Origin of the sequence: Nostoc sp. (assembly GCF_036919675.1) — a bacterium.
Classification (GTDB): Bacteria; Cyanobacteriota; Cyanobacteriia; order Cyanobacteriales; family Nostocaceae; genus Nostoc.
Genome location: NZ_JBALCP010000060.1, coordinates 57,672 through 115,342, shown reverse-complemented (window position 1 = coordinate 115,342; position 57,671 = coordinate 57,672). Strand labels below are relative to the sequence as shown.

Sequence of the window (57,671 nt, the reverse complement as noted above, 5' to 3'; positions counted from 1 at the left end):
ACGCAGTCCATAGCCGCATATAAGCGAAAGCAATAATCTTCTTGTTCAATTACTATCGGTTTAGGAAAGCCTTCATCGCCCGGAGTTAATTGGATAATATCTTTATCCAAAAGCAACGGAGCATCGTGATATTTTTTTAAAATTTGCAGGACGCGTTGCTGGACTTGATTGCTTGAGTTGCCTAATTTCAGTAACTGTGCAACTCTTTCTACACCATCTGCTTGCTTCAACAGATGCCTGTGATGATGAAACTCATAAACACCTTTTTGGGCGAGTATCCCAATCCGCTGGGGTGCGGTGGCTTGCGCTAACAGCGCTTTGACCTGTGGTTCGTGTTGCCGTGCTTTGATAAACCCCCGTCTCATCTGGCAATGCCAGCGTTCTTGCCCGGTTGCTGGGGCAACTAGAGACCAAAGGTGATAACTGGCAAAAGGTCGATCGGGGGTTGACATTGCTCAGAAACAGTGAGAGAAAATACGATGGGGAGAAGTTTAACCTAAGGCTTCCTTAGAAAAGAACTTCGGAGAATACTTGCTGCTACACACGCTTTGCGGGAAGCTTTAATAGTACTGATAATGTACAGGAGCAAGTGGCAAAAATGTCCAGCAAGATAAAATTTGGCACCGATGGATGGCGAGGGATTATTGCCGATGACTTTACTTTTCCCAATGTGCGGAAAGTAACAAGGGCAATCGCCACTTACTTAGAAACAGCCTACACAAAAGATAGACCAGTACTTATTGCCTACGATACTCGCTTTTTAGCTGACGAGTTTGCCCAAACAGCGGCCCAAGTCCTGGCAGACTTGGGTTGGACTGTCAAAATTACTGATCGGGATTGCCCTACACCAGTAATTGCCTACAACGCCCGCCACCTAAATTCCGCAGGGGCGTTGATGTTTACTGCTAGCCATAATCCAGCACCCTACTGTGGAATTAAATATATACCCGATTATGCTGGGCCTGCCACTCCAGAGATTACTGATACTATTGTCGCAAATATCGAAAGTGCATCGGATGAGTTGCCTGGGAGCAACCCATCGGGTTCAATTTCTATTTTCGATCCCAAACCAGATTACCTGCAATTTATCTACACCCTACTTGATGTAGAACGGATTAAAAGCGCTAATTTAAAGGTAAAGTACGATGCGCTCTATTCTACCTCTCGCGGCTATTTAGATGAAGTTTTGCAACATAGTGGCGTTCAGTTAGAAAGTTTCCACGATTGGAGGGATGTTTTATTTGGCGGTGGAATGCCAGAACCCAAAGGAGAACAATTAGTAGAGTTAGTGGAAGCAGTACTTCGCGATCAAGCTGATTTGGGCTTGGCGACGGATGGAGATAGCGATCGCTTTGGTATCGTTGATGAACAAGGAACTGTCCTCACTCCTAATACTGTGCTGCTAGTTCTAGCACGTCATTTAATCAAAAACAAAGGAAAAACTGGCGCTATCGTCCGCACTGTGGCGACAACTCACCTGCTGGATAATTTTGCTGCTAAGAATGGGCTGCAAATTTATGAGACACCAGTAGGTTTTAAATACATCGGCGAAAAAATGCGGGAAACTGCTGTATTAATTGGTGGAGAAGAATCAGGCGGTTTGAGTATTATCGGGCATATTCCCGAAAAAGACGGGGTTTTAGCCGATATGCTGGTGGCAGAAGCGATCGCCTACGAAGGCAAACCTTTGAGTCAACTTGTCAAAGAAGCGATTGCTGAAGCCGATGGCCCACTTTACAACAACCGTCTTGATTTGCACCTCACAGAGGGGCACAAAACCGCCGTCATCGACTCCTTTACTAAAAATCCACCTACAGAGGTAGCAGGAATTAAAGTCAAGGAAGTCGGGCGTAAAGACGGTATTAAGCTGTATTTAGAAGAAGGTAGTTGGGTTTTACTGCGTCCTTCCGGTACAGAACCACTGGTGCGCGTCTACCTAGAAACCAACACTCCCGAAAAACTCACCCAAATCGCCCAAGAGTTAGAGAGTGTCATTGCTAAATTAGAAGCAGTAGTTTAATCAATCAGAGTTAGAAGTCAGAGTTATGAGTTAGGAGTTAAGAGTTGTAAATTAGCAATTCTTAACTCCTAATTTATAACTTCGAGCAAAATGTGAATTAATAACTCCTCACTCCTAACTCCTGTACAGACGCGATTAATCGCGTCTCTTTTATCAAAGTATGAAAATTGCTCCTTTTTTTACATCTCTAGTTGTAGCTGTTTGGGTAATAGCGATCGCAATTATTTCAGTCCAAAATGCCACACCCGTATCGTTAAAATTCTTAACATTCCAATCGATTCAGATACCAATGGGTTTAGTGCTAGCTTTCAGTGCCGGTATAGGGTTAATTGGCATGGCACTGCTGCAACCTCTCTGGGGACTTGCTAGTTTTGGCCAGCGTAATTCTCGATTGGAAGACGATGCCGAATTTTTTGTTGATGATGAAGATTTTTGAGGCTTGAATAGCTATGCAGTACCAAAACATTATTACGATCGAACCAGGAAAACGAGGAGGTAAGACTTGTATTCGAGGAATGCGAATTACTGTATACGATGTTTTATCTTATCTTGCTTCTGGCATGACCTCCGAAGAAGTGCTTGATGACTTTCCTTATTTGACACAAAAGGATATTTTGGTTTGCCTAAGCTATGGGGCTGATCAAGAACGGCTATGAGTGGAACTTATACAGCAGATTTTAATTTGTGGATTGAACAAACAACCCAACTATTGCGATCGCATCGCTGGGATGAAATTGATGTGGAACATCTGATTGAAGAGGTTGAAAGTTTGGGCAAAAGTGAACGACGAGGTATTGCTAGTCAACTAACTCGCCTACTGTTGCATCTACTCAAGTGGCAATATCAACCTCAGCGTCGCTCAGATAGTTGGTTGGATTCTATTACTGATTTTCGTACCCAAATTGAGTTAGCCATACTTGATAGTCCTAGTCTTAAGAGTTATCCTACAGAGCAACTTGAGGAAAGCTATCAAAGGGCGCGTCGCCAAGCAGCCAAGCAAACGGGGATAATTGTATCCGTGTTTCCAGAAGAGTGCCCATATTCTTTAGAATTAGTGTTAGATGAAGACTGGCTACCGCAAGCAAGCGATATTTGATATTTATTTAGGGAAAGTGCGAATCGACGGACAAGATTTTGATATTCCTGTCCATGTGGGTGAAGGCAGTTTTAGTGCTAGCTTTCAATGCTGGTATAGGGTTAATTGGCAATTCCAACTAAAATCATAAAAAGTGAGTGACAGCTTAGATGTATATTAAAAATTTACAGATTCAGAATTACAGACCCATAGATAATATAAGCTTAAATTTAGAATTCGATAATAATTCCTCTGTAATCCCTCCCTTAATATTTCTTGGTAAAAATGGTGTGGGTAAAACCTTATTATTGTCATTTATAGTTGATGGACTTATCGAACTAAAAAGAAGTAAATATGGGAAATTACAGGAAGTAGAAAAAAATCAGTTTTTCAAAATTGGCAAGTAGGATTATATAAAAGCTTCTAAAGACTTTAGTTATGTAAATATTGATTTTGAAACATATGGCAAAATATTAAGTTATACAGAATTAGTTACTACTTTGTCATCTTCTGCATTTAATTCAAATTATTCGTCAAAAGTATTTTTTAATTTTGATGTTAATGAAAGCATGTTCCAAAAACATGGTTTTTATAAAAAAACATCTCCAATAGATGAAGTTAAAGAAACTTTAGAAAATAATATTTTTTTATATTTTCCACTAACTAGATATGAAAAATCGGCATGGTTAGGGAAGAGTGCTAAGATTGATTTTCAATTTTCTGAAAAAATTGTAGGAGTATCAAATACGAACATAGTAAAAAACAATGTTTTGAAAAAGATAGAAGTATGGATTTTAAATATTTTACTAGATCAAGCAATTTATGAAAAAAGAATCCAGCCAAGAATTACACCATCAGGCTCGGAACAATTATGGTTAGGCTATTCCGGCAAGAATACGGATACACTTGAACTGATTAATAAATTACTAACAATAATTTACAAAGTAAAAAATAAAAATATTGAGTATGTCAGAATAGGAGTGAGTGAAAAAAAACAAAGAAATATAGCTATAATAATAAAAATTCAAAATGAAACTGAAATAAACATATCACCTTCCTTTTCTCATCTATCTTCAGGAGAAATAATGCTAGTAGCATTATTTGTTTCAATACTAGAAGAATATGATTATATTAATAATACTCAAGCTCATGACACATCTGATATATCAGGAATTGTATTAATAGATGAAATAGATTTACATCTTCATATTGAATTACAAAAAGAAATACTTCCACAGTTATTAAACTTCTTTCCTAAAATACAATTTATTATTACTACCCATTCTCCATTTTTTATTTTAGGATTAGATGCAGTTTATAATAATCAAGTTAAACTAATTGATTTACCTATAGGTAACGAAATAACAATTACAGAATTTAGCGAATTTCAAAAAGCATATGACGTATTTATTGAAAAAAATGAGCAATTTAAGACTTTATATAAAACTATTAGTCAAGAACTATTAATCTTGAGAAAGCCAAGAATTATTACAGAGGGAAAGACTGATTGGAAGCATTTAAAAAAAGCATTAATAAGATTACAAAAACAAGGGAAATTTAAGCAACTAGACATAGAATTTCTGGAATATGAAAATGAAATACAAATGGGAGATGGTGAATTAATTAAAATGTGCGAGCAATTTGCCAAAACTCTACATGAGAAAAAAGTAATATTTATTTTTGATAGAGATAATCAGGATATTATAAAAAAAGCCGATGGCAATAACCTATTTAAAGATTGGGGCAATAATGTTTTTTCTTTTTGTATACTAGTTCCATCACATAGAAGAAAGTATTCAAATATTTCTATTGAATTTTATTATAAGGATGATGAAATTAAAACTATAGATAACTCAAGTAAAAGACTTTATTTTTCTAATGAAATCGATATTGTTACTAAACAAAGTGCAACCAATAAGACAGTAGAAAAGCATATTAATGCATTAAATAATCCTAAATTAAATGAAGAATATGATAAAAAAATATATGATCAAGATGTAGATAAAATTCAAAATGACACTGGGAACTTAGTAGCTTTATCCAAAAGTAACTTTGCAAATAATATTTACAATGATAAGGATGGTTTTAAAGAGTTTGACATAATTGAATTTGAGAAAATATTTGAGAAAATTGAAGAAATATTATGCTCATAGAAGTATGATTTATGAAAATAATTTATACAGTAATGCGATCGCTCATGACTGTAAATTGATTGGAAGTAAGGAAACCCAACAATTTATCTATCTTTAGCCACTAGACTACTTTTGGGTAGACGTTTTCTAGCAGCTTGCCGCAGGCATCACAACTGTTAGGATGAAGGGCAGGAGGATTAATTATGTCCAATACTGCCCAAGAGATATACACTCAAGTTGTTTGTAACTTGTCACCGACTGAGCAGCTACGCTTGGCAACCCTGATTCTGAATGAGCTAGTCCAGCAAAATTTGTCCATTATCGACCAAAGTGATATTTGGACTGAGCAAGATCAGCTTGATTTAGCATCCTTCTGCTCACAATATGCAGCTTCAATTTTCCCTGAAAGTGAGGAGACAGCTTAGTGACATTCAATATCGGTGATGTAGTCACTGGCTAGTTGGGCAGCTTTGGGTTAGTTGTAGCTTGAGGTAATCAATGAAGTCCAAAATTTCTGTATCACTGAGTTGTAGGCGCGATCGCTTGTTATATCTCTGCTGTAAATACTCCCTTCCCTGCTCTGGAGTCCAATTTAATTGGGCTAAATATGTATCACTTTGAGCTATTAAAATTGCATGAATTTCTGATGCTGTTGTATTAGCAGATATTTGTATTGACTCTTGATTGAAATTTTGAATTCTATTAATTTTTAAACTGACTTTTTGCCCTAGAGCTTGCCAATCAATTTCATTATGTCCATCCCAACTAACACCTACAGAGCGATAAGTGACTGGATCGTAAATATTACAAAAAACTACATTACTATCTCCTGGGCTAACAGCGATTGTCAATGGATTACGCAGTTGTTCAGAAGTAAGGACATCTAAAGATAACAACAAACTTTTAGAAAAGTAAGATTCACTTCCTGAACGGATAATATAGGGTTTGTCTGCCAAAATATATAAATCGTTTTTTTCAACTACTCCAAACTTAGTTTCAACCCTTTTGTTAACTTCTATTCCTGTTATCGCTCCAGTTAAGGCTCTCTCATAAATTGGGATGCGTCTTTCATCTTCAGCGAGCATATACCAACAGTGATCGGCTTCTTTGCTGACAAAGACATATTGAGGTTTTGGGACTGCTCCAAATCCTAATTTAACTTCCATATTTTTGATAAATGTTTTGGTAAATATATTTATTGAGCAACGAGCCTTTACGATTTGTACCGTCAAGCTATGAGTTACTTTATAGATATAATTCCCTAACCAGGAAGCTAATTAACATGAAGGCAGCGAAAATTACGAAATTTGGTGAATCTACGACAAAGTTTCTGGATCAATACCTAGTGCATTCAACCTTTCAATTAACATTTTCACCTGTTGTTCTGCTTCCACACGTCGCTGTTCTTCAAAAGCTGTGCGTTCTTCGGCTTCCCTGATGCGTTCTTCTGGTGTCAGCAATTTTTGCCCTTCTTCGTCATACCAGTACAGCCACTCCCGCACTATACCTTGATAAATTCCCCGTTCTCGCCCAATTCCTAAACCAATCTCTGGTAGCCAAACAGGATTTCCTGACATTAAGATGTATTCCCCATCAACTAGGCGATACACCTCCAAAGGCGGCTTTTTATGCCGAAGAGGACTATATACAACGTAGTACAAAATTTCTAATTCTTTGGCATACAATTCTTTCTTGCTGCTATATTCTTCCCGATATATTTGGGAAACAACTTCTAGTGCTAAAATCGGCAGTTTATTTTCTTCCCACAGCACATAACTCAGGCGCAAGTCCTCATCAATGAAGCGTTTAACTCCTAAGCTGAGAAACCCATCAGGGACAATGGCTGGTTTATCTGGGTGATAATAAATACCCATCTCAACACCGAAGAACCAATCCCAGCGATCGCACCAAACCAAAGCTAGTGTCGTTTTCAGCAAGCCGGGAATTAAATTTTGGAGTTCATTATCCACAGCGGTATCATCTGAGTCGGGTAATTCTTCGGAAGATGGCAAACAATGTAGCGGATTGTAGTTTAACATGAGCGGTTTTGCCAAATCTTATTTTAGATAGATTGTAGGTAATCTATTGATGTGCGATCGCAGCGCCAGAATAAAGAACCATTTTTAGCGAGCGGTTGTGTATCTGTTCTAAGTATTCCCAGACTTGTGATTGCAAAATTTTACATTAAAGTCGTGGCTTTTCAGTACTGACTGGCAGAGTCTCTAACTGACAATAGCAAAAAAGGGCGGAATATTGTTCAAATCGAACATTCCAGAGTATTCAATTTCATGGTAAATTTGCTAGCTGGGCTGATTACCTACACCTACCAGGAGAAAAATATTCTGTACTCTAGACTGTGTAAAGGGTTCAGGAGATTTTGGTAATAACAAGCTTTTTAAGAAGCATTGGGGGGATCTTCCAAGATAAAATTACGGTATTTACATCAATGTCAAGAAAATCAGCCTCTTAGATAAATAAGCTAATAAGTAGTAGTTGAGCAAAGTAAAAACCAATATTAGGATTTTTTTAAAATATTTTTGATTATGAAAATCGTTTTCATGAGTTAGAAGATAGCAATAATCCATTTGCAACTGTTGTTATGGTTTTTTTACTTTCCCAAGGGACTTCAAAATTAAAAAACATCCAAAAATTTCATCCAACAATCCTCTCTCTTCTTCATTGCTCTGTGCCCTCTGTGCCTCTGTGGTAGCCTGCGGCAAGCCACTGCGTGTCTACGTTTTTTTGGATAATTATATTTATTGGAAATCCCCAAATCAAAAGTTATGAATGAGTAACAAAAAGGGTAGGTACAAAACCCACCCTCAAAGTAATAAATATTTCAACTAAATTAGCGATCGCAACTTAATTAGCAATTGACGGCGCTCTCAAAGAAACCTTTAGTGCATCGTCTTTTTGCTGTGCTAATGTCGGCACGGAATCACGCAATCTTGCTGTCAATTGTACAGTTGTGGCGTCATACATCTGAGTCAGCAACTTCGGATAGAAACCAATACCAATAATTGGCACCAACAAACAAGCAATAATAAATACTTCGCGGGGTTCAGCATCTATCAAAGCTTGGTGAGAAACTAATTCCTTATTTTCTTCTCCGTAGAAAATTTCCCGCAACATCGACAGCAGATAAATCGGAGTTAAAATTACTCCCACTGCCATCAAAAACACAACAATGACTTTGAAGGTAGAGCTATAAGCATCGCTAGTAGCAAAGCCGACAAACACCATTAATTCTGCTACAAAACCGCTCATTCCTGGCAATGCCAAAGAAGCCATTGAACAGGTTGTGAACATGGCGAAAACCTTCGGCATTCTCTTACCGACACCACCCATTTCATCCAACATCAGGGTGTGTGTGCGATCGTAAGTTGCGCCAACGAGGAAGAACAAACTCGCCCCAATTAACCCGTGGGAAACCATTTGCAACACTGCCCCACTTAAACCCAAATCGGTGAAGGAGGCGATACCAATCATCACAAAGCCCATGTGAGAAATTGAGGAGTAGGCAATTTTTCGCTTCAGGTTGCGCTGGGCAAAGGATGTCAAGGCAGCGTAGATGATATTAACTACCCCCAAAACCACCAACACTGGTGCAAAAAAAGCGTGGGCATCGGGGAGCATTTGGGCATTCATCCGAATTAAGGCGTAACCACCCATTTTCAGGAGAATACCTGCCAATAACATGTGTACAGGGGCTGTCGCTTCCCCGTGGGCATCAGGTAGCCAGGTGTGCAAGGGAATAATCGGCAACTTGACGGCGTAGGCAATCAGGAAGCCAGCATAGAGGGCAAGTTGGAAATTCAGGGCGAAGTCTTTTAAGGCGAGCGATCGCATGTCGAACGTCACCGTATCGCCATAAAATCCCATTGTCAGGGCAGACAGCAAAATAAACAGCGAACCGCCAGCGGTGTATAAAATAAATTTGGTCGCTGCATATTGCCGCCTTTTACCTCCCCAAATCGACAGCAGAAAGTATATCGGCACCAGTTCCAGTTCCCACACCAGGAAAAATAACAGCATGTCCTGGACAGCGAACACGGCAATCTGACCGCCATACATCGCCAAAATCAAGAAGTAAAATAGCTTGGGCTTGAAGGTAATAGGCCAAGCTGCTAAAATCGCCAGCGTGGTAATGAATCCAGTCAAAATAATTAGGGGCATGGACAAGCCATCTGCCCCTACTGACCAATTCAAATCTAGTTGGGGTACCCAGGGGTAACTCTCCACCAACTGCAAACCTGGATTGGAGAAATCATACCTAGTATAAAAAGCATAAACAATTAGTGCAAAATCTATCAGCCCTACGATCAGGGAGTACCAGCGCACTGTTTTGCCTTCTTTATCAGGAATGATCGGAAGAAGTAGCGACGCCGCTATCGGAAACAGAATAATCGTCGTCAGCCACGGAAAATTAGCTGTATTCATCACAATTCGTCTGCTATCAAAATCATGTTTGGCAAAAAGTCACTAGTTATTAACTAACAGCTTTTTGGGGATTTCGTCTTCCTCGTTAGGTTGATTTAATTAAATTGGCAATCTCCCATTTTTTCTCTTGAGAATCTTTTTTGACAGTTGGGGGTGTGGAATGTGGGTTGAGATACTGCCAGTCAAGTCAAAAATTTACCCTAAAAAAGCCGCTAAAATTATAGGTTAGCGGTGCGATCGCGTAGCCTGCCGTATCGCTAAAAATACATGATGCTGTTTGGTGGTTGTTGAAAAAAGCGATTTGGTGCAAAAAAGCATGACATGAGAAATAACCCTATGATAATCGCATAAATTAAAAGTTATTCATGAATGGTAGTAGAGACACAAATAAGAATACTAAGCTGCATATTTAATAATCTCCAATTCTGCTCCATTATTAACAGCTGACTCTGCTTTTTCTAAAACCTGTTCAGTAACTGCATCACTTAAATAATATTCACCGCAGTTATCACAAATTTTTGCCGAAACTTTTTTAAGACAATAATACATTCATCTCTTTCTAATGTCACAGTTACTAAACCTGGTTTAGTTTCTCCGTGCTGACAAATTACGCATTTCATCTAATTTTGATTAATATGTGATAATAAATTTAATAAACTTATTAGTTTTTTAGCATTTACTACGAATACTGCTATTTTTGAATTACTTCCTCTATCGATAGGGTTATGATAGCCAGGGATATCTAGTTTTAGCCAGGTTTGTGCAACACCTTTTGGTGGAGTAAATGCATGATTTAGAATTAGGTAATCTACCTTTGACATAATAAGTTCGTCACTATTACCTGTTTCAAGGCTTGCTTTCTGATGCTTTTTACTGATAACGAACAAAGGAGCATTTGTTACAATTAATGGGAAAATATTATAATATCTATATTCTTGTAATTCCTTGACACTAGACTTTTCTCTGAATTCTAACTCCTCTAACAAAAATCCATAATAAGCCTTGCTTATTTGGTTGCCTGCTTTCCATATAACATCCATTGAACCTTTACTTTTATCTTCTTTATTTCTTAATGAAGATGAAAAGTTTCTATCAATTCCTTCTATACAAACTTTAAAATGATTTCTTATAAATAGGTTTTGATTTAGTAATATAAGTTCATCATTATCAAAACAATGGAATTTTAATTGATATTCAGTCTCACAAGATTCAAAAAAAATCCATTTTTTATAGGGTGCATAAGCTTTTTTACATTCTATAGTTAATATATTTAAAATATTTTCATGTTGATACCTAGCAAAGATATCTATTTGTGTACCTCCTAAATAATGTATTGGATATTCTTCGCATATTATTAAATCAGCGACTTTCTCTAGTTCACGCCTGACAGATTTTTTGAAAAAAATGCCATGAGATTTATAGAGTTAAGTATTATCTTATTTTCATCTTCTGTGATGTTATTCATCGTTTCAGATACAGGAAAGCTATAAGTTGCACAGCTTAGTGGGAAATTAACGAGTTACATAGATTAGAAATTTTTTATATCTTTTCAGATATTACACTTTACAAGTCTTTACGCAATAAAAGATACCTAAAAAATCCTCCTAACCTTATTTTCCCAGTCCCCAATCCAAGTCCAATCCTGAGAATTTTATACCTTACATAGCAATTTTAGAGGAAATAAATTTATATCGCTTGTATTAAAAAATCTTGTCGTCTTTTCAGACCCAACTCTTAATTCCTCTGGAGCGACTCTGCGCCTTTGCGTGAGATAAAAAATAATCTAGGGGCGGACATTCGCCCACCCCTATTAAAATCAGGTAACACCAAAGACAATCACTAAGCCCAAAACCGCCCCAAATACAATCAAGGCATAGAATTGAGCGCGACCGTTTTCTAGGTACTTCAGACTTTCACCACTGACAAGGGTGAAAAAGCCTGTGAGGTTAACAGCACCATCTACAACGCGGAAGTCAACTTCCATAACTTGTCTAGCTAGGCGACGCAAGCCGACAACAAAAACCCGATGGTAAATGTCATCAAAGTACCACTTGTTGAGCGATAACTCGTAAAGTGGTTTGATTTTAGCAGCGATCGCAGCCGGGTCAATCTTATGGCGCAAATACATTAGCGAAGCCAGAGTAATCGCAATCAAAGAAATTCCGACTGAGGCACCCGCCATAATATAGAATTCCGTCGGATTGAACTCGGAAGCCTTTTCTATAACTTCGGAGAGAGTTTCGCTAGGAGGAAAGATAAACTCTTCAAAATAATTGGCGTAGGGAGTTCCTACCAAACCAATCAAAATCGAAGGCACAGCCAACAGTGCCAACGGCAGTGTCATCGTCCACGGCGACTCGTGGGGGGAGTCGCTGTGATGCCCGTGGGAGTCATGAGAGTCATGAGAGTCATGATGCTCACCAGTTGCCGCCAATTCTCCTTTCTTCATCGCCCCAGGCCCAAAATTCGGGACTGGTTCTTGTGACTCTAATTCCAGGACAATTGTCGCCGCAGCCTTCTTGAGTTTTTGCTTGATTTTATCGTCATTACCCCGGAATTCGCCTTCAAATGTCGAGAAATACATCCTAAACATATAGAAAGCAGTAATCCCGGCAGTTAGCCAGCCGATAAACCAGAGAAATGGGTTAGCCTCAAAAGCCTTCCCCAGAATTTCATCTTTTGACCAGAAGCCAGCAAAGGGCGGAATACCAGAAATTGCCAAGCAACCAATCAAAAAGGTAATTGACGTGATCGGCATGTACTTCCGCAGTCCGCCCATCAGCCGCATATCTTGCGCTAAAGCGGGGTCGTGACCGACGACACCTTCCATGCCGTGAATTACTGAACCTGAACCCAAGAACAGCATCGCCTTGAAATAGGCGTGGGTCATCAGGTGGAATAGTCCAGCACTGTAGGAACCTATTCCCATTGCCATCACCATGTAACCGAGTTGGGAAATGGTGGAGTAAGCCAAGCCCTTTTTGATGTCGTTTTGGGTAATGGCAATGCTTGCCCCCAAAAACGCCGTAAACGCCCCAGTAAAGGCAATGACGTTCATTGCGGCTGGGACGTGTTCAAATACTGGGTACATCCGGGCAATCAGGAAAACACCCGCCGCCACCATCGTTGCCGCGTGAATCAAGGCAGAAATGGGGGTGGGGCCTTCCATTGCATCTGGTAGCCAGACATGGAGGGGGAATTGGGCTGATTTAGCAACTGGCCCTAAGAAAACTAAAATAGCAAACAGGACAGCGAGAAAATTGCTGATCGAACCTGATTCGACGAGTTGGGCGAGGCGATCGCCCATGATATTAAAATCAAAGCTGCCTGTTGCCCAGAATAGCCCCAAAATGCCGAGTAAAAGACCAAAGTCGCCCACGCGGTTAGTCACAAACGCTTTTTGAGCGGCATCTGCTGCTGACTTGCGATCGTACCAAAAGCCGACCAGCAAGTAGGAACACATCCCGACCAGTTCCCAGAATATATAAATCTGTACTAGGTTGGGGCTGACCACCAGACCTAACATTGAGGAGCCAAACAAACTGAGATAGGCGTAAAACCGCACGTAACCTGGATCGTGAGCCATGTAGCCATCGGTGTAAACCATGACTAAGCAGGCTACCGTTGTCACAATCACCAGCATTAGGGCTGTCAGGTGGTCAATAGTGTAGCCCATGTTCAGGTGAAAATTACCTGCTGCCGCCCACTCCAAGGTGCGGATATAAGGCGCGTGTCCTTGAATTTGACTCCATAGCAAGGCAAACGACAGCCCCATCGCTGCTCCCATTAGGGAGATAATCACCACAGCGTTAAGCTGCCGGAGGCGGTTTGTCACCTGATTCAACGAGATTAACCCTAGACCGACCAGCATTGCCCCAAAAAGAGGTAACACCGGAATCAGCCACGCATACTGATAGATTACTTCCATCACTGACGCCTACTTTTAGAATTCTTGACTAGCGTGTCCGAACTGTTAATAATTGTGACACACACCCTTTAGGATAAAATAACCCACCCAAGACTGATTGGGTGGGGTGTTAAGCATGGTTTTAGATTTCGTCACTGGTCATTGGTCATTTGTTATTGGTCATTAGCGCTCTTTTTTTACTCTCATTAGAGAATATTTAAAACATTGTTTCTCCGTGCTTGGTTCCAAACAAGGATTTTTTGGCAATGCTTATCAAGCGAGGCTTTGAAAAAGATTCAAGGTCAGCATCTTACTTTTTCTCTCCTCAGAGACATAAAAGAGCGTTAGTCCTAATGCCCAATGCCAATCAAGCAGACCGATACTCTAAGTCAGCTGTTTTCGGACTTTTGTAGATTTTTGGGCAACTGCTGTAGCTAGCTTTAATCTCTTCTAAAGCTAGACGTAAATCTTCTCTGCCGCCAAAGCTTTCCAAGCGATGCCGAACAGTGCCATTTTCAATCAATAGTAAGGTTGGTAGTGACTTTAGCCTATAAGTAGTAGACAATTTAAAATTTTGATCGGCATTAATCCCAACTAATTTAATTTCTTCCCCACATTGGGTTTGAAATTGCAACAATAGCGGGTGAATTATCCGACACAAGCCACACCAAGGTGCTTCAAAGTTAACTAAAACAGGAATAGGAGATTCTAAAACTTCTTGAGTAAATGTCCGCTCACTAACCGACAACACCATGACGCCTCTTGGATTATAAGGTTTTTATATCAAACTACCTATCAGCACTGAAGTGAAGGATTGGTAAGTCGTTAACTGCCGATAGATGCTTTCAGGAACCAAATCTCAGGACACAGAATAATTAGGCAAAAATTGAGCGCGTTGATGTGTCTCTGACAAAAAAACCAGCGCGATTATCACGGTGGCTTTTTTGGATGTTAGACCCCTTATTGCCGTCTCCACCTGTGAATTTGACTGAATTGCCATTTATTCCCAAGCAAAAGCAACTGACCAACTACCAATATAAAATCTCAAACTAACTGAACGCACCTCCACTGAATAGCTGTTTGAACTGATCGTACATTGATTCGGGGCAATTGATAAGGTGAAATTCTCATCTATTTTGGATTTTATGCTGACACTAGGGATCGCATGAACTACCTACATTTGGGCAAGCGGTAAATGTAGGTTTCCCAATTCATTGGCAACAGCCTCGGCAGTAGTAGACTTGTGCCCATAACGCTTTGGTCTGACATTGCCTCCAAGGGCAGTATCGCTGGTTCCCAACGACAAGATCCGCAAGCCTTCATTTCTGATATTAATTGCCGTATTCACATTTCTGTCATGGTGTGTATTGCAGTGAGGACAAAGGAAAGAACGCACACCTGAGTCCATCTTAGGAATTGGCAATGAGGTATTAGAACAGAGATGAGATGACGGGAAAAACCGCCCAATTTCGAGCTAAATTTTTCCTTCCCCTTTCGTCTTGTATTTAAGCATGGTTTGAAATATTCCCCATTCAGCATCACTGATCGATTTAGCAAGGTTGTAGTTTTTAACCACCTTTTTAACTACCAAGCTTTCTATCACAATCACTTGGTTTTCATTAACTATCTTGCGGGATACCTTGTGTAGAAAATCCTCTCGAACTCTATGAGCTTGCCAGGCTGTTGTTAGGTAAAGTCTGACTTTGAGCGCTCTCAACATGAATCGACCTGATCACGCTTGAGTCACCATGATAATATCTCTTCCGCCAACAATCAAGACATTTGTTCATCTCCTCATCCACCTCCTTGATTGTGGAGAGCTACGCTTGTTGATTCATTCGGGGGGTGGAATCGTCGTCTCAGGCGGATTAAATGGAGCAGTGCGGTGAGCCTGACGCTAACAGGGGGTTTCCCGACTTGTTCGCGCAGCGTCTCCCTTAGGAGAAGCGACTGGCCTTAGCGCAGCTAACGCCAGTCAGACGCTACGCACAGTCGCTTTAGCTGCGTTACCCTTGCGTCACGAGCATCACCCGTAAGGGTCTTGGGGGAAATCCCATGAGTGACTACCGTCTCATCACCTCCCTTTCCTGCGGAAGGCTACCGCGAACGGGTAGGCGAGAGGCTTCTGCTCTTTAAGCTAAATTTCCCATCTGATCCTACTAGTTGCTTCCAGCAACAGAGGGTGCGACCACCATAGCAAAACTATAAAAATAGTGACTCCCAAATAAGCAGGGCGGATAAATTCCTGCCATTTGATAGATTGACGACCGTCAATAATTGCTTTGAAAGGAATAATTGAAGTCCGTTGTTTGGCAATTTCAAAGGATTCCCCATAGCGATCGCTCAGACGGCGATCCCCATGCCAAACCCCAAACAAGTGATGCAACACCAATCCAATGGAAGTCACAAGGGTAAAGGTAGTACCCAGCCACAGAGTATGGGCAACACACCAAATTATTTGTCCTACCATCTGAGGATGACGGGTAATCCGAATAATTCCTGTTTCGTAGAGATGAACTTGGGGCTTTTGAATGGCAGCAACTTCTAGTAGATTGAAGGTAGCAGGATATAAAAACAAGAACGAGATCGCTGACAGCAGCCAAACAAATTCTCGCACTCCTGGCACCCCTTGTACCTGCCAAAGTTGCAAACCATCATAGCGGTGCCTAAAAAAGTAAATAATTAATATCACAGCCAACGTTAGGCTGACTAATGCAAAGAGAATGCGATAAAGCCTTGGCCCAATGTATTTTTCTGCCCAAGGGCGCAAAGCAGCACCTCCACTATGAGCGATCGCAAAAACTATTTGTAACCCCAGTATGACAAAATGACTAGGTGTCAACCAAGAAATCAGCAGCATATAGATGGGTGAAGTAATTTAAAGAAAATTGAATTCAGTACAACCAATACCACAAAGTGTTAAAAAGGGGACTTTAGTCAAGATGTTGTGCTACTGTCTTTTTCGAATCAAGCCTTCAAGTTTAATATGCAACAAATCATGCCGAGCTGATTGCTGCCAAACCTGATTTATTGTGTGCATCTGCTCCTTTCAAAGTTTGTGGATTGAGCCTTATGTCTGACCTTCCTTTCACTTTAGATCAGTTACGTATTTTAATCGCGATCGCCCAAGAAGGAAGCTTCAAGCGCGCCGCTGATAGTCTTTATGTCTCCCAACCTGCCGTCAGCTTGCAAGTCCAAAATCTTGAACGACAGCTGGATGTCCCCTTATTTGACCGTGGCGGACGACGCGCCCAACTAACCGAAGCAGGGCATCTACTCCTTAGTTACGGTGAAAAAATCCTCAGCCTGTGTCAGGAAACCTGCCGCGCGATCGAGGATTTACAAAATCTCCAAGGCGGTACTTTGATTGTCGGTGCTTCTCAAACCACCGGCACTTATCTTTTGCCCAAAATGATCGGGATGTTCCGACACAAATATCCAGATGTGGCAGTGCAATTACACGTCCACTCCACCAGGCGAACTGCTTGGAGTGTCGCTAACGGACAAGTTGATCTGGCAATTATTGGCGGTGAAATTCCGGGTGAACTATCAGAATCTTTAGAAGTTCTTCCTTACGCTGAAGACGAGCTAGCGCTGATTCTACCTGTCTTTCATCCCTTAGCCAAACATGAAAAAATCCAAAAAGAAGAGCTATACAAATTACAATTCATTGCCCTAGATTCCCAATCGACTATCCGCAAAGTAATTGACCAAGTGCTAGGACGCTGTGAGATTGATACAAGACGTTTTAAAGTTGAAATGGAACTAAATTCCATTGAAGCAATTAAAAATGCTGTGCAATCTGGTTTAGGGGCTGCCTTTGTTTCAACTAGCGCGATCGCTAAAGAGTTACAAATGGGTGTTCTGCACTCTGCCAACATTGAAGGTGTCGTCGTCAAACGGACGCTGTGGCTGATTTTTAATCCCAATCGCTATAGATCCAAGGCCGCAGAAGCTTTTAGTCGGGAAATTTTACCTCAGTTTGCTAATCCTGGATGGAATCAAGATGTGTTAACATTGCCACAAAAAAACATAGTGGTAACTACATTAGATATAGGGACGCCCACCTCCGGCGAAGACTAAAATCTGGTGATTAGTCTTTGAAGTTCTGTACCCTTGTTTTGAGGTCGCCGCTGCGTGTAGCTTGGCTTTTGAGTAGGGTTCGGGGAATAGTAACCAGACCCCTCTACCAGACACGCTCTCTACGCGGACTCGTTGGCAGAGCCTCTGGTAGAGTTGAGGCTGTGCTATCGCCGTCAGTCGGCGCTCATACTTCTTTTTTTGTCATTTGTTCTTTGTTTTTTTGTAAATGACCAATGACCAAATAATTCGTAATCCCCTACGGGAAGGCTGCGCTTACGTAATTTGTAATTATTACCTCATAGCTGTTCGCGCAGCGTCCCCTAGCAAACTAGGGGTTTGACATCAGGAAAAAAGTTTTCTGTTCTTTATAAAGAAATTTAGTCGCTCTGTAACCTGAATGAATTACGAATTACATAGCTTGCTTTTCGCCAGAGGTGAGTATTATCAATTACGAATTATTTTGACTAATGACTAATCACGAAAATGGAAGTTTACTGTACTCGTCCACGTTGCCCACGCCCACAAAACTATTTTGCCGATTTAGATGATATTACGACGCTGAAAACAACGCAGCAAAAGTACTGTACTACCTGTGGGATGCCACTGCTGCTAGATGGTCGATATGTGACAATTAAGCTGCTGGGAAGAGGGGGGTTTGGAGCAGCGTTTTTGGCACGCGATCGCCGAATTCCAGGAATGCGTCAATGCGTAGTTAAGCAGTTTCAACCAGCGGGTAATTTAACTTTAACTCAACTGCAACAAGCACAGATAATGTTTGAGAGAGAAGCAGAAGTTTTAGCACAGCTTGGTAACGAGCACGAGCAAATTCCTGACTTGTTTGCCTTCTTTCCAGTGATAGTTAATAGTTTGCAGGCAGGACAGCAAGACCAGTTTTTTTACTTGGTACAAGAATATATTGATGGGCAAAACCTAGAGGAAGAATTAGTTCAACAAGGCAAATTTTCTGAACAGCAAGTGTTGGAGGTGCTGCAAGAAATCCTGAAGGTGCTAAAGTTTGTCCATCATAGAGGCATTATCCACAGAGATATTAAACCGTCTAACATCATGCGCCGTCGTGATGGTAAACTTTTTCTCCTAGATTTTGGCGCAGTTAAGCAAGTGACAAACGCTGTATCTGGTTCTGCTGCTTCTTCCACAGGAATTTATTCTATGGGATTTGCACCCCCTGAGCAGATGGCTGGAGGTCAAGTATTTCCATCTACAGATTTATACGCTTTAGCTATAACTCTTATTACTTTGTTGACAAATCAGGAAGCAATTCAACTATTTGATGCCTATACCAACCAGTGGAAATGGCGAATGCACGTAGTGCAGGCTTCGCCAACGCAAGTGACTATCAACCCTCGCCTTGCTGATATTTTAGACAAAATGCTGCTACCTGCTGCTAATCAGCGCTTCCAATCAGCCCAGGAGGTTCTAGATGCACTTAACTCACAGCCTCTAGCCGCGACACAACTTAATTCGCCTTCTGTAACACTCCCAGCACAACCACCTAAAAGTTCCAGTCCCGTCGTTCCCCGTCGTCCACCAACTCAACCAGCGTTTTCTACAGTGGAATTATTAGGTGGGGCGGCATTTAGTGGATTCGAGGGGGCATTGATCGCGATCGCCCTCTCCAGTCTAGTAAAATTACCGATAGCTACTTTCACTGTTGCATGTGTGATTTTGGGGATACTGATATTTGCCCAAACCAGGCGGTGGATTGAAAAATTCGATTTATTAATTATTCCGACAATTACTTTTGCGATTATTTATTTTCTCCCCTTTTTACGCCTGGGTGTTGATATTCAGACAGTAATTTTTTTATCAGTTGCAGCAGGCTTAGTAGCCATCTCACTAACAGCCGTATTTCGACTTATTTATAAATTATTATCTTTGTTACTTTAAAAACTCCTGGTGTTAACAGCCACCTATGTCTCAGAAAAACGAAACACTTAGCCTTTTCTTAGCCGCTGTGATCACCATTGGCTTAATCTTTGGTGGCTTATGGTTTTTTATGGGACGGTGGGCGCAATTAAATAAACCTGTAGCTAACCAGTCGGAGAATAACAATCCCAAGGATGCCATTTCTGTTCCTAAGCCTATAGAGACTGGCAAGACAAGTAATACAATCAGCAAATGTGACGTGCCAAATCTCCCAGAGGGGACATTCAACTATGGTGGTAGCACAACCTGGGCACCTATTCGTAAAGACGTAGACTCCGTACTCCAAAGTCAATGCTCTCAGTTTATTTTACGCTATACTCAACCTCCGTCAGGTGAATCAGGATCTGGAACTGGCATTCGGATGTTGATAGACAATCAACTAGCTTTTTCTCAATCTTCTCGCTCAGTTAAGGCTGAAGAAAATGCAGAAGCTAAACAAAAAGGATTTAGTTTCAAAGAAATTCCAGTGGCGATTGATGGAATTGCGATCGCAGTTAACCTCAATCTCAACATTCCTGGTTTAACTGTCGCCCAACTCAAAGACATCTACACAGGCAAGATTACTAATTGGCAACAGGTGGGCGGCCCAAATTTACCAATTACAGTTTATTCTCGTAGCAAAGAAGCTGGGGGTACAGTGGAATTCTTTGTCGAAAATATTCTCAATAAAGAGAATTTTGGTGCCAACGTTAGTTATATTAACACGACCACTGAAGCAGTACGAAAAGTAGCTGCAAGTCCTGGCGGAATTTACTATGCTTCTGCCCCAGAAGTTGTACCTCAGTGTATGATTAAATCCCTGCCACTAGGGCGCACAAGCGGTCAATTTGTGCCTCCCTACCAAGAACCCTTTGTACCTCCGTCTGAATGTCCCACTAAGCGTAATCAGTTGAATACTCAGGCGTTTCGTAGTGGTGACTATGCAATTACCCGCAATTTATTTGTAATTGTTAAACAGAATAGTCAAACAGATCAGCAAGCTGGCGAAGCTTATGCAAATTGGCTGCTGACACCTCAGGGTCAAGAACTGATCCAAAAGGCTGGATTTGTCAAAATTAAATGATTAAAGCGGTTAGATTTAGAAAAATAATTAAATAATAAACATTTTTATTTTATTCAAATTTGTTTATGTCACAAAAGAATGAAACCACAATTTTAGCCTTGGCTCTGTTGCTGACAGTTGGAATAGTTGGCTGTGGTGTGTGGTGGTTTACTAATGGCTCTGGGTTCAAAATTGGTAATACCATCATTTCAAATCAGGAAACAGGCAGCAATCCATCCCTAGAAAATCGGATTAGTTTTGGGGAAAAAACTTTGACTCCAGGTGACATTTCTCCTGCAAAAAAAGAAGGAGTACAGGCGATCGCTGCTAAAAATTATAATAAAGCGATCGCTAATTTCACAGCTGCCCTAAAACTCAACCGTAACGATCCAGAAGCATTAATCTTTCTTAACAATGCCCGCATCGGTTCCAAGAGCTACACCATTGTGGCTTCTGTACCATTCGGCACTAACCCCAATATTTCTTTAGAAATTTTACGTGGCATCGCCCAAGCCCAAAATCAAATTAATCGCTCTGGAGGAGTCAAGGGAGTACCGTTGAAGGTGGGGATAGCTAACGATGACGACAAGCCAGAAATATCGAAGCAAATAGCTTCCAGCCTAGTCAGCAATTCAGAAGTATTAGGTGTAGTTGGGCCTAATACTAGCGATTCCACTTTAGCCGCAGGTACTATCTATACTTCTGGACAACTTGTAGCCATATCCCCTACCAGCACATCTGTAAAAATTTCTAACTTTAGCCACTACGTTTTTCGCACGGTTCCGAGTGATTTTATGGCTGCTAGAAGTTTAGCCAACTATATGGCGAAAACCTTGCAGAAAAAAAATGCAGCGGTTTTCTTTAATTCTCAGAGTAACTATAGCCAGTCTTTAAAGTCGGAGTTTGTTTCATCTGTTTCCTTAGAGGGTGGACAAGTATCCAGCGAATTTGACTTATCCAAGGTGGATTTTAGCGCGGCTAAAAGCCTAGAACAAGCAACTAAGCAAGGTGCAGAAGTGTTGATGTTAGCGGCTAACACTGAAACTCTGGATAAAGGGCTGCAAGTAGTTCAGATTAACCAGAAACGGTTAACTCTGCTGGCGGGAGATGATGTTTACACCGTCAAAACTTTAGAAATTGGCAGAGAACAAGCTATGGGGATGGTACTGGCAGTTCCCTGGCATATTGATAGCGATCCTAAGTCAGATTTTCCCCAGAAATCTCGGCAGTTATGGGGCGGTGATGTGAGTTGGCGAAGCGCCCTCAGTTATGATGCCACTGTAGCTCTGATTGAGGCATTAAAACGCAATCCCACACGATCAGGAGTCCAACAAGCACTCGCCTCCTCTGACTTTTCTGCCACTGGCGCTTCTGGTACAATTCGGTTTTTAGCATCAGGCGATCGCAATGCGCCAGTCCAACTTGTGAAAATTGTTCCTGGTTCTCGCTCTCGTACTGGTTATGACTTTGAACCAGTGCGATAATCAGCAATAAAAAATTAAAAATTAACCAATAGTTAACCTAAAAAACCTCTCAAGATGAGAAATTGAGCTTTACGGGGTAAATTGTAGTATCAACTAGCAATTTTTCCTCGCAGCAATTAAGCCTTGTAGAAAAGTAATAAATAATTCAAAGTAAATACTTAGAAGCTTAAAGTAGTCAGAAGTTAGGATTTATCATAATTCGTTAACAAAATGCCCGTCCTCCCAATACAATCTCAAGTAGCAAGCACCTATCAAGTCAAGCACTTATATTGAATGGACGCGCAGTAATTTATTATGTCCCAAAAAAACGAAATACCTATCCTTGTCTTATCCATCCTAATTACGGTAGGGCTAGTTGCTGGAGGTTTTTGGTGGTTTAGCAGAAAGTCTGGTGTTGACCTAAATACAATTAATTCTGGTAGCACCAAAACGCCCCAAGCCGGATCACAACAACCTAGTGGCAATACTTTCGCCTCAGTACAGGATGTTCCTACAGGATTATTCAATTACGGAGGCAGTACATCTTGGGCACCGATTCGACTGGTAGTTGATCCAGGAATTCAAGCGGCGCGACCAGAACTTCGGCTGCGCTATGTAGAACCCAGCAATGCATCTCCTGGTTCTGGTACTGGTATCCAGTCGCTGATAGACGGTCAATTAGCTTTTGCCCAGTCCTCCCGACCAGTTCTAGATCAGGAGTTAAGCCGTGCCCAGCAGCGTGGGTTCACTTTGAAACAAATTCCTGTAGCAATAGATGGTTTGGCAGTCGCAGTTAACCCTAACCTCAATATCCCAGGACTAACGATAGAACAGTTAAAGTCAATTTATACAGGCAAAATCAATAATTGGAGCCAGGTGGGCGGCCCCAATATCCCGATTAAGCCCTATTCTCGCCGCATTGTTGATGGCGGTACAGTCGAACTTTTTGTTCAAGACATCTTGGGTGGTCAAGCTTTCAGCTCCAATGTGGAATTTATCTCCACAACCACCCAAGCCTTGCAAAAATTGGCTGGTAATCCTGGCAGCATCTACTACGCTTCTGCCCCAGAGGTGATTCCTCAATGCTCAATCAAAGCCTTGCCGTTGGGGCGGACGCAAGGGCAATACATTGCTCCATACCAAGAACCTTCTATCCTCCCGTCTGAATGTCCTGGTAAACGGAACAAATTGAACACTGAGGCTTTCCAATCAGGAAAATACCCTATTACTCGCAATCTGTTTGTGGTGGTCAAACAGAATGGTCAGACTGAGCAGCAAGCAGGTGTCGCTTACGCCAACTTACTACTGACTGAGCAAGGACAGGAACTGATTAGCCAAGCTGGGTTTGTCAAAATTCGCTGACAGGAGCGATCGCCTCCGGCGGGGCGTAGCCCATCGCACTCAGACAGAGTGGCGGAAATCGCCGCTCTGAACTGTGCTTTAACCAGCTCTATTAATCGATTCTGCTGGCAAGCAAATGAGATTATCCCCTTGGGTGAGGATTAAGCCGCGTTGACGCAGCTTACCCATCAAGCGGGTGACGGTGACACGAGTCGAACCAATCGCGCTCCCAATTTGGGCATGGGTGAGGGGGAAGGGCAGACAATAACCGCGAATCACATCAGGATCAGTGTCGCTCATTGCTGGCTCTCCATATTCCTCAATTAACAATGTGAGAAATCCTAAGAGGCGGTCAATTGTGCGGCGTTGTCCCAAGGCACTCAGCCACAGCAGCTTACGCTGGTGCTGATACCTAAAGGCATCCATAACTTCGCGACGGAAGTGAGGCCAGTTGTCTAAGTCATGCCAGTACATCCACAGCACCGCAGTTTGGTCAACATGGGCGTAAGCCTGGAGTGTGAATGGTGACTGGGCAACAATTTCAAATGGCTGTCCCGCTCCCACAAAACCCAAGAACGCTTCTTCTGGGGTTCTGTTGATTCGTCGAGACGTTAGCTGACTGGCAGTCGCACTCACTTGGGCGGTTCCTACCATGCGGATCGCACCCCTTTGCACCAAATATAGCAATCCAGGTCGGGCTGGAATGCGCTCATCTTTGCTAAAGGTACGGCAGCGGTAGTGTTCTTGAGCCCAGTCAAGAATTCGTTGCCAAGTTAAAAAAGGCCGTGATGCCTCAGAAAAGGAGGATGGAGATTGCATAGGTAACAAAGAGCGTTCGGCTGAAGACAAAGACGTCATAAAAAGGTGCAAGGAGTGTCTTTGTGTTGGCGAGGCTTAACGCCTAACAGCGCCAGCCAATCCAAAGAATAGAAAGCAAATTACTCTCTACTCTTTTGTTATACTTCCTACTGTACAATGATGGTAGTAAAGTTTACTTACTATTCATCGATTATTCATCAAATTTTATCCTCTTCTCATTTTTCTTCATCTAAATTATATTTATCTCGCAAGATAGATGACAGAAAATCAGTAAATATATTTTACATGGGTATTTAAACAAAACTACGTGCATTATAAATTACTAGTTAAGAAATATACGTCAATTAAACAGCTATTATATAGTTACTTGAAAAAAATAATAAGCATTGATACTTATAACCTAGAAAAAATACGCGTAAAAGACGAAAAAATTCATCTATATAAAGATAGAGATGAAGGTAGAGTTTTATATATTTCAAGTGTGGCCCTGCGGCTGTCAAAATCTCAGAATCGAAAAGCTATGGAGCTTGCCAGTGCGATCGCCTCTGATTTATCGAAGACTTGTGGCGACGTTTTTAGCGTCCAAATTGTTCCCCCTGGCTGGATACATTTTGAATTAACTCACTCTACCTTAGCGGCTTGGTTACAAAGTCTTGCAGTGGGGAGTTTAGGAGAGCAGGGAGTGGGAAGAGGGCAGGGGAGCAGGGAGCAGGGAGCAGAGGGAAAAGAGGTAATTTTTAATTCTCCCCTTTGCCCCCAGCAAAAAGCCCCTCTGCCTTTTGTGCCCAATGCCCAATACAACTCTTGGAGAGGCTGCACCAACGGCTTTGCTCAGTACAAGTACTCAATGCCCAATTCATTGTTTGCTGTTCAGTACGCCCATGCACGTTGCTGTTCGCTAGTGCTGATGGCTCACCGAGAAGGATTGATTAAACTTAGAGAACCAGTTCCAAATACTAGTCCAGCTTTTTGGAGTGTTATCTTCCCTGACCCTTTACCTTGGCTCAATTGTGATGGAACATTGCGGCTAAATCACCCAGGTGAGCGTCGTCTAATTGCTGAGTTAGTGCAAGTGGTAGATAACATCGAGTCCCCTGATGTTAGCGGTTCTGTGAAATGGGAAAAAGTAGCGCTGAATTTGAGCCAAGCTTTTGAAAACTTCTGGTCTAATTGCCGGATTTGGGGTGAGGTGAAAATTACCTCACCAGAGCTAGCCCAAGCCAGACTTGGATTGCTTATGGCTACTCAGTCAGTATTAAGATATGTGCTAGAGGAAAACTTGGGTGTTTTTGCGCCCTTGGAATTATAAATCGGTAATGTCGCTTAGGTAGAAAATAAAAACTTTTATAATAGCTATTGACTGAATGCATGACCTGGGCTACATTAGCAGGTGTGTGAGGAGCGAACCAGCTAGGGCACCGAGACGAAACACGGCCAGTCGTCGGTGTCCTTTCTGATTTATATGGGTTAACTTTGAAAAAGTGCCCAAATAGTGCCCAGATTACAGCAAAAACTTTTCAATTGCTACTGCTGCTCCGTCTTCATCTACGCTAGGAGCTACCCACTGAGCGATCGCTTGCACTCCTGCTGGGGCGTTGCCCATAGCTACACCAAGTCCAACATATTCCAGCATTTCTACATCATTGAAGTTATCGCCAATAGCCATAATGTTGGCTGTCTGTAATCCCAGCAATTCTTCGGCTAGGTAACGCACAGCAGTTCCCTTATTCACAGAGGCGTTAGTTGCTTCATAAAAGGTAGCAACAGACGTTGTGAGATAAAGTTCAGCAGGTGTGTATTGGCGGCGCATATTCCCCAATAGCTGATCAATCACATCAGTGTCATCGCACAAAGCAAGAATTTTTGTTGGTTCATTCGTTAAGGTTTGGCGCAAATCACCCACAGGAATCGGGGTAATACCAGAACGTTCTGCATAAATTTGGGTTTCTCTAGTTAACTCACGGACGTATAGCTGATCATTGATGTAAAAGTGGACAGATAGGAGCGATCGCAACTCAGGCTGCTCAAAATAGTCGATTAGCTTGTGGGCAATTTCCCTGGAAACAGCCCAATGGCGATAAATTTTTTGGGTGATCGGGTCTTGAATCCAGGCTCCCTGATAGGCCATTAATGGTAAGGTAGAACCAATGTCTTGGTGGAAGCGCAAGGCTGAACGATACATTCGACCTGTAGCGATCGCTACTTGAATTCCTCGGGCTTGGGCTGCTACAATCGCTTGCTTTACACCTGCACTGATGGCGTTAGAATGTCCAGCGATCGTGCCATCTACATCCAAAACTAGTAGTTTAATGTCTTTTGCAGCAGCCTGATTATCAGTAGATGCCAAATGTGTGGCAGATGCTTTGTGCATAATTTCCTAGATTTTAAGTTCCAGTAAGAGGTTAACAGGCTCTAGAAACCAGTGGGGAGTACTAAAGCTGCAAATACGTAGATATCAGTTTGTCTTAAATTATCTACAGGAGCAATTGGTACACAAAAACTGCGCTATTGTCGCTAAAGCCAAGTTGAACGAGCATCTGAAATTGCTAACTATCTGACAAAGCTTCTGGCTAAAATAGGGCTATGTCTGAAACTTTCACTTCTGCAACCGCAACACGCCCCACGTTCATCCTTGTAGATGGGCACTCCCTCGCTTATCGTTCATACTTTGCTTTCGCCAAAGGGCGAGATGGAGGACTGCGGACTACAACGGGGATTCCTACCAGTATATGTTTTGGTTTTGTTAAGTGCCTGCTGGAAGTAATGGCAACACAACAGCCCCAAGCAATGGCGATCGCTTTTGATTTGGGTGAGGCAACTTTTCGTCACGAAGCTGACGATACTTATAAAGCGGATCGTCCTGAAACGCCAGAAGACTTTATTCCCGACTTAGCAAACCTGCATGAGTTGCTCGATGGCTTCAATCTACCAATTTTCACTGCCCCTGGTTACGAGGCAGATGATGTTTTGGGAACCTTAGCACAGCGAGTAACTGCTGCTGGGTATAGGGTGAAGATTCTCACTGGCGATCGCGATTTATTTCAACTGATTGACTCTGACAAAGAAATCACTGTTCTGAATTTTAGTCCAGATGCCCTAAAGCGCTCTACAAATAGCATTACGGAATTTGAAGCAGAACAAGTCAAAGAGAAGATGGGCGTTTTACCTTCACAAATTGTGGATTTCAAAGCTCTTTGTGGTGATAAATCGGATAATATTCCTGGGGTCAAGGGAATTGGAGAAAAGACAGCAGTGCAGCTGCTAAATACTTATGGTTCCCTTGAGCATGTTTATGCTGCGTTAGATGAAATTAAAGGCGCAACTCAGAAAAAACTAGCAAGTGGTAAAGAAGATGCCGATAGGTCTCGGTATTTGGCAACTATAGTTTTGGATGTTCCTATAGAAATTGATTTAGAAGATTGCAAATTAAAAGGGTTTGATACAAATCTCCTGACACCAATTTTAGAAAAGTTAGAATTCAAGTTTTTTTTAGGTAAAATCAACGACCTCCAGCAACGTTTTGGTGGCAAAGTTGAAGAAAATAAACAAGCGAAAACAGACACAATTAATCCCAATACTAACTCAGAATTGAGTACTGATGAAGATAATGATTTGTGGTTTTTCAGTGCTAGTGATACAGCAGCAGTTCCACAACAATCTACTTCCCCAATTACACCACGCATCATCAATACCGAAGCCAAACTAACTGAGTTAGTGAAACTTTTGCAAAAATTCACTAATCTACAGACTCCCGTTGCTTGGGACACTGAAACCACCGATTTAGAACCAAGAGATGCTGAGTTAGTAGGAATTGGTTGCTGTTGGGGAACGAAACCAGATGAGGTAGCCTATATTCCTCTGGGGCATAAAACTGGGGAAAATTTGCATAAAGATTTTGCGCTAGAAACACTACGCCCAATTCTCGAAAGTGCTGATTATCCCAAAGCTTTACAGAATGCCAAATTTGACCGCTTAGTTCTAAAGTGTCAAGGAATTAATTTGGCGGGAGTAGTGTTTGATCCGATGCTGGCAAGTTACATTCTAAATCCAGATTCGAGTCATAATTTGATGGATTTGGCGCAGCGATATTTGGGATTGATCGCAAAAAGTTACTTAGATTTAGTTCCTAAAGGTAAAACCATCGCTGATATAGATATTCCCGCCGTAGCAGATTACTGCGGAATGGATGCTTATTCTACCTTTGGCTTAGTATCGAAATTACGTGAGGAACTGGATAAATTTCCAGCTTTATCTAAGCTATTAGTGGAAGTGGAACAGCCACTAGAAGCAGTTTTAGCCCAAATGGAATACACAGGTGTCCGCATTAATTCAGCTTATTTGCAAGAACTTTCGCAGCATTTAGAAACTGAGTTAGCCAGGTTAAAAGAGGAAGCAACTGAAAAAGCTGGGGAAAATTTTAACTTGGGTTCTCCTAAGCAATTGAGCCAAATCTTGTTTGAAAAGTTGGGGTTAAGCACCAAGCATTCTCGTAAAATTCAAACAGGCTACTCTACAGATGCAGCAACATTGGAAAGACTCCAAGAAGATGATAAAACGGGTTTTGTTGAGGCGATAATTGAGTATCGCACCCTATCTAAATTAAAATCAACTTATGTTGATGCATTACCTGCATTAGTGCGTCCAGATACCCAACGGGTGCATACTGATTTTAATCAAGCAGCGACATCAACTGGTAGGTTATCTTCTTCTAATCCGAATTTGCAAAATATCCCCATTCGGACAGCTTTTAGTCGCCAAATTCGGAAGGCATTTTTGCCAGAATCTGGTTGGTTAATGGTGGCTGCTGATTACTCACAAATTGAATTGCGGATTTTGGCTCATTTGAGTCAAGAGCCGATATTAGTGCAAGCATATCAGCAAAATGAAGATGTTCACACTGTTACGGCGCGGTTAGTGTTTGAAAAAGAAAATATAACCTCAGAAGAACGAGGGATGGCAAAAACTATCAATTTTGGCGTGATTTATGGAATGGGTTCTCTAAGGTTTTCGCGCTCAACTGGGATAGATAAAACCATTGCCAATGAGTTCATTAAGCGGTTTAATGAACGATATCCTAAAGTATTTGCATATTTGGAGCGAGTCAAAAAAGAAGCGATATCTCTTGGTTATGTAGAAACTATTCTCGGTCGTCGTCGTTACTTTGACTTTACCAATAACAGTTTACGCAAATTAAAAGGCAGTAACCCAGAAGATATTAATCTGAGTAAATTAAAGAATTTAGGTGCTTATGATGCAGGTTTACTACGCTCGGCTGCTAATGCACCAATTCAAGGTTCCAACGCTGATATTATCAAAATTGCAATGGTAAGACTGCATGAGATTTTGAAGAACTATCAGGCGCATTTGTTGTTGCAAGTTCACGATGAATTAGTGTTTGAAATCCCCCCTGAAGAGTGGGAAGAATTACAACCGCAAATTAAGTCGGTGATGGAAAATGCAGTCCAGTTGAGTGTACCCTTGCTGGTCGAGGCGCGTGTCGGTGAAAATTGGATGGAGACGAAGTAAGTTGAACTGGGGACTGGGGATTTGGACAATTACGTTGGTATAGAAGTACTTTTGTCTTATACCAATTCGCTATGAAGATGCACTTAATTTTTATTAAACGAACTGCCATCTCTGCGAGAGGCTTTCGGCAACGCGCAGCGTCTCCTTAGAGAAGGACGCCTTTGCGGAGCGTCTCCAAGAGTTGGAAGAAGAAATCATTAAGTGCAAGTTTACGGAGAATTGATATTAGTAGATATACCAAGTTGACAAAGTAATCAAGAGTCAATACTTTTGACTCTTGACTCTTGATGATGGAGCAGGCAATAGTTAAGAGTTAAGCGCCACGCTGAAGCGCTGCTTCAACTTGCTGTAACTCCTTCTCTAAACGATTTTTTAGTTTTTCGGGTACAGAACGATTTGGGTAAGAACTGTAATGTCCAGCTAGGGAGTTGAGGGCTGTTCGCATGGTTGTAAAGGAGCCAAGACCAGAAACAGAGTTAACCCGCTGATAGCGAGCTGAAAAGTCATTAATTTTTTGACGCGCTTCTGCTTGAACTGCTGCTTTGTCTGGTGAATCTTGTGATACATCCAGAGCTTGTCTCATAACATTGACCACAGCTAAGGTGTCTTGGCGATAATCCCCACTCAAACTATCTGGACTGCCAGAACAGCCCATTAAGCCGATAGCTACAACCAAAACCAGCGCAAGCAAACGCGACCAATAGCGCTTCATATGCATTAAGTAAAAGAATACGTAAATCAACGTCCATCCTATCTTGAATTGGTAACTTGGGGATCAATTGAGTAGGGAACAATTGAGTAAGCAGTGGGGAGTAGGGGAGTCAAGGGCTGTTTCATTCCCTAAAAGGCGCTCATTTACAAGTATTTTGGGCAAAAAAATCAGGTGATTAAAAAATTTGATTGGACAATTATCATCGCGATGCCTTTTCTGTGAGAGGCAATGCCAACGGCAAGGCAACTCTTGGAGACGCTACGCGTAGCAAGATCCCCGTAGGGGTTATGGAGTTAGAGATTGATACGATTTAATCAACTAACTTTCCCCACCTCAATTTTTGCAATTTAAGCATTGTAATACATATCATTAGCCATAAAAAACCGACTCCATAACCTGCAATTATGTCTGTGGGCCAATGGACTCCTAAATATAAGCGACTGATACCAATAGCAGCAATTAAAATAACTGTCAAACTGTAAATAACTTTGGCAAAATGAGGATAGTGAGTTGCCAACTCGTAAGCAATAAAACCATAAAGCACCATAGAACCTAGTGCATGACCACTAGGAAAACTAAAAGATTTTTCAGAAATCAAGCGATGCCACAGTTCAGGACGAGGTTTAGAAAAAAACAACTTTAGCCCTGTATTTAAAATTAACCCTCCCAAGCAAGCAATGACAAAAACTTTCGCTTCTTCTCGGTAACGTCGCCACCAAAGTAAGAAGAGAGTACCGCCTGCAAGTACAACGACTGTACTAGGATTACCAAGATTTGTAATAAATAGCATTAAATTATCTAAATTTGGACTGGCAAACTGATGTAGCCATAACAAAAAAGTAGTATCAAATGCAAAAGTTTCTCGCTCCAAAACCTCTTCAGCCAGTTTTGCTAAAACAAAAAGGATGAGCAAACAACTAGCAAGTCCAACAATACCAATTGTGGCAATTAAGGGAGCAAAACGAGGATGTATATGACGCAACCAGAAATTAGAAATTTGTCGGAGCATACTTTAATATCATTCATCGTTAGAAGGCCCAGCCACGATTAGTCTTCTCTGCTTTAGAGTTGTGAACAGGATACAGACTCCAAATATTGATACAAGGACTGTTTAAGTCCCGCTAAGTTAAGCGTTGAAGACTATTTTTTTAAGGTGACTCGTAAAATCTGTTTTTTTCTCTCTGCACTCTCTGTGCCTATGTGCCTCTGCGGTTTAAAAGTAATTTATTTAACTACTGAGGCGCAGAGAACAAAGAGAGAAGTATGAGATAAGACTTCCTTTAACTCCTGACTTTCTGATAAAGAGTATTGCGTTGTTGATAAGGTCTTCCTAAAGAAGCGATCACAGCTTGTAAGGTTTCCACTTCCATACATGTACCACCCAAAGCACCTGCCATTGTGGTAATGTGCTCCTCCATTAATGTGCCGCCAATATCATTGCAACCCCAAACTAAAGCTTCTGTTGCACCAGCAAGCCCCAGTTTTACCCAACTCTGCTGATGGTTGGGAATCCAATTACCCAAATAAATCCGCGCCACAGCCCCTAGCAGCAGCGCATCGGTTAAAACTGGTTGATCGCGTCCAACACGGCGACGTAAGGGTTTGGGCGCTTCTTGCCCAACGAAGGGTAATAAAATAAACTCTGTGATGCTTGCTGGATATCCCTGATTGATGGCGGTTTTTTGGAGCGATCGCAATTTTTCTAAATGCCCGATTTGCTGTTCGTGGGTTTCAATATGGCCAGATAACATGGTGCTAGTGGTATGCAAGCCTAATTTGTGAGCTGTGCTGACAATTTCTAGCCAAGTGGCTGTGTCAATCTTCTCTGGACAGAGTATCCGCCTTACCTTATCGTCCAACACTTCTGCTGCTGTTCCCGGCATTGAGCCAACACCAGCATCGCGCAAAGCAATAATCACATCAGCATACTCAAGTCCATCAAGTCTGGCGATAAATTCCACTTCCTGGGGAGAGAAAGCGTGGAGATGTATCTGAGGAAATTCTTGTTTAATGGTTTCTACTACCTTGAGATAATAGGACAAAGATTTACCATTTATCTGCGCTTGTGGATTTAATCCCCCCTGCATACAGATTTCCGTCGCACCCCGCCGCACCGCATCTGTCGCCTTTTCCAAAATTTGTGCCGAATCTAACCAGTATGCACCAACATCACCATCATCTCGACGGAAAGCACAAAAACTACAGTGCTGCTCACAAATATTAGTAAAGTTGATATTACGATTAATTACGTATGTAACTGTATCGCCTGCTTGAGTGTGGCGGAGTGTGTCGGATGTAGCACGGATTGCGGCGATCGCTTCTGGCTCACTTTGTTCTAACAATACCACTCCCTCTTCGAGAGATAAATCGTACCCCATCAAGGCACGTTCAAGAATTTTTTCAACTGCAATTTTTGTCAGCATTACTTTCTTAATTTCTCAGTAAATATTAATTTTCTGATCTTGTAAATAATAAAATTCTACTAAGGAATAAGAATTAAATAACATACAATTTATGTCCCTGACTTACCTCACCCTCAATCCCTCTCCCTATAAAGGAGAGGGAAGCAAGATAGAGGATGAAGTTTTGCATTTTATTTAATCCACGTTCCTTAATAAATACACTAAATACTGGAAAATACCAAGTTTATACTACTGATTTAAGTACGAAATGTATGATTATCCGAGACAATTGAAGCCAAAACATTGAATTCTGCGAGAGTTTTATTGGCCTTGTATGCGAACCTTGGGAGCAATAGTTGCGGTCTCTCGATATTGTTTCAGAAATTTTTCAACAAAACTCAGGAGGACTCGAAATCATTTTGCTAGCTGACGCTCTCGTTATTTTACCCTCAAAGTAGGTATCAATGATTTTCTGACTTAAGTCAAGCCAATATGCCTCCATTTGTATTTGGCTAAAATGCATAACCTATCTCTCGACTGTACCTTAGGAGACCGGGAAACGCTATATAAAATTTAGCTGCTTTTCTGTTCTAGCCGCCACAGCCTACTATACTGGAAAACATCGACCAGTTTGTATTTCTTCTCAAGCTCAGATCGAAATATTTTAGAAGGATTATACAAAAATAGATTGCTAAAACTATCAGGAATGCTTGGTATACTTGGTTCAATTACCAATTGCATCTGCACTTTTTCATCTAGCAGATGAATGAGAGACATTAGGTCACCAATATTTAGAGAATAATTACTACTAATTAATAGTGGGTGATTAGCTTGATTGATGATCCGAGCTATTTTAGGATTGGCATGGCTGCCTTTATTCCACCATGTCTCGGCTTGAGAACTGATGGTACAGGATACAACTCCAGTAGAAATTATTACTACCATTACTAATTGCCAAAATTTGCGAGTTATTAACTTAGAAGAAATAATTTGAGCCGCCAGCAAGTAAGCAACAGCTAGCTGAATGCCTAGATAACACGGAATGACATATCTAGGTCGCAGACTGAGCTTACCTCCAATAATCAAATCAGGCAATATGAGAGCTAAAGCAGGTACTCCACTTAAGAGAAAAACAAATAACCAAATTCGTTTCCCTGCATGACTATAAAGAAATAAGAAAGAATATACTACCAATATTAGTATTAAGGGAATTAAAAATCGACCCCAGCGTAAAACTGGCAAATTCAAATCTGGAAAATATAGTTCATAGCGCCAAAAATCACCAAATAAATAGCTAATATTCTTAATCCAATCAGAAACCAAAACTGACAGAGATTGTCTGGTGTGAGCGCTGGTGGTTGTGCGATCAATTTCAGACAAGCTATTAATAACAGTTAAAATCCAAGGAACAAAAGCTAAAAAGCCGACGCTAGTTGCTATTAGATAAGCTTTAACGCTTTTAGTGAATCGAAAGCGTTCAATGGCAAATACATAAATACCGTGGGCGATCGCCAGCAACCCAGAAAACAAAAAGGTGTACAATCCTAGTGCCACTGTTACTGCATAAATCCCCCAAAGCTGCTTGCTACCCAGCCTTATTGCTCGTAGCAGTGCAGCACTCCCTAGCAAAGTAGTCACCATCCACAAACCGAACTCCCTTGCCTCTTGGGCGTACAGCACATGGAAGGGCGAGACTGTTAGAAGAGCTACGCTTATCCATGCCGTTATGGGTGACTGAAATAATTCTAAGCACAGCCAATAAATGCAAGGAAAGGCTAACAGGCTAATTATGGCTGACAAGCTTCTCGTAGTCGCTACTGAATTGCCAAAAAATTGCATCCATAATCTAAGCATCACGTAATAAAGTGGAGGATGTTGAGCATCCTCCACCGCCAAAGAGTTGATTGTATTGATTAAACCTTTATCAGAATTAGGCTGTTGATATTTTTGTATATCTCCAACAGCAAACACGCGCCCATTAAACACTTGTTGAACAAATTCTGTCTTAGTGTAACCAGAGATTCGTAATGAGGTATAAGCTTCATCGTGCCAGTAGACTTTTCGATCCAGATAAGCAAAGCGAAAAAATATCCCTAAGATTAACAAAATAATGATTAAAAATCGTAGCCAAATAGGAGGAAAATATTTTGCAAATCCTGATTGTCTGTTTATCATAAATATCGAATTCTAGCGTTTATTACAGATTCCTAAAGTCCAGTAGCAGCAGTTTGTAAACTAGTTTTTTAGACGTTTAGGATTAATAAAGTCAAGAGCCGTTGCAAGCTGCTTCAGAACAAGTTAAGGAAATTTATCTTTTAAGGTAGGCAGGAGAAGCAAGGGTAAAAAAGGCTTAACCCAAGCATATTGGTTTACATAAACCATTCTCTAAAAAAATACTGTGGTTTTACGACAACTATTTTGATCTATTAAATAAGTGGGTGTCAGTGGTTAGATCCTGGTAAAGGAGTTGTTTTCACCTCAATTTTGTGGGGTGAACTATCAAAAAATTGTTCAAGCCATGTTAACTTACCTTAATAACAAAATATTTATATTTGATTGAATTTTCCTGAACATTCAAATTTAAGGTTTATCCAAATACTCCGAAAGCAATAAGCATATCAGGAATAGGCATGAAATAATTAGTGTTCTCTGAGTATTATTTATACATAAAATTGACGTATAAATACTGTTAAAACTCAGAAACTTTTGTTAGAGTTTTCCGAGAATGATTCTCGCTTGTTCTGGATTTAACAACTTAATTAGCAGTTTTGATGTAATATATAATTATTGACAATAATTATTAATCCCTCTAATATTTAGCAATTGCAAATCTTTTACAATTCTTTTTTGGTGCTAACCGTAACTAAATGTCATGCCCAACAACTTCGCTCTAGGTAACGAAAAACCGTGGAGCCGCCGTCAATTACTGAAGCTAGGACTAGCAGGTGCTGGAGTGATTGGTGCAGCTGGACTTTGGCAGATGCTAAATCTACAAAGTAAGTCAATCGTCAAAGTGCCACCACTTGATATGGAAGCACCAGACGACGGTACTAACCCGATGAAGATGTTAAGGGATTTTGATTATGGGACGGTAAAGCAAGAAAATGGGCGGACTATCCGAGAATTTCAGTTAACTGCCGGTACTTCCATAATAAAACTCAATAGTGCTGTATCTTACAACATCTGGGATTTAAACGGTCGCATACCAGGGCCAACGCTACGGGCAAAACAGGGCGATCGCGTGCGAGTGCTTTTTCTCAACAAAGCAGGACATTCTCACTCTTTGCATTTTCATGGCGTTCATCCGGCAGAAATGGATGGGGTTCGCCCAATCAGCAATGGCAAAGCCACAATTTATGAATTTGATGCTGAACCCTATGGTGTTCACTTGTACCACTGCCATATTGAACCAGTCACCCGTCACATTGCCAAGGGGCTGTACGGGATGTTTATCATCGATCCACCTACGCCCCGTCCCCCGGCTGATGAGATTGTACTAGTCATGGCTGGGTATGACGTGAATGATGATGGCCATAATGATTATTATGCCTTCAACGGTTCGCCCCATCATTACATGCATCATCCCATTCCTATTTACCAAGATCAGTTGATTCGGCTGTATGTTCTCAACATCATTGAATACGATCCGGCAGTGACCTTTCACCTCCACGCCAACTTCTTTGATGTCTATCGCTTTGGTATGACTATGACTCCTAGCGAGAAAGCAGATGTGATTACGATGGGTGTAGCAGAAAGGCACATCTTGGAATTTGCTTTTCGCTACCCAGGTAAGTATATGTTCCATCCCCATCAGGATGCGATCGCCGAAAACGGTTGCATGGGTCAATTTGAAGTAGTTGCTCAAAGCAAATCTCAAAAGACTGTTAACAATTCATGACAAAATAATTAGTAATTTCTATTCAAGCTAAGTACAAGGTACACAATTGGTAATTAATAAAATTTTAAATCAAATAGTTGATAAAAAATATCATTATATGCGAAAGTAAAATCTATGACGATTTCTTAAACAAACTAAGTTTGAGTAATAGTTTGAAGCATTTGAACCAATACCTTTTAAATTGTGCGAGAAGCAGAAATGAGAAAATTTCACTATATCTGTTTAACAGCGGCAGCTGCGGCAATAGTTACCTTAAGTTCCTGTAGCAGTACACCAACCGCAGAAAACCCCTCAGCACCAGTTACTAATCCTCAAGCTACAGAGGCAGTAAGTGAGAACAGTCATAGCAGTCACGGTAACAAAGAAAAAATTAACATTAACAGTGCTATCTTGTCAGAATTGGATAAGTTTGAAGCCAAGCTAGGTGTCCCGGCTTTATCCAACAAAATTCAGGCAGGTCGTCCCTATGGCAGCCCAGAAGATTTAGTTACTAAAAAAGTAATTACTCAAGAGCAGTTCGACCAAATTAAAGACCAGGTTAGTGTTCAAGAAGTGGTACTCACAGGTGAGGCAAAAGATGTTGACTATATGTCTAAATTAGGCTTAATGAAAGGGCATCTTTTGGTAGCACAAGAACTGCTGGATCAGAATCAGCCGAAACAAGCAGAACCTCATATAGGACATCCAGTTGAAGAAATTTACGTTGACGTAGAAGAACAATTGAATGAGCGCAAAGTTAAAGAATTTAAGACAACTTTGGTAAGTTTGCAAGATTTAGTGAAATCTAATTCAAAAGATAGTAAAGTTAAAACTAATTTTGCTTCTTCGATGCAATCAGTTGATTCCGCGATCGCAGCTTTGCCAGCAGATCAACGCTCCAAGCCAGGATTTGTGCTACAGGTAATTAACGAATTGCTAGATTCAGCTAACTCCGAATATGGCGCTGCGATCGCAGATGGTAAAATAACCGCACCAATTGAGTATCAAGACTCTCGTGGTTTTGTCGTTTACGCCAATGATTTATACAAAGGAATTTCTAGTCAAGTAGCTCAAGCAGATCCTGAAGCACACAAAGCGATCGACAGTAGTTTCGCTGAACTCATAAAAGTTTGGCCTGCCGCCATCCCACCAGCAAAAGCAGTCAAAACTCCTAATGATGTTACCAAGCTGGTGAAAACCATTGAGGAAAACTCTCAAAAAGTAGTTGACAAATCTAATACCAAAGTATAGCGATAACACTTTCATTTAATGGGAAGGGTAGGTTAAGGAGTTTAAAATGAGGAAATAGTTAGGAGTTAAGAATTACGAATTACAAATTACGAATTACGAATTACTTACTCCTAACTCATTACACTCCATTCATTACTTGAACTAACAACTGATGCAAGAACTTGACCAGAAAAAGACCATTGACCTGCTGAACGCCATCATGGAATTTGAACTAGCAGGGGTAGTGCGCTATACACATTATTCTTTGATGGTGACTGGTCCTAACCGTATTCCAATTGTGGCTTTTTTCAAAGGACAGGCAAGTGAGTCTTTACTTCATGCCGAACAAGTGGGAGAAATTCTCACCGGTTTAGATGGGCATCCCTCCCTGAAAATTGCTCCAATGGAAGAAACCTACCAGCATAAAGTCAAGGATATCTTGGCAGAAAGCTTGTCTCATGAAAAAAAGGCATTGGATCTGTATAAAGATCTGCTCGAAACTGTCACTAATGCCAGCATTTATCTTGAAGAATTCGCTCGCGGCATGATTGGGCAAGAAGAGATGCATAATCTCGAACTGAAAAAGATGCTACGTGATTTTGGTCAATAGTCATTAGTCATTAATTATTGACTAGGGACTAATGACAAAGATAGAAGTCTGAAGGGAGCGAAAAACCGGAGTGGAGGTTGCCTCTGCTCTGGATTTTTCAATTTTTGGCTTCTGATCATAATAACTTCTCCTAAGGGAGACGCTACGCGTAGCTTGCTTAAGAGAAGGGGTACAGGGACAAAAGACAAAGGATAAAAGATGAATTTTAGTACTGCTCTACCTACTTTTGTAATAACACTTCGAGAAGGAGTGGAAGCAGCCCTTGTTGTTGGCATTGTCCTAGCTTTACTGAAAAAAGCTAAACAATCCCGACTCAACTCTTGGGTGTATGCTGGTGTCGGCGTTGGCATTGTTGTCAGTGCCTTAATCGGTGTGTTATTCAGTTGGATAATCCCAGTACTGGGAGCAGTGAATCCTCAATACACCTCCGTAGTTGAGCCAGGGTTAGAAGGTGTGTTTAGTGTATTAGCGATCGCAATGCTCAGTTGGATGCTAATCTGGATGACCAAACAAGCCAGATTTATGAAAGCTACAGTTGAGGGAGCAGTAACAGAAGCACTGACACAAAACTCAAATGCTGGTTGGGGTGTTTTTACTTTAATTTTAGTTTCCGTTGTCCGCGAAGGCTTTGAAACTGTTCTGTTCGTCGCTGCTAATTTTCAACAGGGATTAATGCCAGCATTGGGGGCTATTGGTGGTTTGGTAGCGGCATCTGCCATTGGGGTGCTGCTATTTAAATGGGGTGTCAAAATTAACATCCGCCAGTTTTTCCAGGTAATGGGCGTTTTATTAGTGTTGATTGTCGCTGGGTTGGTAGTTTCAGCCTTGAAACATTTTGACGACGCTGTGGCTAACATTGCCCTTAGCAGTCGTGGCACAGAAAGCCTTTGTTTCTATTACGAACGTTTTACTAAAGTCCACTCCTGTATTTTGGGGCCAATGGTTTCAAATACTTCCACAATCTTGCCTGACGAACAGTTTCCTGGCATTATCCTCAAATCTTTATTTGGTTATACAGACAATCTCTATCTTGTACAAGCAGTGGGATATGTGATCTTTTTACTCACCATTGGAGGACTGTATTTCCGCAGCCTTGGAGGTGCTTCTCGTGAAGCTAAAAAAAATATCCCCTTTGCTCAAAAATAAATTAGTTCTGCAAAAGATTAAAAGCACAATCAATTTTATATTTTTTGCCTCGTTCCCAGTCAGAGACTGGGAATGCCTATTGGGAGGCTGCCGCCTCCCCTATTCATCATTCAAGGTAGAACCTGGAAATGAGATTTTAAATTATATTTATTGATCTAAGTACCGTTTTGCATAAAATCGTAGCGTTTTTAAATGCAGAGGGACGCATTAACATTGCAGACGAACGCATTGACATTGCAGACGAACACATTGGCATTGCAGACGAACGCATTAACATTGCAGACGAACGCATTAACATTGCAGACGAACGCATTAACATTGCAGACGAACACATTGGCATTGCAGACGAACGCATTGGCATTGCAGACGAACGCATTGGCATTGCCAAATTTAATTCGCTACGAATTAATCAAATGCTGTACTAAGTGCCCTGTGGTGCAAACAACGCTTGCTTAAGCTTTCTTCCAATCTAAAATCTAAAATCTAAAATCTAAAATCTAAAATCTAAAATTGATTGCCCCGTACCCTTGTGCTCAGGGTCAATCCAAAAGACGCTCTCTTACGAGACGCTCTTGCTAGCTTGCTTCCCTGTAGGGGTACGCGGACTCGCTCTAAGCGTTGGCGCAGCCTCTCTAAGAGTTGCCATGCCGCAGGCTTTACGCTGCGCTATCAGCAATTCCATTATCCAAAATTGCTTGACCTTTGCTAATACGGAGAATATCCTTGAGTCTTGAGTCATTCTTAAATAAATTACTACCAGTGATTCCGACAACTTTTGTTAGATCAAGTCGAGAGATAATGTTAGCAAAAAGAGAAGAAAGAGCGACAACTCTTTCTGCTGATCCTTTAGGTAATTGCTGAGAATTTCTCTTTTTCGTCTCAGTAGGGTTTGTGACTTTTTTTGTGGCTGCTGAGTGATTGCAGTCGTGCAAGCAGCTAAAACTATACTCATCTTTATAAAAAAATGCAGCAACACAAATAGGGCTTTGGCAGTCTTGAAAAAATAGGTTTTAAAACCCTTACTACTTAACTATATAATTCGATACACGTTGCCCACAATTATCTAAATTGGGGTCGATGATTATTGTGTCCATCTACTGGTAGGTATGTCTAACCATCCCTTGAACGTTGCAAGATCAAGATTATTTTGGCGGCGGCTATTCGCTGTTGTTTTCACTAGTAGTTCGTTGCTCCCCAACTTTGGAAGCGAACCAGCAAGGGCGCAAGTAACCCAGTATTGTCAGTTATCATCAGCAGCGGCGCAAGAAAAAGAAAACTTACGTTTGTCAGCCCTCAAAGGCAAGCAAGATGCTCAAACGCGCTACCAAAACTTGGTACAAACACACGCACAGAAATTACAGGAGTGCCGCGCTCAGACTTGGCCACAAATCCAAGCCGTCTGGTTGCGCTTGTATCCCTGTGACATTCAACCAGGAATAATTGATCAAATTATGGATCGGGCTGTTAACCGTGGCTATAACCAAGTTTATTTGGAAGTATTTTACGACGGTCAGGTATTATTACCAGCAACAGCTAACCCGACGGTTTGGCCTTCTGTGATTCGCACTCCAGGGGCACAAAAGGTTGACTTACTCGCCACGGCAATAAAAAAAGGTCGGCAACGCGGTTTGAAGGTTTACGCCTGGATGTTTACCACAAATTTCGGCTATACTTATGCCCAGCGTCAAGATAGAGAACCAGCGATCGCTCGTAATGGCAAGGGTCAAACCAGCCTCTATGTGGTAGATAACGGTTCTCAAGTATTTATCGACCCCTACAACTTGCAAGCAAAACGCGATTACTATCAATTAATACAGCAAGTTTTGCGCCGTCGTCCAGATGGCTTGCTATTGGATTATGTGCGCTATCCGCGACAAGCAGGAAGTGATTCCATAGCCACTAAAGTTTCAGATTTATGGCTATTTAGTCCCGCAACCCAAGAAGCTTTATTTAAACGGGCACAAAATTACAAAGGGCTGGACTTGATTCGCCGCTTTTTGAGTCGAGGATACGTCACCACTGGAGATATCGCCGAAGTTGATAAACTTTATCCCCAGGAAGGGGAACCCCTCTGGCAAGGACGCCCTCTCCCACCAGCCCAAAAATCAATCCTGTCTGTAACTGATAGACAACTACTTTTACAATGGGAATTGTGGCAACTCGCCGTTGCCCACGCCATGCAAGGAATCCTAGATTTTGTCACCATAGCCAATTACCCAGCAAAGAAGCAAGGAATTCCCACAGGAGTGGTGTTTTTCCCCGATGGCAACCAAACTGTAGGACAAGGGTATGATTCCCGCTTACAACCTTGGGATCGGTTCCCCACCACATTAGAATGGCATCCTATGTCTTATGGAAATTGCGGTAATGTCAGTTGTATTGTGTCACAAGTGCAACGGGTTTTGAGTATGGCAAAACCGGGTACGCAGATAATTCCAGCTTTAGCTGGTGTGTGGGGAAAATCCATCAGTAATCGTCCATCCCTAGAAGCGCAAATGCAGGCACTTCGCAAATTTGCCCCCCAACTCAAGGGAGTCAGCCATTTTGCCTATTCTTGGCAATATCCTCAGAGTGATAGCGATCGCAAATTTTGTCGCACTCGCTAAATAGTAGAATTCAGGAGTCAGAATTCAGAAGGAAAATTCCCCTCATCCCCCACTAATTAAGGACTGACAAAAAATAAATTATCCAAAATTATTTGTACATTTGTAGGGGATCTTGGCCTTGCGCCCCTACGATGGGATGTTTTTTTAATTGGAAGTCCCTTAATTCTGTATTCTGATATTCTTCTTCAATTAACTTAAAGCCAAGTCCTGTGGGGTATTACAGTTAAACAGCATTTCGGGTTCTGCTAAGGGCAAAACTTCTACAGGATATTGCCGAAGCCACTGCTGAAACGATCGCCCCCCTCCATTGATAAACTCTAGAAGTTGTGGCAAACAGCGACGGCGATAGAAACCACACAGAGGTTCCCAGCCTTTAGGATGATCGGCTAAAGCTGCGATCGCATTATCCCCCACGCTATCAAGTCTAGTTACCCAATCTTGCAACACCTCAACCCGCAACCTCGGCAAATCGCAAGCTAGCAACAGCACCCATTCTGTTTGCACTTCGGCTAGTCCTTGGGAAAAACCAACTAAAGGCCCGTGGGCTAGAGATTCCTTAGATAAAGGTACTTCCCGAATAAACTGACAACCAGGCAAAAGCAAGTCTTGATAACGTTCTGGCCAGGGAGTTACTACATAAACAGCATCAGCACAGCTTTGAGCAATCCCACAAACTCGCTGCAACAATGGCACCCCTTGAATGGGAATCAAAGCTTTATCTTGACCCATGCGAGAACTTTTACCGCCTGCTAATACAATGGCAGTTAATTTGCTAGGCGAGTCAATAGTCATTTGTCAATAAAAATAGAGGGTAGAAATATATTTTGCACTTATGTGCATCACCCGCCAGCGATTTTAATCGCTGGCTTAATAGCCAAAGTCTATTTAAATGAACTGAAATTCTTGTTTATACCATTTCACTTTAATAATGATACAAATACGTTGGTAAGGGCATGGCATTGCCATGCCCCTACAAGAAATCTATCTGTATCAGGGTTTTCGTGAATTGGTTTTAGTCCTCTTTTAGAGGACTTAAGCTATTAGCCAGGGGTTTAATAACCCCTGGTGGTTGAGGATCTCAATCAGAATATTGAGTTATTTAATCCCTTCTTGAGAGCGATTTCACGCCCTCACCTGGCTTTGCTGGACTTGCTGCAACAAATGCTCTACACTTTCTGCTGGTGCAAGACACTTCAAACCTTGGCAAACTAACCCAACGCTTCCCTCTGGGAAATCAGATGTTATAGCAAACACAGCCGCCGGCAAATATTTGGGGATCAAAGTGTTAATTTGCTCAGTTGTGCTGCGAATCAAGGTAGAATTACGATACCAATCCAAAGCTGTAAATAAGCTGGGACAAGCTTGGGGAGACTGATCCATCACACTCCTAAAAGCTTTCAAACCAAGTTCTGCTAAATCCAAATAATCTAGATTATCGGTGAGTAAGGCCAGACGGACAAGGTTAGCGATCGCAATTCCATTGGCTGAGGGTGTAGCATTATCAACATAACTACGCTCTTTGACAATTAAATCTTGACTAGAATCACTAGATGTGTTATTATAACCACCTAATTCTCTACTCCAGAGAAATTCGTTGAATTCATCTTGGATAGCGATCGCATTTTCTAACCATTGTTTATGCTCAGGGTTGGAAGCTTGTAAATCCAGGAGAGCTTTAATAAAAAAGGCATAATCTTCAGACTGCGCTAAAACGGTCGGTTCTCCTTGATAGTTGAGTCGGTGGAAACGCCCATCGACAAACTGATTTTCCCAGATAAAATTCGCCGCTTGTGCTGCTAATTCCAGGTATAACGGTTGTTGGAACACCCCAGCAGCTTTAGCCAACCCAGAAATCATTAAGCCATTCCAGGCAACAATCATTTTCGTATCTGTCACCGAAGGAATGCGACCTGGCCAGTTAGCGGTTTTTGCTTCCTGGTTATTACGAGCCGGAGGAAAAGTTTCTAGTGACTCAAGATTAACGCCATAACGGGCTGTAAAAAGCTTGTTCAGTGCCGTTTCCAGCGTTGCACTCAGTTGCCCTAATTTGCTTCTTTGTAAGACATTACGTCCTTCAAAGTTACCGTTAGGGGTAACAGTGAATTGTTGTTGTAATTCCCTGAGTTCTTCAGGCGTTAACAGTTGTTGTAGTTCGCTGTAACTCCAGACATAAAAGGCTCCTTCTTCTGGTTCTACTGCCGTGGGTTCAGTGAAGCTGTCGGCATCTTGAGCAGCATAGAAGTAACCTTCAGGCGCGGTCATTTCTCGCTTCAGCCATTGTACAGTACCAGCAACCGCCCTCTCAAACGCTGGTTCTTGGATTCCTGTACTCCACAAAGAAGCCAGATACTCCATAATCTGTCCATTGTCGTAGAGCATCTTTTCAAAGTGGGGTACTGTCCAAGTAGGGTCAACAGTATAGCGATGAAAACCACCACCCACATGGTCATAAATGCCTCCCAGCGCTAAGTCTAGTCCCCGCTGGGTAGAAACTTGGTTGCCATCATACTGAGATTCAAAATTAAATCGAGTTCCCCGCAATGCTAATTCTGTATAGGGAATCATCGGAAATCTATTGCCAGATTGCCTAGTAGTAATTACACCTGTGCTGGTTTCCCAACCTTGACGGAGTAATTCCCGGTCTTCAAGCTCGGTTGTTGTACCGGATTGCAACACCGCAGACGTGAGCAAAGACTCAATAATTAGGGCTTTGCGTTGCTGTAAGTCTTCTTTTTCTGTGTCGTAATAACGGCGAAGTGATTGCAGCACTTGTAAAAATCCAGGACGACCATAGCGCGGGTCTACAGGGAAATAAGTACCAGCGTAAAACGGCACTAAATCTTCTGGGGAAAGAAAAATATTCAAAGGCCAACCCCCTTGACCGCTCATCATCTGCAAAGCCTGCATATAGATGCTATCGAGGTCAGGTCTTTCTTCCCTGTCTACTTTGATCGGAAGATAATTGGCATTCATGTACTGGGCGATCGCAGTATCAGAAAAAGCCTCGCCTTCCATAACAGTACACCAGTGGCAACTAGAGTAGCCAATGGAGAGAAAAATCGGTTTATTTTGCGCCCTTGCAGTTGCAAGTGCTTCGTCACACCAAGACCACCAATCAATCGGGTTTTCGGCGTGTTTGCGGAGATAGAGGCTCTTAGCTTCAGCAAGGCGATTAGTCATGATCAAATAGCAAGTAAGTTGCCTTCTTTGCTCAGTCTATCCTGTTCCCAGGAATGTTAGCCCTTGAGTAACAGGTAGTAGTGCATGTCTTTGATATCGCCGACACCTGTGCAATTTGTGAAACATTCTTACTGAAAAGGTCGCAATAGCAAGCTAACAATATTTGGTGGCGTTTCTGGCATAGGTGATGCTGTCTTTGTCTGAATCAGAGTATTTGGGCTAAGTCCTACTATCAGGTGGAGCAAGAAGGTGATGATGGCGGCTTGTACAAGTTTTTCCAGCATGGCACGTCTCTCTCTGTGTGGATAGCATTTCAAGTAAGACTGGTTATTCTAAATACACTTAGTACTACCGATTTACCGAATCTAACAAAAATAACTTAATAATTGCTGAGGTAAATCCTAAGAAAATGTTTAAAATCTTACTGGATATTTAACATAATTCCCTAAGCAAGTCGGATTTCGGTTATCAGTTTAATTACCACATCGCCAAGGTAGTCCAGCAAAAGCCGAGATATGAGGTTGGCGATAATTGGAGTTTTTTGATTTGTTTTTCCCTAAATGGAGATATTCTCTTAGACACCTTTTGCCGCTAAAAAGTGCCCTTAGGGGTTAAATCTATTAGATAAGCACCTTTTGCCCTCTTTTTGGGTAAAGAAAAAAGAGAAAGGTTTAATTTATCTGCCTGGGAACAGTAGAGATAAACCCCAGTTTCGTGCCGTCACCGATAAAATGTATTTAAAGTAGCCACAAACACGCTTCCATGATTCCTATCGTTATTGAACAATCGGGTCGAGGTGAACGCGCCTTTGACATCTACTCACGGCTGTTGCGTGAGCGCATCATCTTTTTGGGACAACAAGTTGACAACAACATTGCTAACTTGATTGTTGCCCAACTGCTGTATTTGGATGCTGAAGACCCGGAGAAAGACATTTATATGTATATCAATTCTCCCGGTGGTTCGGTGACGGCTGGCATGGGCATTTTTGACACTATGAAACACATTCGCCCTGATGTCTGTACAATTTGTACCGGATTGGCGGCGAGTATGGGCGCTTTCCTCCTCAGCGGTGGTGCTAAGGGTAAGCGGATGAGTTTACCCCATTCTCGGATTATGATTCATCAACCTCTAGGTGGCGCTCAAGGACAGGCGACTGATATTGAAATTCAGGCGCGGGAGATTCTGTACCACAAGCAGCGGCTAAACGACTATTTAGCTGAACATACAGGTCAACCAATTGAGCGAATTGCTGAAGATACTGAACGTGACTTCTTCATGTCACCAGAGGAAGCCAGGGAATATGGCTTGATTGACCAAGTTATTGACCGTCACGCCGCTGGTAGCCGCCCGGCGGTAGCTCTAGTCTAAAGTGCTGAGTAAATTGCCTTTCAGGCTGGAAGTTGCTGGCTGTGTTCTTGTAGCCTAACGAACTGAATCAAAAGACCTCTCCCTGGTTTTACGTAGTAAAACCGTCCCTCTCCGACTCGGAGAGGGACAGATTTGAACTAAAGTTCAAGTCAGGGAGAGGTTTATCGAACTCACGTTAAAATTCTGCTATAGGCTCTGGCTGAAATTACAGGTATTGAAGGAATTCGTGCAATTGCTCGTCGGTCAGTAAGGGACTTCCAGTTAAAAAAACATCATCGTAGGGGCGCAAGGCCAAGATCCCCTACAAAGGTACAAATAATTTTGGATAATTTATTTTTTGTCAGTCCCTAAAAAACGCGATCGCTTGCCATAGTTTTTTGTGAGATGTTCCCGTCGCTGTTCTGATGTCCAGCCTAGCCGCTGCATTTTGCCATCTGTTTAAGCAATTACATCAGATAAATCCACGGGTTCCATAGCTTCATTAGTATTTCAATAGCCGATGTCTTTTCTGATTGACCCTTACCAATTACAAAAGACAAATGACTATTGACTAATCAAAATCCCGCTAATGGGTCTGGCTCAGATTGGAGGTATTTGAGGAATCCATGCAATTCTTCTTCAGTTAGCAAAGTTCGCCCCCGCTTACCGTAGGTTTTAATCAGATGCTCTCGTCCCTGTTCTGGTGTCCAGCCTAAACGCTGAAGTTCGACATCTGTTTTAGCAATTACATCCGATAAATCCACGGGTTCAGCTTTCTTCTTTCTCTTTCCTGTCACTGACGGGGTGGGGACATCCTCTTGAGGGCTATAACTCCGAGGTGTAAATGGTGTGACATTATTGGCAGAAATTGCTGGAAAGGTCTGATTTTCCACCTGGTTATCAAAAGTTATTTCCAAGTTTTCAACTGGAGGATCAAATTCTAGCTCCCGGTTGGCAGTCACAGGAAAGTTTTGACCTAAATCCTGGCTATAGGTATCGTTTGATAGGGGCGCAGCATCGCTGTAGCCGTACTGTTCGTTACTGCTTGTTACTACTTCTGGTTTGATGTTGCGGACTCTGGAAGGCGGGATAGATATTTCTTTGTCACTGACCACTGACCACTGACTACTAACAAAATCCTCATCTTTTGCAGAGGAATAGGCAGCAGCCTCATTCAATCCACCTTTGGTGTTCAAGGAAGGGTTTAGCTGCGCCGGGGAAATTGGATTTGAGGTAAATGCCACTGATTCGGGTGGCGCATTTGTAATACCCAAAACTATCAGCGCCCTCGTTCTGGCTTGGTCTTCTGCTGCTTCTACTGTTTCTGCCGCTGCCATACCCGTAGCACGGGTTACGCCTTCAATTTGCACGCTTGCCCGGACAATATATTTTCCTTGAAAAATTTGCACTAATTCAGAAATAAGACTGCCCTTGGGATACAAGCTCTGGAATTGAGCCAACATAATACTGCTACCAATCTAAATCTTTTTAATAACGGGGTCGATACTGCCTGTATGCTCAAGCGATGTAAACTGCCCTTACTTTAATTTACATCCACTCGATACTCAGGATGCCTGCCAATCTTGCATTTCTTCTCTACCAGACGCTACGCGAACATTTTTAATTGCTTACCGAAACAGTGCTGAGTCCTGAATCAGTGCTGAGTCCTGAGTCCTGAGTCCTGAGTAAAGAAGTGGGGAATCTCATTTCTTTACTCAGGACTCGGTACTTGGAACTGAATTAACACTTGACATCAAGTTGGTGTAGAGCAAGAACATGGGGCATGAAGAATATTACGATTTATGTCCTTGATTGCTTGCAACAAGACACAAATCTGACTTTTCACCGGATATGGAAAAGAAAAATAATTCGCGGCTGTAATTAGCGAACCAACCGTTATGACGTTACGCTGCAAAAATATCTCACGGCTGTCTGGCTGGACGATCCACCAGGCTTTTCAGGACTGTCTCCAGTTCGACTTTGCCCTTGCTCGAGCCGGACTCGCCACTCTCAAACTCAATCCAGCCCTGGTTGAAACCGTCGAGCATCTGAATGCGCGGCTGCGGGTCGGCTGTGCCCTGAGACTTGAACAGTGCCTCCCAGGTTTCGCGAGGAACCGCCTCCGCATACACTGGGTGGCCCAGGAGCTTGGAAAAGCTCTTCGCAATGTCATTCGGTGTCACACGCTGTGGTCCCTCGATCTCGACGATCCGCCGTCCGCTCCATGTCTGTTGAAGCAACTCGGCTGCGACGCGACCGATATCCGCCGTAGCAATCATGGGCACCGGTCTGTCCAGCGGTTGCAGGAAGCTTGGTATGATGCCACTCTCTTTAGCTGATGCCACATCTCCGGCGGCGTTCTCCATGAACCAGGCGGGACGGAGAAAGGCGATCGGCATCGGCAGATCCCCCAGTACCTGCTCCATGATCTGAAGTTGAGTCAGCAGGTTCGGCTGGGTTGCCTGCGCCCCTATTGTGGATAAGCAAACGACCTTGCCCGGACGCGCCGCCACGATCGCGGTATGCAGGGCGGCGACGATCGCCCGTGTTTCGGGGTAGCCCAGCGATGGCGCGAAGTTCGGCGGCAGCACCACAAAGACACCCTCAGCATCAGCAAAAGCCGCTTTGAGCGCGTTGGCGTCGTTCATGTCCGCCAAGGCGACTGCACAGCCCTGTTCTGCCCAAGTAGTTCCTTTGTTGACATCGCGGATCACAGCCCGTACAGACTGTTTTTCGGTCAGCAATTTGCGGGCGACTGCACTGCCAACCTGACCCGTAATTCCTGTAATAGTGTACATTTCCATCTCCCTGTGAATGGCAAACTACAGATACTGTTTGTACAGCTTTGGATTAATGCAATCGCAAATTCTTCCATCACCTGTGCGACTGACTATATATTCGCGTGCGAGTAGCATTGGAAGCAAAATGTCCGCTTCAAGTCTCAGCACTCCTGAATATGTGTGATCAGTTTGTTGGTAGGCAATGAGCAGGTATAACTCTATGCTCCGGCCCATGAAGGTGATATTTTTGCGTTGTCCCGTGTTCCAATTGTAGCAGTAGCTCTTTTTTGACGAAATTTTTGACTAGTGCTAACTTACCTGGGTAGTCTTGCCTACAATGCTATACTGATAACCCAACTCGATATCTAGAACTATTTTCTGGAAGTGCGCTCTAAATCTACAATAATGAAGATAAGGTTCGCCCTCACTGCTAATTAAGCTGATTACCTAATTGTTACCGATTCTACATGTGGGAAAATTGGGTTCATCGGCAGTTCCTCCTAGTTCAAATCAGAGTCTAATGGCGTAAAATTACCTTCACTCTAGACAATCAAACACCTGTAGTTTCCACGCCACTTGCTCCACTTGGGAAGACCCCTATGAGCGCAGTGGCTCCCCTGCATAGCGCTTTTGGGCAGTATGGATTCTCTAAACCCAGCTTCTCAAAAACCCGTCGCGTAATTACCTAGCGGGGCTAAATCTTAATCAGGCGTGCAATCTTAAGTTTGGTTAGGTGAAGAGACTTGAACGCAGGCGAACTCTGAGAGTATTGTGCAGTGAGAAGTTCGTAGACGCCCAGAGTTGTCCGTGGGTAGGCTTCCTTTGCTCGCAACTGCGGGAGTAGTTTCTTGCAAGGCTGGGTTGGGCTTCCTTTCCTTAGAACTTAGGAAGCTTTGCCTCAGGGCAATTCGTTTCCAGCTTGTTTCTGTAAGCCGTGAGGGTATACAGAAAAGAACCAGATTAAACAAAAAATGATGTTTTGACCAAAGGTCGGTTCACTGCATGGAATTTTCAATCGCTACACTCCTTGCCAATTTCACCGATGATAAATTGGTAGCTCGAAAAGTTTTGGAAAAGAAACTTGGCTGTGAAGATGAAAAAAGCTTACAAAAACTTCACATTGCTTTAGATGTTCTAGAAAAAATCGGTATTTTAGTAAAAGAACGGGGTAAGTATCGCCGTGTCTCAGAAGAGGGAATAATCGAGGCAAAACTTCGTTGTTCTAGTAAAGGCTTTTGCTTTGCTATTCAAGATGTGGAAGGATCTGAGGATATTTACATCCGTGAAAGTCATCTGAGTAATGCTTGGAATGGCGATCGCGTTTTGGTAAGAGTTCTCAAAGAAGGCAGTCGCCGTCGCTCTCCGGAAGGGGAAGTGAAGCTGATTCTAGAACGTTCTAACCACACATTACTGGCACGAATTAAGCAGGTGGAAAACGGTTTCCGCGCTGTGCCCTTAGATGATCGATTGCTGTTTGAACTCAAGATCCAACCTAACGAGGCGAAGTTGTCAGAAGCAATCGATCACCTTGTCCATGTGGAAGTCTTGCGTTACCCGTTGGCACAATATCCCCCACTAGGTCGAGTGGTGCAAATCCTCGGCAGTGATGCCGAAGCTGCTGCTGATATAGATTTGGTAACATGCAAACACGACCTTTCCCGCACTTTTCCGGATAATGTGCTAGATGCAGCCGCCAAGTTACCCAAAAAGCTGCTCAAAGCAGACCTGAAAAATCGGCTGGATTTGCGTAATTTGTTTACTCTCACCATTGAAGGGCTAAATGGCGACACCAAAGTTATAGAAAACGCTTTTAGTTTAGAAAAAAACTTAGCCGGAAATTGGCTTTTGGGCGTTCATATCACCGATGTTTCCCACTATGTCCAACCTGACGAAGCCCTAGATAGAGAAGCACTTAAACGGGGTAAATCAGTGTATCTAGGAGAATTAGTGCTGCCAATTTTGCCACCAGCTGTGGCTGAACGCTGTTCTTTAGTACCTGGGAGCGATCGCTTAACCATCTCTTTTTTAATTACAATTGATCCCCAATCAGGACAAGTGTTGGAGTGGGAAATTCAACCCAGTGTAATCAACGTAGAAACAGCATTGAGTACAGAACAAGCCCAGGCAATTCTTACAGGTGAAGCTAAAGATCAATCTCCACAGGTTTCTCAAATCCTGCAAGACCTCCAAGCCTTGCAAACAGCGGTGAAACAGATAAGGTTGACTCGTGGCAGCCTCCAGTTGAATCTGCCACCCAGCCAAAACGCCTACTATGATGAAGGGATTCTCGGCGCTGTGGTGGTGAATGATTTACCAGTGCGATCGCTACTCACGGAGTTGGTACTGTTAGTTAATCAACTGGTAGCAACTCACTTAAATGCCCTTGGTGTTCCCGCTATCTGGCGAGTCCAAGGCACACCCGATGTCGAGGATGTCCAGGAAATGCTGAAATTGGCAGTCAATTTAGGCGTTGACCTAACGCTAGATCCAGAAGTCGATATCCAACCCTTAGATTATCAACATTTGACTACAGCTTTTGCTGAATCCCCCTCTGAGCAAGTTCTTACTTACTTGCTGCAAGATACCCTCAAGCCATCTGCATACAGCACCACCAAAGGATCTCACTTTGGTCTGGCACTACCGCAATATATCCACTTTAGTGCCCCTTTGCGGCGTTACCCAGATTTACTCATGCAGAGAGTGTATTACACGCTACTCGAAAATGGACGCGATCGCCGCAATACCCGTGTTAGAGAACGCGTTAACCTCCGCCACTCCTCCAGCCATGAGGAAATTAACTGGAACGTTTTACCCCCAGAATTGCAACAAGAACTCCAAAGCGATTTAACCAGGGTAATTGTCCAAATCAACGACCGAGAAAAAGAAGTCCAAGAAGCTGAAGCCGATTTAGCCGGACTGCAAAAAGCCCAACTAATGAAGCAGCGAATTGGTCAGGTATTTCAAGGCGTAATTACTGGTGTTCAATCCTACGGTTTCTTTGTGGAAATTGAAGTCCCAGCAGCCGAGGTGGAGTCCAGCAGTAATCCTGGTGTGCCTTTGAGGGTAGAAGGATTGGTACACGTCAGTTCTCTCAAAGACGATTGGTATGAATATCGTGCCAGACAACAGGCACTGTTTGGTCGCAAAAATCGCGCTTCCTATAGATTAGGCGATCGCGTCGCCGTGCAAGTTAAGAGTGTCGATTACTACCGTCAGCAAATTGATTTGGTAACAGTCGGCAGCGATGGTGTAGCTAAAGGTTTAACTGGCAATGGTTCCAATGACGATCTTTCAGACCTCTACTTACCAAATGACATTGAGCCTGATGACCTAGACCCTTACTCTGAAGATGAGTAAAATCAACTAAAATTTCCGTGTCAAACAACACCAAACCTCTAATTTTAGGCGTATCGGGCGCATCTGGTCTGATTTACGCTGTTCGCGCGATCAAATTTTTGCTAGAAGCGGATTACAGCATTGAATTGGTTGCCTCTAAATCTACTTACATGGTTTGGCAGTCAGAACAGGAAATTCGGATGCCACCAGAACCAACCGCGCAAGAACAATTCTGGCGAGAGCAAGCTGGAGTTTCACTTTCGGGTAAACTCCGCTGCCATCCTTGGGGTGATGTTGGAGCCGGGATTGCCAGTGGTTCCTTTGCCACTCTGGGGATGATAATTATTCCATGCAGCATGAGCACAGTGGCAAAGCTAGCGGTTGGCTTGAGTTCCGATTTACTAGAACGGGCAGCGGATGTCCAACTCAAAGAAGGACGAAAGCTGGTCATTGTCCCTCGGGAAACGCCTTTTAGCCTCATCCACCTGCGTAACTTAACCTCTCTAGCAGAAGTTGGAGTGAGAATTGTCCCCGCTATTCCCGCCTGGTATCATAATCCCCAAACCATCGAGGATTTAGTTGATTTTGTAGTTGCCCGAGCTTTAGATCAACTAGATATTGACTGCATCCCAATTCAGCGGTGGCAAGGTCGTCGCTAACGCCCTCATCGGAAATTTCATAATATGTTTTAAAAGGGCAAGCGAATTAAGCGCGGTTTAGATAAAACTTCCACTGGCAGGATAATTAACGCCGATACCGATGGAAGTATAAATATAGCTCGCATAATACTTAAAGCTGATGAAGGGATAGTGGGATTGCCGTTTATCCCAGTAGTTTTAGCAATCTGGTCTAAGATTACAAACGTAGTTGTCTAGTGTTAGCAATATGAGGGTAACTTTTTAGAGATTTCTTTCTCCGAGCGGTAATGATAGAGATGGCCCATAGTGTCAGTAATCAGTGAACAGTAATTAGTGAAGAATATAGGACTTAGGCAAGAACTCTTGAAACTCTTGTTCCTTAGCGTCATTTGCGGTAGCCTGCGGCAAGCCGCTTTGCGTCTACGTTTTCTGATGATTTTGTATAAGTCCTAGAATAATCAGACTGATAACTGACAACTGATAACTGACAACTAACCACTGACAACTGACAAAATTGCTATGGCTGTAATTCGCTTAATTCTATTGGTGGCGGTACTTGGAGTACTAACGCCGTTGTTAGTCCAAAATTGGTCACCTCCCCTATCGTTAGTATTTTTGGGCGTGCGAACTCAACCATTACCACTAGCGATATGGATTTTGTTCAGTACTGCCACTGGTGCTTTCACATCTATATTGATTGCTACCTTGTTTAAATTATCCAATTATTTTGTGGCAGGACAACGCCAAACTCCTGACCGCCGAAGCGCAACTTCGCCTCGTCCTAAGGCAACCCAAAGAGAAGAACCGACATCTCGCCCTGTCAGTCCTCCACCACCAGCTAGTAAAAAAGAACAGCCTACTAGTGATGTATTTGATGATTGGGAGACAAATGGCACTAGAGATGATGATTGGAACTTTGATGAAAAGTCAGAGGAAGCGCCTACCCCTAATCCTCAAGCTCAACAGCCTAGAGACTCTAAAACTTACGAACGTCAATCAGAAACCAAAAGCAGTTCTCAGTCTGGTTCAGTTTACTCCTACAGCTACCGTGAGCCAAAAAATACAGCTGCGGGAAAAACTGAATCAATTTACGATGCTGATTACCGGGTAATTATCCCCCCTTATCAGCCACCGACTACCAATCAAGCGGATGATGATGATTGGGAGTTTTTTGATGATGATGATGATTTTGAGGATGATGATAAGCGCTCCCGTCGGTGAAATGTAGCAGGCTACGTCTCTACTTGATGCCACACCGCTCTCTAGATTCCTGCTTGACCTTACCAATCATGGCAGCTTCCTGTAAAGTCATGAAAGCATTAAAATCTTCCAAGTCATATCGGGTAGTCAACAGTTGTCGGAGTTGATTTTCAGCTTCTACTGTCAAATAGCCAGTTGCTAAAGCTTTCTGTACAACGTCACGAATTCGAGTCATAGTTGACACCTCATTCATACTATATTTATTCATTCAGGCTTATTGGGGTGAAATATGCAGTAGTCTTTGTACCAAAACTTCAACTTTTTTGCAAAGCTTTTTTAGACGATCGCGGTAAATAAGTTATTATTTACACCTTTCTCAGAAACATTTAATTGAGTAGGGCTTGTTATAACTGAACTTTTAGAATAACGAGTTTGTGCTGTTGATAACACAGTATTGGGTACACTTAATAATTACACACTAGAGTGAAAGTCGCGATTATTTAGATAGACAGGAATTGTTTGAATAAAGTTTCAAACAAGCTATATTATTTTTTTCGTTAAGTATAGCGATCGCTATGCAGCAATTACCAAGTTACTTCAGGAAAATTACTACATTCCTGAGAAATCCATCGTTTATTATTTATGGTAATTTCACAGAAGAATCGTTAATCTATTGCAGAAGTTACTTTAAATACATTAATAACGGTAATGACGGCAGTTGATTCAACTCAAATAGAAGATGAATTTATATAAGCTAAAAACAATATAAAGTTAGAAAAGTTATACGTAAATTTGATATCCACAAAGGGAAAAACCTTAATGCCCGTTGAAAATAAATTCCTTAGGGACTTTCAGTTAAAAAACATCCTATCGTAGGGGCACAAGGCCAAGATCCCCTACAAATGTACAAATAATTTTGGATAATTTATTTTTTGTCAGTCCCTTAGAAGTTTACTTTGTGGTTTTACTTCTGCAGAAATTACTAATGTAGTTTATCAAAGTCGTAGTAGCAGTACTGTTAGAGGATGTTTGAAAGTCGATGAAAGGTATAATTCGTCATTCTGAACGTAACGAAGTGGAGTGAAGAATCCCGGTTTTCTGTTAAATTGTGAGATGCTTCACTACGCTGGCGCTCCGTTGGGTATGACATTTTATACTTTTCAAACATCCTCTTAGAGTTTATCTTTCTAATGGATTATATAAATACGTAGAATAAATGCTGAGTAACCAAGCAATTGATGCAATCATAGCCAATCAACCCAAACTTAAACTCAGAAATGTGAAGTAGAGTAAAAAGTTAGGATTTAGAAGTTAAGAAAATTCATAATTGGAGTGAAGCGACTGGTGAGTAGTTTATTACAAGGAGTCAACCTGTACTTAATTGGGATGATGGGCGTTGGGAAGACAACAGTAGGGCCCTTACTGGCAAAGGAACTGGGTTATGGGTTTGTGGATATCGATAATGTCATTGCCCAAGCAACAGGTAAATCCATCAGTCAGTTATTTGCACAAGAAGGTGAAGCAGGGTTTCGCCAGGTAGAAAGCGACGTGCTTTCACAAGTTTGTGCTTTTACAAAGTTAACTATAGCAACTGGTGGGGGCATTGTACTGCGGCGAGAAAATTGGGGCTACTTGCACCACGGTTTAATAGTGTGGCTAGATACGCCGGTGGAGCTAATTTACAGCCGTTTAGCTGAGGATAACACAAGACCACTGCTGCAAGATATTGATCCTAAAGGGAAATTGCGATCGCTCCTCGAACAACGAACACCACTTTACTCTCAAGCCGATTTGCACATCACCGAGCGAGAAGGAGATACACCTGAAGACGTTGCCAAGCGAGTACTTGAGGCAATTCCTAGCGTTCTCAAAACACAAGTTTCTCATTAGCAAGACTCAAATTACCAAATTTTGGCCATCCGTAGGACAAACCCTGCTAATTCAGGATTACCAGTAACTGCTTCCGGATTTTCCAAAATTTCAACTTCCCGATTAGTCCGGTAAATGTAGACTTTTCAATTCTGCCGATCAATTAACCAGCCTAGTGATGCACCATTATCGATGTACTCCTGCATTTTGTCTTGTAATTTTATCAATCAACTGAATATCATTTGGCGATATTGTTCCTGCAAAACTTAATAATTGTCTACCTGGAACACCATGAATTTACGAACTTACTAAAGTTCGGGCAAACTCCAGCACTCGATATTGCAAGTCTTCAGGCAGAACTTTTAATTCTTCAATTAGCCGATCGAGAATCGGTGTATCCATATTTATCCTGATAATTTTCGATTCTGGTTGCTAGTCCTTATTTTAGAGATTTTCACATTTCTGAGACAGATAATAAGTAAAGATTTTCCTTAATAGCAGAACAGTCTTTTTCATCCAGCAGAATCGCATTACTGCGATCTCTCTTGACTTGCTTCTGGGCGTCTGAACATCCAAACAAGATAATTTGTGAGTGATACCTATACAAAAAGCCTATTTTTACTCTTGGCAGCTATGAGATATTGTTACAGGTTACAAAGTCTTCTACACTGACTGAAATAGGTTTTAACTCTCAACGGCGGCTCCTCATGACGGTCAACGATTCGGAATACATCAGGCAAGCTGAAGCCACTCGTGTGCGTGTACTAAGCGAAGCACTACCTTATATTCAACAATTCGCCGGTCGCACTGTTGTTGTCAAATATGGTGGCGCAGCCATGAAAGACAGCACACTCAAACACAAAGTTATGCGCGACATTGTATTCTTATCTTGCGTTGGCTTGCGTCCAATTGTAGTCCACGGCGGTGGCCCAGAAATTAA

49 protein-coding genes (2 of these 49 cut by a window edge) are annotated in these 57,671 nt (G+C 42.1%); 26 read left to right on the top strand and 23 right to left on the bottom strand.

All coding sequences use genetic code 11. The features are described 5' to 3' along the window. Positions 1–452 carry the 5' portion of a PD-(D/E)XK nuclease family protein gene (locus tag V7K49_RS12325; protein WP_335205721.1) on the bottom strand. It extends 403 nt beyond the left edge of the window, so only the first 452 of its 855 coding nucleotides appear in the window; it begins with the start codon at positions 450–452; the stop codon falls past the left edge of the window. Positions 453–598: 146 nt separating this feature from the next. Here V7K49_RS12325 and V7K49_RS12320 point away from each other — a divergent pair, with 146 nt between their 5' ends. From V7K49_RS12320 to V7K49_RS12295, 7 genes are all read left to right on the top strand, one after another. Beyond that, complete coding sequence (locus tag V7K49_RS12320; RefSeq protein WP_335205720.1) at positions 599–2,020, top strand: phosphoglucomutase/phosphomannomutase family protein; 1,422 nt, start codon at positions 599–601, stop codon at positions 2,018–2,020. 160 nt (positions 2,021–2,180) lie between these two features. After that, positions 2,181–2,456 carry a LapA family protein gene (locus V7K49_RS12315; RefSeq protein WP_335205719.1) on the top strand — a complete coding sequence of 92 codons (276 nt, stop codon included), beginning with the start codon at positions 2,181–2,183 and terminating at the stop codon, positions 2,454–2,456. Positions 2,457–2,469: 13 nt separating this feature from the next. Continuing rightward, positions 2,470–2,676, top strand: a complete 207-nt coding sequence (locus tag V7K49_RS12310; protein ID WP_335205718.1) for a DUF433 domain-containing protein — start codon at positions 2,470–2,472, stop codon at positions 2,674–2,676. Further along, positions 2,673–3,116, top strand: coding sequence for a DUF29 domain-containing protein (locus V7K49_RS12305; RefSeq protein ID WP_335205717.1), 444 nt, complete (start codon positions 2,673–2,675; stop codon positions 3,114–3,116). The genes V7K49_RS12310 and V7K49_RS12305 overlap by 4 nt, the downstream gene beginning before the upstream one ends. Before the next feature lie 149 nt (positions 3,117–3,265). Then, on the top strand, positions 3,266–3,502 hold the full coding sequence (locus V7K49_RS34655) for an AAA family ATPase (RefSeq protein ID WP_442948664.1): 237 nt from the start codon (positions 3,266–3,268) through the stop codon (positions 3,500–3,502). A 93-nt stretch (positions 3,503–3,595) separates the two neighbouring features. After that, positions 3,596–5,248 (top strand): AAA family ATPase, encoded by a 1,653-nt coding sequence (locus tag V7K49_RS12300; RefSeq protein ID WP_335205716.1) that lies wholly within the window; start codon positions 3,596–3,598, stop codon positions 5,246–5,248. A gap of 182 nt (positions 5,249–5,430) precedes the next feature. Further along, positions 5,431–5,652 (top strand): hypothetical protein, encoded by a 222-nt coding sequence (locus tag V7K49_RS12295; RefSeq protein ID WP_335205715.1) that lies wholly within the window; start codon positions 5,431–5,433, stop codon positions 5,650–5,652. A gap of 24 nt (positions 5,653–5,676) precedes the next feature. On the opposite strand, the gene V7K49_RS12290 is transcribed toward V7K49_RS12295, so the two are convergent. From V7K49_RS12290 to V7K49_RS12245, 10 genes are all read right to left on the bottom strand, one after another. Further along, a complete protein-coding gene (locus tag V7K49_RS12290) occupies positions 5,677–6,393 on the bottom strand; it encodes a hypothetical protein (protein WP_335205714.1) in 717 nt (238 codons plus the stop codon). A gap of 150 nt (positions 6,394–6,543) precedes the next feature. After that, complete coding sequence (locus V7K49_RS12285) at positions 6,544–7,266, bottom strand: Uma2 family endonuclease (RefSeq protein ID WP_335205713.1); 723 nt, start codon at positions 7,264–7,266, stop codon at positions 6,544–6,546. Positions 7,267–8,089: 823 nt separating this feature from the next. Continuing rightward, positions 8,090–9,667 (bottom strand): photosynthetic/respiratory NAD(P)H-quinone oxidoreductase subunit D1, encoded by a 1,578-nt coding sequence (ndhD1, locus tag V7K49_RS12280; RefSeq protein WP_334867505.1) that lies wholly within the window; start codon positions 9,665–9,667, stop codon positions 8,090–8,092. Between the two features lie 396 nt (positions 9,668–10,063). Then, positions 10,064–10,216 (bottom strand): YgiT-type zinc finger protein, encoded by a 153-nt coding sequence (locus V7K49_RS12275; RefSeq protein ID WP_335205712.1) that lies wholly within the window; start codon positions 10,214–10,216, stop codon positions 10,064–10,066. Between the two features lie 71 nt (positions 10,217–10,287). Then, the gene (locus tag V7K49_RS12270; protein ID WP_335205711.1) at positions 10,288–10,707 is read right to left on the bottom strand and encodes a hypothetical protein; all 420 of its coding nucleotides are present in this window, start codon (positions 10,705–10,707) and stop codon (positions 10,288–10,290) included. Positions 10,708–11,483: 776 nt separating this feature from the next. Further along, positions 11,484–13,595 carry an NAD(P)H-quinone oxidoreductase subunit 5 gene (locus V7K49_RS12265; protein ID WP_335205710.1) on the bottom strand — a complete coding sequence of 704 codons (2,112 nt, stop codon included), beginning with the start codon at positions 13,593–13,595 and terminating at the stop codon, positions 11,484–11,486. Positions 13,596–13,941: 346 nt separating this feature from the next. Next, positions 13,942–14,328: a thioredoxin family protein gene (locus tag V7K49_RS12260; RefSeq protein ID WP_334867511.1), complete on the bottom strand. Its 387-nt coding sequence runs from the start codon at positions 14,326–14,328 to the stop codon at positions 13,942–13,944. 420 nt (positions 14,329–14,748) lie between these two features. Continuing rightward, positions 14,749–15,042, bottom strand: a complete 294-nt coding sequence (locus tag V7K49_RS12255; RefSeq protein ID WP_335205760.1) for a zinc ribbon domain-containing protein — start codon at positions 15,040–15,042, stop codon at positions 14,749–14,751. 6 nt (positions 15,043–15,048) lie between these two features. Beyond that, the gene (locus V7K49_RS12250) at positions 15,049–15,294 is read right to left on the bottom strand and encodes an IS200/IS605 family accessory protein TnpB-related protein (protein ID WP_335205709.1); all 246 of its coding nucleotides are present in this window, start codon (positions 15,292–15,294) and stop codon (positions 15,049–15,051) included. Between the two features lie 417 nt (positions 15,295–15,711). Then, entirely contained in the window at positions 15,712–16,434 is a 723-nt protein-coding gene (locus V7K49_RS12245; protein ID WP_334796336.1) for an NnrU family protein, read from the bottom strand. Between the two features lie 212 nt (positions 16,435–16,646). On the opposite strand from V7K49_RS12245, the gene V7K49_RS12240 reads away from it, so the two are divergent. The 5 genes from V7K49_RS12240 (at position 16,647) to V7K49_RS12220 (ending at position 23,471) form a co-directional block, all read left to right on the top strand. Continuing rightward, the gene (locus V7K49_RS12240; protein WP_335205708.1) at positions 16,647–17,657 is read left to right on the top strand and encodes a LysR family transcriptional regulator; all 1,011 of its coding nucleotides are present in this window, start codon (positions 16,647–16,649) and stop codon (positions 17,655–17,657) included. A 483-nt stretch (positions 17,658–18,140) separates the two neighbouring features. Continuing rightward, positions 18,141–19,565: a serine/threonine-protein kinase gene (locus V7K49_RS12235; protein ID WP_335205707.1), complete on the top strand. Its 1,425-nt coding sequence runs from the start codon at positions 18,141–18,143 to the stop codon at positions 19,563–19,565. Positions 19,566–19,590: 25 nt separating this feature from the next. Further along, a complete protein-coding gene (locus V7K49_RS12230) occupies positions 19,591–20,667 on the top strand; it encodes a PstS family phosphate ABC transporter substrate-binding protein (RefSeq protein ID WP_335205706.1) in 1,077 nt (358 codons plus the stop codon). A gap of 65 nt (positions 20,668–20,732) precedes the next feature. Next, complete coding sequence (locus V7K49_RS12225) at positions 20,733–22,130, top strand: ABC transporter substrate-binding protein (RefSeq protein WP_335205705.1); 1,398 nt, start codon at positions 20,733–20,735, stop codon at positions 22,128–22,130. A 294-nt stretch (positions 22,131–22,424) separates the two neighbouring features. Further along, positions 22,425–23,471 carry a PstS family phosphate ABC transporter substrate-binding protein gene (locus V7K49_RS12220; RefSeq protein ID WP_335205704.1) on the top strand — a complete coding sequence of 349 codons (1,047 nt, stop codon included), beginning with the start codon at positions 22,425–22,427 and terminating at the stop codon, positions 23,469–23,471. A gap of 78 nt (positions 23,472–23,549) precedes the next feature. Here the strand turns inward: V7K49_RS12220 and V7K49_RS12215 are convergent, their stop codons facing one another. Continuing rightward, on the bottom strand, positions 23,550–24,308 hold the full coding sequence (locus tag V7K49_RS12215; RefSeq protein WP_190899985.1) for a Crp/Fnr family transcriptional regulator: 759 nt from the start codon (positions 24,306–24,308) through the stop codon (positions 23,550–23,552). A 328-nt stretch (positions 24,309–24,636) separates the two neighbouring features. On the opposite strand from V7K49_RS12215, the gene V7K49_RS12210 reads away from it, so the two are divergent. Further along, entirely contained in the window at positions 24,637–25,578 is a 942-nt protein-coding gene (locus V7K49_RS12210) for a DALR anticodon-binding domain-containing protein (protein WP_442948663.1), read from the top strand. Positions 25,579–25,770: 192 nt separating this feature from the next. Here the strand turns inward: V7K49_RS12210 and V7K49_RS12205 are convergent, their stop codons facing one another. Then, positions 25,771–26,640, bottom strand: a complete 870-nt coding sequence (locus V7K49_RS12205) for a Cof-type HAD-IIB family hydrolase (RefSeq protein WP_335205702.1) — start codon at positions 26,638–26,640, stop codon at positions 25,771–25,773. Between the two features lie 212 nt (positions 26,641–26,852). Between V7K49_RS12205 and polA the strand changes: the two genes are divergently transcribed. Next, entirely contained in the window at positions 26,853–29,795 is a 2,943-nt protein-coding gene (gene polA, locus V7K49_RS12200) for a DNA polymerase I (RefSeq protein ID WP_335205701.1), read from the top strand. Between the two features lie 313 nt (positions 29,796–30,108). On the opposite strand, the gene psb27 is transcribed toward polA, so the two are convergent. The 4 genes from psb27 to V7K49_RS12180 form a co-directional block, all read right to left on the bottom strand. After that, positions 30,109–30,513: a photosystem II protein Psb27 gene (psb27, locus tag V7K49_RS12195; protein WP_334867718.1), complete on the bottom strand. Its 405-nt coding sequence runs from the start codon at positions 30,511–30,513 to the stop codon at positions 30,109–30,111. Between the two features lie 304 nt (positions 30,514–30,817). Beyond that, complete coding sequence (locus tag V7K49_RS12190; protein WP_335205700.1) at positions 30,818–31,516, bottom strand: phosphatase PAP2 family protein; 699 nt, start codon at positions 31,514–31,516, stop codon at positions 30,818–30,820. A gap of 271 nt (positions 31,517–31,787) precedes the next feature. Continuing rightward, a complete protein-coding gene (gene cofH, locus V7K49_RS12185; RefSeq protein ID WP_335205699.1) occupies positions 31,788–32,930 on the bottom strand; it encodes a 7,8-didemethyl-8-hydroxy-5-deazariboflavin synthase subunit CofH in 1,143 nt (380 codons plus the stop codon). Between the two features lie 552 nt (positions 32,931–33,482). Continuing rightward, the gene (locus V7K49_RS12180; RefSeq protein ID WP_335205698.1) at positions 33,483–35,084 is read right to left on the bottom strand and encodes a glycosyltransferase family 39 protein; all 1,602 of its coding nucleotides are present in this window, start codon (positions 35,082–35,084) and stop codon (positions 33,483–33,485) included. 697 nt (positions 35,085–35,781) lie between these two features. On the opposite strand from V7K49_RS12180, the gene V7K49_RS12175 reads away from it, so the two are divergent. The 6 genes from V7K49_RS12175 to V7K49_RS12150 all read left to right on the top strand — a co-directional run bounded on the left by V7K49_RS12175 (position 35,782) and on the right by V7K49_RS12150 (position 42,378). Next, on the top strand, positions 35,782–36,807 hold the full coding sequence (locus V7K49_RS12175; RefSeq protein WP_335205697.1) for a multicopper oxidase domain-containing protein: 1,026 nt from the start codon (positions 35,782–35,784) through the stop codon (positions 36,805–36,807). Between the two features lie 198 nt (positions 36,808–37,005). Then, positions 37,006–38,037 (top strand): ComEA family DNA-binding protein, encoded by a 1,032-nt coding sequence (locus V7K49_RS12170; RefSeq protein WP_334867534.1) that lies wholly within the window; start codon positions 37,006–37,008, stop codon positions 38,035–38,037. A 151-nt stretch (positions 38,038–38,188) separates the two neighbouring features. Beyond that, positions 38,189–38,626, top strand: coding sequence for a ferritin-like domain-containing protein (locus V7K49_RS12165; protein ID WP_335205696.1), 438 nt, complete (start codon positions 38,189–38,191; stop codon positions 38,624–38,626). Positions 38,627–38,824: 198 nt separating this feature from the next. After that, positions 38,825–39,772, top strand: coding sequence for an FTR1 family iron permease (locus V7K49_RS12160; RefSeq protein WP_335205695.1), 948 nt, complete (start codon positions 38,825–38,827; stop codon positions 39,770–39,772). A gap of 167 nt (positions 39,773–39,939) precedes the next feature. Beyond that, positions 39,940–40,197: a hypothetical protein gene (locus V7K49_RS12155; RefSeq protein WP_335205694.1), complete on the top strand. Its 258-nt coding sequence runs from the start codon at positions 39,940–39,942 to the stop codon at positions 40,195–40,197. A 681-nt stretch (positions 40,198–40,878) separates the two neighbouring features. Beyond that, on the top strand, positions 40,879–42,378 hold the full coding sequence (locus V7K49_RS12150; RefSeq protein WP_335205693.1) for a family 10 glycosylhydrolase: 1,500 nt from the start codon (positions 40,879–40,881) through the stop codon (positions 42,376–42,378). Positions 42,379–42,567: 189 nt separating this feature from the next. Here the strand turns inward: V7K49_RS12150 and V7K49_RS12145 are convergent, their stop codons facing one another. The 3 genes from V7K49_RS12145 to V7K49_RS12135 form a co-directional block, all read right to left on the bottom strand. Beyond that, positions 42,568–43,170: a molybdenum cofactor guanylyltransferase gene (locus V7K49_RS12145; protein ID WP_335027586.1), complete on the bottom strand. Its 603-nt coding sequence runs from the start codon at positions 43,168–43,170 to the stop codon at positions 42,568–42,570. A 330-nt stretch (positions 43,171–43,500) separates the two neighbouring features. Further along, positions 43,501–45,558, bottom strand: coding sequence for a thioredoxin domain-containing protein (locus V7K49_RS12140; protein WP_335205692.1), 2,058 nt, complete (start codon positions 45,556–45,558; stop codon positions 43,501–43,503). A 128-nt stretch (positions 45,559–45,686) separates the two neighbouring features. Continuing rightward, a complete protein-coding gene (locus tag V7K49_RS12135) occupies positions 45,687–45,842 on the bottom strand; it encodes a hypothetical protein (RefSeq protein ID WP_273768851.1) in 156 nt (51 codons plus the stop codon). 478 nt (positions 45,843–46,320) lie between these two features. Here V7K49_RS12135 and clpP point away from each other — a divergent pair, with 478 nt between their 5' ends. Beyond that, positions 46,321–46,929, top strand: coding sequence for an ATP-dependent Clp endopeptidase proteolytic subunit ClpP (clpP, locus tag V7K49_RS12130; protein WP_334867549.1), 609 nt, complete (start codon positions 46,321–46,323; stop codon positions 46,927–46,929). A gap of 554 nt (positions 46,930–47,483) precedes the next feature. Here the strand turns inward: clpP and V7K49_RS12125 are convergent. Together V7K49_RS12125 and V7K49_RS12120 are read right to left on the bottom strand one after the other, a co-directional pair. Further along, the gene (locus V7K49_RS12125; protein WP_335205691.1) at positions 47,484–48,371 is read right to left on the bottom strand and encodes a hypothetical protein; all 888 of its coding nucleotides are present in this window, start codon (positions 48,369–48,371) and stop codon (positions 47,484–47,486) included. 459 nt (positions 48,372–48,830) lie between these two features. Continuing rightward, entirely contained in the window at positions 48,831–49,706 is an 876-nt protein-coding gene (locus V7K49_RS12120) for an NmrA family NAD(P)-binding protein (RefSeq protein ID WP_335205690.1), read from the bottom strand. A 984-nt stretch (positions 49,707–50,690) separates the two neighbouring features. Between V7K49_RS12120 and V7K49_RS12115 the strand changes: the two genes are divergently transcribed. The 3 genes from V7K49_RS12115 (at position 50,691) to V7K49_RS12105 (ending at position 54,883) form a co-directional block, all read left to right on the top strand. After that, positions 50,691–53,045, top strand: a complete 2,355-nt coding sequence (locus V7K49_RS12115; protein ID WP_335205689.1) for a ribonuclease R family protein — start codon at positions 50,691–50,693, stop codon at positions 53,043–53,045. A gap of 17 nt (positions 53,046–53,062) precedes the next feature. After that, positions 53,063–53,683, top strand: coding sequence for a flavin prenyltransferase UbiX (locus V7K49_RS12110; RefSeq protein ID WP_273768855.1), 621 nt, complete (start codon positions 53,063–53,065; stop codon positions 53,681–53,683). Positions 53,684–54,181: 498 nt separating this feature from the next. Further along, a complete protein-coding gene (locus tag V7K49_RS12105; protein ID WP_335205688.1) occupies positions 54,182–54,883 on the top strand; it encodes a LapA family protein in 702 nt (233 codons plus the stop codon). A gap of 19 nt (positions 54,884–54,902) precedes the next feature. Here V7K49_RS12105 and V7K49_RS12100 read toward each other — a convergent pair whose 3' ends face one another. Continuing rightward, positions 54,903–55,097, bottom strand: coding sequence for a hypothetical protein (locus V7K49_RS12100; RefSeq protein ID WP_273768857.1), 195 nt, complete (start codon positions 55,095–55,097; stop codon positions 54,903–54,905). Between the two features lie 1,109 nt (positions 55,098–56,206). Here V7K49_RS12100 and V7K49_RS12095 point away from each other — a divergent pair. Both V7K49_RS12095 and argB read left to right on the top strand, forming a co-directional pair. Further along, positions 56,207–56,752 (top strand): shikimate kinase, encoded by a 546-nt coding sequence (locus V7K49_RS12095; RefSeq protein ID WP_335205687.1) that lies wholly within the window; start codon positions 56,207–56,209, stop codon positions 56,750–56,752. A 686-nt stretch (positions 56,753–57,438) separates the two neighbouring features. Beyond that, on the top strand, positions 57,439–57,671 hold the 5' end (the start) of the coding sequence (gene argB, locus V7K49_RS12090; protein WP_273768860.1) for an acetylglutamate kinase. Its footprint extends 664 nt past the window's final position; only the first 233 of its 897 coding nucleotides appear in the window; its start codon is at positions 57,439–57,441; its stop codon lies beyond the right edge, outside the window.

What these genes read in the sequence shown, in the direction of transcription:
- V7K49_RS12250 (WP_335205709.1), bottom strand. Translation starts at nt 15,294, where the DNA reads ATGTTGAGAGCGCTCAAAGTCAGACTTTACCTAACAACAGCCTGGCAA.
- V7K49_RS12115 (WP_335205689.1), top strand. Translation starts at nt 50,691, where the DNA reads ATGGAATTTTCAATCGCTACACTCCTTGCCAATTTCACCGATGATAAA.
- V7K49_RS12180 (WP_335205698.1), bottom strand. Translation starts at nt 35,084, where the DNA reads ATGATAAACAGACAATCAGGATTTGCAAAATATTTTCCTCCTATTTGG.
- V7K49_RS34655 (WP_442948664.1), top strand. Translation starts at nt 3,266, where the DNA reads ATGTATATTAAAAATTTACAGATTCAGAATTACAGACCCATAGATAAT.
- V7K49_RS12260 (WP_334867511.1), bottom strand. Translation starts at nt 14,328, where the DNA reads ATGGTGTTGTCGGTTAGTGAGCGGACATTTACTCAAGAAGTTTTAGAA.
- V7K49_RS12150 (WP_335205693.1), top strand. Translation starts at nt 40,879, where the DNA reads ATGTCTAACCATCCCTTGAACGTTGCAAGATCAAGATTATTTTGGCGG.
- V7K49_RS12270 (WP_335205711.1), bottom strand. Translation starts at nt 10,707, where the DNA reads ATGGATGTTATATGGAAAGCAGGCAACCAAATAAGCAAGGCTTATTAT.
- V7K49_RS12285 (WP_335205713.1), bottom strand. Translation starts at nt 7,266, where the DNA reads ATGTTAAACTACAATCCGCTACATTGTTTGCCATCTTCCGAAGAATTA.
- ndhD1 (WP_334867505.1), bottom strand. Translation starts at nt 9,667, where the DNA reads ATGAATACAGCTAATTTTCCGTGGCTGACGACGATTATTCTGTTTCCG.
- V7K49_RS12290 (WP_335205714.1), bottom strand. Translation starts at nt 6,393, where the DNA reads ATGGAAGTTAAATTAGGATTTGGAGCAGTCCCAAAACCTCAATATGTC.
- V7K49_RS12305 (WP_335205717.1), top strand. Translation starts at nt 2,673, where the DNA reads ATGAGTGGAACTTATACAGCAGATTTTAATTTGTGGATTGAACAAACA.
- V7K49_RS12140 (WP_335205692.1), bottom strand. Translation starts at nt 45,558, where the DNA reads ATGACTAATCGCCTTGCTGAAGCTAAGAGCCTCTATCTCCGCAAACAC.
- V7K49_RS12120 (WP_335205690.1), bottom strand. Translation starts at nt 49,706, where the DNA reads ATGTACACTATTACAGGAATTACGGGTCAGGTTGGCAGTGCAGTCGCC.
- V7K49_RS12125 (WP_335205691.1), bottom strand. Translation starts at nt 48,371, where the DNA reads ATGTTGGCTCAATTCCAGAGCTTGTATCCCAAGGGCAGTCTTATTTCT.
- V7K49_RS12105 (WP_335205688.1), top strand. Translation starts at nt 54,182, where the DNA reads ATGGCTGTAATTCGCTTAATTCTATTGGTGGCGGTACTTGGAGTACTA.
- V7K49_RS12100 (WP_273768857.1), bottom strand. Translation starts at nt 55,097, where the DNA reads ATGACTCGAATTCGTGACGTTGTACAGAAAGCTTTAGCAACTGGCTAT.
- polA (WP_335205701.1), top strand. Translation starts at nt 26,853, where the DNA reads ATGTCTGAAACTTTCACTTCTGCAACCGCAACACGCCCCACGTTCATC.
- cofH (WP_335205699.1), bottom strand. Translation starts at nt 32,930, where the DNA reads ATGCTGACAAAAATTGCAGTTGAAAAAATTCTTGAACGTGCCTTGATG.
- V7K49_RS12320 (WP_335205720.1), top strand. Translation starts at nt 599, where the DNA reads ATGTCCAGCAAGATAAAATTTGGCACCGATGGATGGCGAGGGATTATT.
- V7K49_RS12230 (WP_335205706.1), top strand. Translation starts at nt 19,591, where the DNA reads ATGTCTCAGAAAAACGAAACACTTAGCCTTTTCTTAGCCGCTGTGATC.
- V7K49_RS12205 (WP_335205702.1), bottom strand. Translation starts at nt 26,640, where the DNA reads ATGCACAAAGCATCTGCCACACATTTGGCATCTACTGATAATCAGGCT.
- psb27 (WP_334867718.1), bottom strand. Translation starts at nt 30,513, where the DNA reads ATGCATATGAAGCGCTATTGGTCGCGTTTGCTTGCGCTGGTTTTGGTT.
- V7K49_RS12165 (WP_335205696.1), top strand. Translation starts at nt 38,189, where the DNA reads ATGCAAGAACTTGACCAGAAAAAGACCATTGACCTGCTGAACGCCATC.
- V7K49_RS12235 (WP_335205707.1), top strand. Translation starts at nt 18,141, where the DNA reads ATGGAAGTTTACTGTACTCGTCCACGTTGCCCACGCCCACAAAACTAT.
- V7K49_RS12310 (WP_335205718.1), top strand. Translation starts at nt 2,470, where the DNA reads ATGCAGTACCAAAACATTATTACGATCGAACCAGGAAAACGAGGAGGT.
- V7K49_RS12145 (WP_335027586.1), bottom strand. Translation starts at nt 43,170, where the DNA reads ATGACTATTGACTCGCCTAGCAAATTAACTGCCATTGTATTAGCAGGC.
- V7K49_RS12315 (WP_335205719.1), top strand. Translation starts at nt 2,181, where the DNA reads ATGAAAATTGCTCCTTTTTTTACATCTCTAGTTGTAGCTGTTTGGGTA.
- V7K49_RS12295 (WP_335205715.1), top strand. Translation starts at nt 5,431, where the DNA reads ATGTCCAATACTGCCCAAGAGATATACACTCAAGTTGTTTGTAACTTG.
- V7K49_RS12215 (WP_190899985.1), bottom strand. Translation starts at nt 24,308, where the DNA reads ATGACGTCTTTGTCTTCAGCCGAACGCTCTTTGTTACCTATGCAATCT.
- V7K49_RS12170 (WP_334867534.1), top strand. Translation starts at nt 37,006, where the DNA reads ATGAGAAAATTTCACTATATCTGTTTAACAGCGGCAGCTGCGGCAATA.
- V7K49_RS12275 (WP_335205712.1), bottom strand. Translation starts at nt 10,216, where the DNA reads ATGTATTATTGTCTTAAAAAAGTTTCGGCAAAAATTTGTGATAACTGC.
- V7K49_RS12265 (WP_335205710.1), bottom strand. Translation starts at nt 13,595, where the DNA reads ATGGAAGTAATCTATCAGTATGCGTGGCTGATTCCGGTGTTACCTCTT.
- clpP (WP_334867549.1), top strand. Translation starts at nt 46,321, where the DNA reads ATGATTCCTATCGTTATTGAACAATCGGGTCGAGGTGAACGCGCCTTT.
- V7K49_RS12175 (WP_335205697.1), top strand. Translation starts at nt 35,782, where the DNA reads ATGCCCAACAACTTCGCTCTAGGTAACGAAAAACCGTGGAGCCGCCGT.
- V7K49_RS12240 (WP_335205708.1), top strand. Translation starts at nt 16,647, where the DNA reads ATGTCTGACCTTCCTTTCACTTTAGATCAGTTACGTATTTTAATCGCG.
- V7K49_RS12160 (WP_335205695.1), top strand. Translation starts at nt 38,825, where the DNA reads ATGAATTTTAGTACTGCTCTACCTACTTTTGTAATAACACTTCGAGAA.
- V7K49_RS12220 (WP_335205704.1), top strand. Translation starts at nt 22,425, where the DNA reads ATGTCCCAAAAAAACGAAATACCTATCCTTGTCTTATCCATCCTAATT.
- V7K49_RS12190 (WP_335205700.1), bottom strand. Translation starts at nt 31,516, where the DNA reads ATGCTCCGACAAATTTCTAATTTCTGGTTGCGTCATATACATCCTCGT.
- V7K49_RS12225 (WP_335205705.1), top strand. Translation starts at nt 20,733, where the DNA reads ATGTCACAAAAGAATGAAACCACAATTTTAGCCTTGGCTCTGTTGCTG.
- V7K49_RS12245 (WP_334796336.1), bottom strand. Translation starts at nt 16,434, where the DNA reads ATGCTGCTGATTTCTTGGTTGACACCTAGTCATTTTGTCATACTGGGG.
- V7K49_RS12135 (WP_273768851.1), bottom strand. Translation starts at nt 45,842, where the DNA reads ATGCTGGAAAAACTTGTACAAGCCGCCATCATCACCTTCTTGCTCCAC.